Origin of the sequence: Candidatus Kuenenia sp. (assembly GCF_039794105.1) — a bacterium.
In the GTDB taxonomy this organism is placed as follows: domain Bacteria; phylum Planctomycetota; class Brocadiia; order Brocadiales; family Brocadiaceae; genus Kuenenia.
Window position 1 is genome coordinate 1 of the sequence record NZ_JBDIWA010000007.1, and the last position, 57,671, is coordinate 57,671.

The 57,671-nt window shown below is 41.5% G+C and carries 47 protein-coding genes (1 of these 47 running past the window's edge); 22 read left to right on the forward strand and 25 right to left on the reverse strand.

The annotated features are described in order from the left end of the window. Positions 1 to 339: 339 nt before the first annotated feature. Positions 340 to 1,593 (forward strand): MFS transporter, encoded by a 1,254-nt coding sequence (locus ABJL82_RS05535; protein WP_347273729.1) that lies wholly within the window; start codon positions 340 to 342, stop codon positions 1,591 to 1,593. Here the strand turns inward: ABJL82_RS05535 and miaB are convergent. Further along, on the reverse strand, positions 1,571 to 2,914 hold the full coding sequence (gene miaB / locus ABJL82_RS05540; protein ID WP_347273730.1) for a tRNA (N6-isopentenyl adenosine(37)-C2)-methylthiotransferase MiaB: 1,344 nt from the start codon (positions 2,912 to 2,914) through the stop codon (positions 1,571 to 1,573). The two genes, ABJL82_RS05535 and miaB, sit on opposite strands and share 23 nt — an antisense overlap. A gap of 523 nt (positions 2,915 to 3,437) precedes the next feature. Between miaB and ABJL82_RS05545 the strand changes: the two genes are divergently transcribed. Beyond that, positions 3,438 to 3,980 carry an isochorismatase family cysteine hydrolase gene (locus tag ABJL82_RS05545; protein WP_347273731.1) on the forward strand — a complete coding sequence of 181 codons (543 nt, stop codon included), beginning with the start codon at positions 3,438 to 3,440 and terminating at the stop codon, positions 3,978 to 3,980. A gap of 40 nt (positions 3,981 to 4,020) precedes the next feature. Beyond that, a complete protein-coding gene (locus tag ABJL82_RS05550) occupies positions 4,021 to 5,262 on the forward strand; it encodes a sodium:proton antiporter (RefSeq protein ID WP_347273732.1) in 1,242 nt (413 codons plus the stop codon). Positions 5,263 to 5,356: 94 nt separating this feature from the next. Here the strand turns inward: ABJL82_RS05550 and ABJL82_RS05555 are convergent, their stop codons facing one another. The 3 genes from ABJL82_RS05555 to mazG all read right to left on the reverse strand — a co-directional run bounded on the left by ABJL82_RS05555 (position 5,357) and on the right by mazG (position 8,196). Then, on the reverse strand, positions 5,357 to 5,971 hold the full coding sequence (locus tag ABJL82_RS05555; protein ID WP_347273733.1) for a 3'-5' exonuclease: 615 nt from the start codon (positions 5,969 to 5,971) through the stop codon (positions 5,357 to 5,359). A 91-nt stretch (positions 5,972 to 6,062) separates the two neighbouring features. After that, positions 6,063 to 7,406, reverse strand: coding sequence for an NCS2 family permease (locus tag ABJL82_RS05560; protein WP_347273734.1), 1,344 nt, complete (start codon positions 7,404 to 7,406; stop codon positions 6,063 to 6,065). Continuing rightward, entirely contained in the window at positions 7,387 to 8,196 is an 810-nt protein-coding gene (mazG, locus tag ABJL82_RS05565; RefSeq protein WP_347273735.1) for a nucleoside triphosphate pyrophosphohydrolase, read from the reverse strand. The genes ABJL82_RS05560 and mazG overlap by 20 nt, the downstream gene beginning before the upstream one ends. A 545-nt stretch (positions 8,197 to 8,741) precedes the next feature. Here mazG and ABJL82_RS05570 point away from each other — a divergent pair. The 6 genes from ABJL82_RS05570 (at position 8,742) to tyrS (ending at position 15,862) form a co-directional block, all read left to right on the forward strand. After that, on the forward strand, positions 8,742 to 9,896 hold the full coding sequence (locus ABJL82_RS05570; RefSeq protein WP_347273736.1) for a porin: 1,155 nt from the start codon (positions 8,742 to 8,744) through the stop codon (positions 9,894 to 9,896). A gap of 242 nt (positions 9,897 to 10,138) precedes the next feature. Beyond that, positions 10,139 to 11,713 (forward strand): ATP-binding protein, encoded by a 1,575-nt coding sequence (locus ABJL82_RS05575; protein WP_347273737.1) that lies wholly within the window; start codon positions 10,139 to 10,141, stop codon positions 11,711 to 11,713. Between the two features lie 7 nt (positions 11,714 to 11,720). Continuing rightward, the gene (locus ABJL82_RS05580) at positions 11,721 to 13,067 is read left to right on the forward strand and encodes a sigma-54 dependent transcriptional regulator (protein WP_347273738.1); all 1,347 of its coding nucleotides are present in this window, start codon (positions 11,721 to 11,723) and stop codon (positions 13,065 to 13,067) included. A gap of 318 nt (positions 13,068 to 13,385) precedes the next feature. Continuing rightward, positions 13,386 to 13,784 (forward strand): secondary thiamine-phosphate synthase enzyme YjbQ, encoded by a 399-nt coding sequence (locus ABJL82_RS05585; RefSeq protein WP_347273739.1) that lies wholly within the window; start codon positions 13,386 to 13,388, stop codon positions 13,782 to 13,784. Continuing rightward, a complete protein-coding gene (locus ABJL82_RS05590) occupies positions 13,777 to 14,556 on the forward strand; it encodes a CPBP family glutamic-type intramembrane protease (protein ID WP_347273740.1) in 780 nt (259 codons plus the stop codon). Before ABJL82_RS05585 ends, ABJL82_RS05590 begins: the two co-directional genes overlap by 8 nt. Positions 14,557 to 14,647: 91 nt before the next feature. Then, the gene (gene tyrS, locus ABJL82_RS05595; RefSeq protein ID WP_347273741.1) at positions 14,648 to 15,862 is read left to right on the forward strand and encodes a tyrosine--tRNA ligase; all 1,215 of its coding nucleotides are present in this window, start codon (positions 14,648 to 14,650) and stop codon (positions 15,860 to 15,862) included. A 139-nt stretch (positions 15,863 to 16,001) separates the two neighbouring features. Here the strand turns inward: tyrS and ABJL82_RS05600 are convergent, their stop codons facing one another. From ABJL82_RS05600 to ABJL82_RS05610, 3 genes are all read right to left on the reverse strand, one after another. Further along, on the reverse strand, positions 16,002 to 16,232 hold the full coding sequence (locus ABJL82_RS05600) for a DUF433 domain-containing protein (RefSeq protein ID WP_347273830.1): 231 nt from the start codon (positions 16,230 to 16,232) through the stop codon (positions 16,002 to 16,004). Between the two features lie 46 nt (positions 16,233 to 16,278). Further along, on the reverse strand, positions 16,279 to 16,422 hold the full coding sequence (locus ABJL82_RS05605) for a hypothetical protein (RefSeq protein ID WP_347273742.1): 144 nt from the start codon (positions 16,420 to 16,422) through the stop codon (positions 16,279 to 16,281). Positions 16,423 to 16,743: 321 nt separating this feature from the next. Further along, positions 16,744 to 18,888 carry a TonB-dependent receptor gene (locus tag ABJL82_RS05610; RefSeq protein WP_347273743.1) on the reverse strand — a complete coding sequence of 715 codons (2,145 nt, stop codon included), beginning with the start codon at positions 18,886 to 18,888 and terminating at the stop codon, positions 16,744 to 16,746. Positions 18,889 to 19,192: 304 nt separating this feature from the next. Here ABJL82_RS05610 and ABJL82_RS05615 point away from each other — a divergent pair, with 304 nt between their 5' ends. The 6 genes from ABJL82_RS05615 to ABJL82_RS05640 all read left to right on the forward strand — a co-directional run bounded on the left by ABJL82_RS05615 (position 19,193) and on the right by ABJL82_RS05640 (position 25,310). Continuing rightward, positions 19,193 to 20,092, forward strand: a complete 900-nt coding sequence (locus ABJL82_RS05615) for a PhnD/SsuA/transferrin family substrate-binding protein (protein ID WP_347273744.1) — start codon at positions 19,193 to 19,195, stop codon at positions 20,090 to 20,092. After that, a complete protein-coding gene (locus ABJL82_RS05620; protein WP_347273745.1) occupies positions 20,089 to 21,084 on the forward strand; it encodes an ABC transporter substrate binding protein in 996 nt (331 codons plus the stop codon). Before ABJL82_RS05615 ends, ABJL82_RS05620 begins: the two co-directional genes overlap by 4 nt. 392 nt (positions 21,085 to 21,476) lie before the next feature. Next, positions 21,477 to 22,148, forward strand: coding sequence for a (d)CMP kinase (gene cmk, locus ABJL82_RS05625; RefSeq protein ID WP_347273746.1), 672 nt, complete (start codon positions 21,477 to 21,479; stop codon positions 22,146 to 22,148). A gap of 55 nt (positions 22,149 to 22,203) precedes the next feature. Next, positions 22,204 to 23,958 (forward strand): 30S ribosomal protein S1, encoded by a 1,755-nt coding sequence (locus ABJL82_RS05630; RefSeq protein WP_347273747.1) that lies wholly within the window; start codon positions 22,204 to 22,206, stop codon positions 23,956 to 23,958. Next, positions 23,959 to 24,795, forward strand: coding sequence for an RNA polymerase sigma factor RpoD/SigA (locus ABJL82_RS05635; protein WP_347273831.1), 837 nt, complete (start codon positions 23,959 to 23,961; stop codon positions 24,793 to 24,795). Further along, positions 24,795 to 25,310 carry an adenine phosphoribosyltransferase gene (locus ABJL82_RS05640; protein ID WP_347273748.1) on the forward strand — a complete coding sequence of 172 codons (516 nt, stop codon included), beginning with the start codon at positions 24,795 to 24,797 and terminating at the stop codon, positions 25,308 to 25,310. The genes ABJL82_RS05635 and ABJL82_RS05640 overlap by 1 nt, the downstream gene beginning before the upstream one ends. A 188-nt stretch (positions 25,311 to 25,498) precedes the next feature. Here the strand turns inward: ABJL82_RS05640 and ABJL82_RS05645 are convergent, their stop codons facing one another. From ABJL82_RS05645 to ABJL82_RS05660, 4 genes are all read right to left on the reverse strand, one after another. Next, the gene (locus tag ABJL82_RS05645; RefSeq protein WP_347273749.1) at positions 25,499 to 25,657 is read right to left on the reverse strand and encodes a hypothetical protein; all 159 of its coding nucleotides are present in this window, start codon (positions 25,655 to 25,657) and stop codon (positions 25,499 to 25,501) included. 89 nt (positions 25,658 to 25,746) lie between these two features. After that, on the reverse strand, positions 25,747 to 27,234 hold the full coding sequence (gene trpE, locus ABJL82_RS05650) for an anthranilate synthase component I (RefSeq protein WP_347273750.1): 1,488 nt from the start codon (positions 27,232 to 27,234) through the stop codon (positions 25,747 to 25,749). A 15-nt stretch (positions 27,235 to 27,249) separates the two neighbouring features. Next, positions 27,250 to 28,020, reverse strand: a complete 771-nt coding sequence (locus ABJL82_RS05655; RefSeq protein WP_347273751.1) for a DUF3782 domain-containing protein — start codon at positions 28,018 to 28,020, stop codon at positions 27,250 to 27,252. Between the two features lie 184 nt (positions 28,021 to 28,204). Beyond that, positions 28,205 to 29,875 carry an alginate export family protein gene (locus ABJL82_RS05660; RefSeq protein WP_347273752.1) on the reverse strand — a complete coding sequence of 557 codons (1,671 nt, stop codon included), beginning with the start codon at positions 29,873 to 29,875 and terminating at the stop codon, positions 28,205 to 28,207. Positions 29,876 to 30,857: 982 nt separating this feature from the next. On the opposite strand from ABJL82_RS05660, the gene ABJL82_RS05665 reads away from it, so the two are divergent. Then, on the forward strand, positions 30,858 to 32,042 hold the full coding sequence (locus tag ABJL82_RS05665; protein WP_347273753.1) for an SPFH domain-containing protein: 1,185 nt from the start codon (positions 30,858 to 30,860) through the stop codon (positions 32,040 to 32,042). Positions 32,043 to 32,129: 87 nt separating this feature from the next. After that, positions 32,130 to 33,281, forward strand: a complete 1,152-nt coding sequence (locus ABJL82_RS05670) for an SPFH domain-containing protein (RefSeq protein ID WP_347273754.1) — start codon at positions 32,130 to 32,132, stop codon at positions 33,279 to 33,281. Positions 33,282 to 33,635: 354 nt separating this feature from the next. Here the strand turns inward: ABJL82_RS05670 and ABJL82_RS05675 are convergent, their stop codons facing one another. Both ABJL82_RS05675 and ABJL82_RS05680 read right to left on the reverse strand, forming a co-directional pair. Beyond that, entirely contained in the window at positions 33,636 to 34,427 is a 792-nt protein-coding gene (locus ABJL82_RS05675) for a formylglycine-generating enzyme family protein (RefSeq protein ID WP_347273755.1), read from the reverse strand. 1 nt (position 34,428) lies between these two features. Next, complete coding sequence (locus ABJL82_RS05680) at positions 34,429 to 35,502, reverse strand: hypothetical protein (RefSeq protein WP_347273756.1); 1,074 nt, start codon at positions 35,500 to 35,502, stop codon at positions 34,429 to 34,431. 332 nt (positions 35,503 to 35,834) lie between these two features. Between ABJL82_RS05680 and serA the strand changes: the two genes are divergently transcribed. After that, a complete protein-coding gene (serA, locus tag ABJL82_RS05685; protein WP_347273757.1) occupies positions 35,835 to 37,415 on the forward strand; it encodes a phosphoglycerate dehydrogenase in 1,581 nt (526 codons plus the stop codon). Between the two features lie 134 nt (positions 37,416 to 37,549). On the opposite strand, the gene ABJL82_RS05690 is transcribed toward serA, so the two are convergent. Further along, entirely contained in the window at positions 37,550 to 38,353 is an 804-nt protein-coding gene (locus ABJL82_RS05690; protein ID WP_347273758.1) for an ABC transporter permease subunit, read from the reverse strand. A 146-nt stretch (positions 38,354 to 38,499) separates the two neighbouring features. Here ABJL82_RS05690 and ABJL82_RS05695 point away from each other — a divergent pair, with 146 nt between their 5' ends. Beyond that, the gene (locus ABJL82_RS05695) at positions 38,500 to 39,366 is read left to right on the forward strand and encodes a ParB/RepB/Spo0J family partition protein (protein ID WP_347273759.1); all 867 of its coding nucleotides are present in this window, start codon (positions 38,500 to 38,502) and stop codon (positions 39,364 to 39,366) included. A gap of 132 nt (positions 39,367 to 39,498) precedes the next feature. Here ABJL82_RS05695 and ABJL82_RS05700 read toward each other — a convergent pair whose 3' ends face one another. The 4 genes from ABJL82_RS05700 to rodA form a co-directional block, all read right to left on the reverse strand. After that, positions 39,499 to 41,094 carry a CTP synthase gene (locus tag ABJL82_RS05700; protein WP_347273760.1) on the reverse strand — a complete coding sequence of 532 codons (1,596 nt, stop codon included), beginning with the start codon at positions 41,092 to 41,094 and terminating at the stop codon, positions 39,499 to 39,501. Beyond that, the gene (kdsB, locus tag ABJL82_RS05705; protein ID WP_347273761.1) at positions 41,087 to 41,845 is read right to left on the reverse strand and encodes a 3-deoxy-manno-octulosonate cytidylyltransferase; all 759 of its coding nucleotides are present in this window, start codon (positions 41,843 to 41,845) and stop codon (positions 41,087 to 41,089) included. Before kdsB ends, ABJL82_RS05700 begins: the two co-directional genes overlap by 8 nt. A gap of 100 nt (positions 41,846 to 41,945) precedes the next feature. Continuing rightward, entirely contained in the window at positions 41,946 to 43,787 is a 1,842-nt protein-coding gene (locus ABJL82_RS05710; protein ID WP_347273762.1) for a TIGR03960 family B12-binding radical SAM protein, read from the reverse strand. Positions 43,788 to 43,799: 12 nt separating this feature from the next. Then, complete coding sequence (gene rodA / locus ABJL82_RS05715) at positions 43,800 to 44,891, reverse strand: rod shape-determining protein RodA (protein WP_347273763.1); 1,092 nt, start codon at positions 44,889 to 44,891, stop codon at positions 43,800 to 43,802. A gap of 272 nt (positions 44,892 to 45,163) precedes the next feature. On the opposite strand from rodA, the gene ABJL82_RS05720 reads away from it, so the two are divergent. Continuing rightward, complete coding sequence (locus ABJL82_RS05720) at positions 45,164 to 45,310, forward strand: hypothetical protein (RefSeq protein WP_347273764.1); 147 nt, start codon at positions 45,164 to 45,166, stop codon at positions 45,308 to 45,310. A 105-nt stretch (positions 45,311 to 45,415) separates the two neighbouring features. Here the strand turns inward: ABJL82_RS05720 and mrdA are convergent, their stop codons facing one another. From mrdA to glp, 5 genes are all read right to left on the reverse strand, one after another. Continuing rightward, positions 45,416 to 47,344: a penicillin-binding protein 2 gene (mrdA, locus tag ABJL82_RS05725; RefSeq protein WP_347273765.1), complete on the reverse strand. Its 1,929-nt coding sequence runs from the start codon at positions 47,342 to 47,344 to the stop codon at positions 45,416 to 45,418. Between the two features lie 575 nt (positions 47,345 to 47,919). Continuing rightward, entirely contained in the window at positions 47,920 to 48,627 is a 708-nt protein-coding gene (gene mreC / locus ABJL82_RS05730; protein WP_347273766.1) for a rod shape-determining protein MreC, read from the reverse strand. Between the two features lie 103 nt (positions 48,628 to 48,730). Further along, entirely contained in the window at positions 48,731 to 49,786 is a 1,056-nt protein-coding gene (locus ABJL82_RS05735) for a rod shape-determining protein (protein WP_347273767.1), read from the reverse strand. A 109-nt stretch (positions 49,787 to 49,895) separates the two neighbouring features. Next, complete coding sequence (gene lnt / locus ABJL82_RS05740) at positions 49,896 to 51,506, reverse strand: apolipoprotein N-acyltransferase (protein WP_347273768.1); 1,611 nt, start codon at positions 51,504 to 51,506, stop codon at positions 49,896 to 49,898. Then, entirely contained in the window at positions 51,503 to 52,711 is a 1,209-nt protein-coding gene (gene glp, locus ABJL82_RS05745; RefSeq protein WP_347273769.1) for a gephyrin-like molybdotransferase Glp, read from the reverse strand. The genes lnt and glp overlap by 4 nt, the downstream gene beginning before the upstream one ends. 477 nt (positions 52,712 to 53,188) lie before the next feature. On the opposite strand from glp, the gene ABJL82_RS05750 reads away from it, so the two are divergent. Beyond that, positions 53,189 to 53,713 (forward strand): hypothetical protein, encoded by a 525-nt coding sequence (locus ABJL82_RS05750; protein ID WP_347273770.1) that lies wholly within the window; start codon positions 53,189 to 53,191, stop codon positions 53,711 to 53,713. Between the two features lie 697 nt (positions 53,714 to 54,410). Here the strand turns inward: ABJL82_RS05750 and ABJL82_RS05755 are convergent. Beyond that, positions 54,411 to 55,961, reverse strand: a complete 1,551-nt coding sequence (locus ABJL82_RS05755) for a GGDEF domain-containing protein (protein ID WP_347273771.1) — start codon at positions 55,959 to 55,961, stop codon at positions 54,411 to 54,413. Between the two features lie 315 nt (positions 55,962 to 56,276). On the opposite strand from ABJL82_RS05755, the gene ABJL82_RS05760 reads away from it, so the two are divergent. Then, the gene (locus ABJL82_RS05760; protein ID WP_347273772.1) at positions 56,277 to 57,329 is read left to right on the forward strand and encodes a cytochrome-c peroxidase; all 1,053 of its coding nucleotides are present in this window, start codon (positions 56,277 to 56,279) and stop codon (positions 57,327 to 57,329) included. Between the two features lie 117 nt (positions 57,330 to 57,446). Here the strand turns inward: ABJL82_RS05760 and ABJL82_RS05765 are convergent, their stop codons facing one another. Further along, positions 57,447 to 57,671 carry the final stretch of a ribonuclease Z gene (locus ABJL82_RS05765; protein WP_347273773.1) on the reverse strand. The gene runs 543 nt beyond the window's last position, so only the last 225 of its 768 coding nucleotides appear in the window; the start codon falls outside the window, past its right edge — the gene reads right to left on this strand; the stop codon is at positions 57,447 to 57,449.

The following is a 57,671-nucleotide window of genomic DNA, read 5'->3' on the forward strand; positions in this document are numbered from 1 at the left end:
AATGCTGGTAAATTACGTTTAACTCGGCATTGATTATACCACCTAACTTATTGTTAATCAAGATGATATATCGTTTTTTTGTGATGCTTTTCTTAACTTAATGACATTGGGTTGCAACCTGAACCAAACGTTTTATACTTTCAATCCAGCCTTCTATTAGGAGAACAAATGGCAAATAAATTCAAGATTCCAAACAGGGATTTTGGAATTTTACCGCAGTACATAGTCCCATTATACGCATAAACTCATAGGTTCAGGTTGCAAACCTGAACCCGCCGGGAGTCGTGTAATGTTTATGCGGAATAGTTGTCATTATTAACTTATTTGCGGAGGAAATGCTTGAACAGGCAAGAAAGAAACGCCGTCAGAAAAAGCCTTAATGTTTCAATCAGGGATGGCATTGCAGCCGCGGCGACATCGGGATTTGGAAACAACTATGTTAACCCCTTTGCCGTTGCCCTTGGCGGGACAAATATCCAGATAGGCGTATTAAATTCCATAATACACTTTATCCCCGCGCTTATGCAGCTTAAGGCTGCGGATATAACCGAATACTTCGGCAGCCGGAAAAAGATCATCGTAATTTCCGTTCTTTTGCAGGCCAGCATGCTCATTCCCATTGCCTTCATTCCCTTTTTCCCGAAGCATCTTCGTATTATTGCGCTTATTTGTTTTTGTACCTTCTATATGTCTTTTGAGTCCCTTGCTACCCCTGCCTGGGGATCACTTATGGCCAACCTTGTGCCCAAAAAAAGGCTGGGACGGTATTTCAGCAGACGTTCAAGGATTGTCAGCCTTGTCACTTTAGTAACAACATTTTTAGCAGGTTTTTTGCTGGATGTTTTCAATAATCCCTCACTTACTGGTTTTACGATTATATTTTTGCTTGCAATGGTTTCCCGGTACATTTCGTGTTACTTTCTCAGCAGAATGTATGAACCGCCTCTGGAAATAAAGCGGGAACATTACTTTTCATTTGTGGATTTTCTAAAAAGATTAAATATTGGAAACTTCGGGAAATACGTAATCTTTCAAAGTTCTTTTAATCTGTCGGTGCATATAGCATCGCCGTTTTTTGCCGTATATATGCTCCGCAATCTTGGATTTTCGTACCTTACCTACACCATTGTCATAACAGTAGTACCCCTCGCTGCTATATTATCGATGAGTTACTGGGGGCGATACGCCGATAGGACGGGGAATAGGAAGGTGCTTACCCTATGCAGTTTTATTATATCAAGCCTTCCTGCATGGTGGCTTATTTCGCATGATGTATTTTTTCTGATAGGGGTTCAGGCGTTATCGGGATTTTTCTGGGGCGGTTTTAATTTATGTTCTTCAAATTTTATCTACGAATCGGCAATCCCGGAAAAACGCACCCGCTGCATTTCATACTTTAATACCATAAACGGTTTTGCAATATGCCTTGGAAATTTACTTGGCGGTTTTCTCGCCGTACATTTGCCGCCGGTCTTCGGCCACCGATTACTTGCCGTCTTTGCAATTTCAGCTTTTCTGAGATGCCTTGCAGCGCTTGTTTTATTGAGACGGGTAAAGGCTGCCGGAAATGCTACATTGTGCCAAAAAGTGTAAGGTCTGTTGCTTCATTTATAGTTATATCCACAAGTGTGCCCACCAGCGCTGGTTGTCCTTTGAACACAATAATATTGTTCTGCCGCGTCCTGCCGGAGAGTTTGTTGGGGTCTGATTTGCTTGCGCCTTCGACAAGCGCCTGCAGCTTCCTGCCAATCAGTTTTTTATTTTCTTCCAGACTGATCTTCTTTTGCAGGTCCAGGAGCGTTGCATTTCTTTTTTTCTTTATTTCATCAGGCACGTCGTCTGTCAGTTCTGCAGCTTTAGTGCCTGTACGGGTTGAATACTTGAATATGAAGCAGTTTTGAAAGCGAAGGTCTTCCATTAAACACACGGTTTCCTGAAAATCTTCTTCCGTTTCTCCCGGAAAACCTACAATGAAATCGCTTGCCACTTTGATAGTGGGCATGAGGTCCCTAGCGTATTGTATGAGTTCACGGTAATAACCTGCCGTATAACCGCGATGCATTTTTTTTAGTATCCGGTCGGATCCGGACTGTGCAGGCATGTGTAAATATTCACAGACTTTATCAAGTTGGCTCATGGTGCGGATAAGGTCGCGGGACATGTCTTTTGGGTGTGAAGTGACGAATCGTAACCGTTCGAGTTTTTCGACGCCATTCAATTCAATAAGGAGGTCTCCAAGGGTAATGTTCCCCGGCAAACTCTTTCCGTAGGAATTTATGTTTTGCCCGAGGAGGGTAATTTCCCGGCAACCGTTTGAAACAAGCTCCATCACTTCCTGTTTAACGTCAGCAATTGTCCTGCTGACCTCCCTGCCCCGCACATAAGGAACAATACAGTAGGAACAGTAATTATCGCATCCCCTCATAACGGTAACGAATGCCTGATAGACGTTTGGCCGGTATGCGGCGATTCTTTTTACATCAACAATTTCATCCTCATCTACAGCAAGAACGTGGTTGCCATGGTTCCTGATCTTCAAAAGCAATTCAGGCAGCCGGGAAAACATCCTGGTGCCGCAGACCAGATCAACGTGTGGCATGCGCTTGAAAATAGATTGTGCGTCCTTTTGCGCCATGCAGCCAAGTACGCCTACGATTACATCGGGATGTTTTTTCTTGAGGGTTCTCAAGGCGCCAAGATGTGAATATACCTTGTCCTCGGCGTGCTGGCGCACACTGCATGTATTGTATAAAATAACGTCCGCCTCTTCGACCTTGTCAACAATGCTATAACCATCTTCCTGTAAAAGCCCCAATGACAATTCCGCATCGAGTTTGTTCATCTGGCATCCGAATGTTTCAAAGAAAACCGTCTTATACTGACGTTCGTTTTTATAATCGGCAAGGTTAATCATGACAGATAAATAGTGTGCAAAATTGATTAAATGTATAAAGATTTCAAACCATTTTCATGGGGGCGTATCGCAATACGTCCTTACGTTGGTAAAGACAAAAGTTGCGATTCAATTTTAACTCACTTTAAAAAGGAATCCAAACAGATTTCCAGTAACACTTTAGTTTTTTGAAAAAGGAGGGGCGAAGCATTTGCCCGTTTGGATATGAACGCATTTATGACTATTTACAGCAAATGCTTCGCCCCTACATTGCGATTATCGAAATTCTTCAAAAAACTAAAGTGTTATGATTTCCCCCATTTCATTCATTATATTTGACTTTTATTCTTTCATTGGCGATAATCAGGCCAAATGAGCAAACCCACCCCTACCCCTCCCAGGAGGGGAATTATCAAATTCCCCTCCTGGGAGGGGATTGAGGGGTGGGTAAAAATGAATGCCTTCGGGTGTTTGTCTTTTAAAAACCCAGCCTGATTCAACAAAGGCGCTTCAATAACTCTCCTCGCGAAAAAGGTCAAAGTTAATGGTTAAAGCAAAAAATCTTAACACTGTTAATACCGTACTGCTTATTTGTGATATGCTCAATGATTTCGTTAAAAAAGGAGCCCCGCTTGAAGTGCCGGCAGCAAGAGACATTATTCCCGGAATAAAAAAGGAAATGCTGTCGGCGAGAAAATCAGGTATTCCGGTTATTTATTGCTGTGACGCTCACAGAAAAAATGATCCGGAGTTTTCCTTATGGCCGCAACATGCCGTTGAAGGAACAGAAGGGGCGTGTATTGTTAAGGAACTGGCGCCGGAAAAAGATGATTTCCTCGTTACCAAGAAGCGCTATTCATGTTTTTACAAAACATCATTGCAAAAAGTATTAAAACAGTTTGGCACAACGCATTTGATAATTACAGGGGTGGTTACTAATATTTGCGTGTTGTACACAGTTTATGATGCATATATGAGGGGCTACGCAGTTACTGTTCCGCAAAATTGCGTAGCTGCGCTTACTAAAAAAGATCATGTATATGCACTGCAACAAATGAAGCGTATTTTTAACGCGAAGATACGATGATGTGCAACACTTGTAAATTAATTGCAGAAAGATTAACACTATGGGAATGTTTAGCCTTATCGCAATCCTGATCAGCCTTGCGGCTATTTTCAGCTACATAAACTTTCGCCTCATAAAGCTTCCCACCACTATCGGTATTTTGCTGATAACAATTCTCACTTCTTTGGTCATTGTCATATTAGGGCTGTTCGGGTTGGGAGAAATCCATGTGAAAGCGGCATATGCTTTGAACCGGATGGACTTTAATAAGACGCTTATGAACGGCATGCTCAGTTTTCTCCTTTTTGCGGGGGCGTTACATGTCAACATGGAAGACCTCTCAAAACATAAGTATATCATTATTATTTTGGCGACATTTGGAATTGTAGCAAATACTTTTATTGTGGGCAGTCTGGCATGGCTGGTATTTGCGCTGGTGAATATCAAGTTATCCTACATTTACTGCCTTTTGTTTGGAGCGCTCATCGCCCCGACAGACCCTATCGCAGTTATTGGCATACTGAAGAAAGCGGGGATTTCCAAGAGCCTTGAAACAAAAATCACAGGCGAGAGCCTTTTCAATGACGGAGTTGCGGTAGTTGTATTTTTAATCCTTTTGGAAATTGCAACCGGTGGGCACGAAGTGACCTTTCAGCACATCTCCTTTCTTTTTCTCGAGGAAGCGGTCGGAGGAATCGTTTTTGGATTTGTGACTGGCATGATCGCTTTTTTTATGCTTAGGGCAGTTGATAACTATCAGGTAGAGATACTTGTTACCCTTGCGCTGGTCATGGGAGGATATGCCCTTGCGAACATGCTTCATGTTTCCGGCCCTATTGCGGTAGTTGTCGCGGGGCTACTCATTGGCAATAAGGGAAGACTTCTTGCGATGAGCGAGAAAACACGTGGTCACCTGGATTCTTTTTGGGAGTTGATCGATGAAGTATTAAACGCGGTTCTTTTCCTCATGATCGGGATGGAAGTGCTGGTAGTTACCATGAAAATAAATTACCTGATTGCCGGGCTTATAATGATTCCTATCGTGTTAATAGCCCGTTTTATAAGCGTGGGTGTGCCGGTTACACTTATGCGTTTTCTGAAGGAATTCAGTCCGAATGCCATAAAAATCCTCACATGGGGCGGATTGCGCGGCGGTATATCCGTAGCGCTTGCCCTGTCGCTTCCCTCAGGGGAATCGAGGGAGGTCTTACTGGCAATAACTTACATAATCGTAGTGTTTTCAATAGTAGCCCAGGGGCTAACCATTGGGCGTTATGTATCTTCACTGAAAACAACGGAGTAATTTTCAGGACGCCTGAACTGTACAGTCGGCAGTCGGCAAATTGCCGATTGCCGATTGTGGACTGTGGATTGTGAAAGATAGTTGCGGATATTCGTTACTCTTTCTTAACACTCGAAATACTTACCGGCGGATTAAGTGTTGGTGTAAAATTGTCGGGGAGGAGGTATTTTTCAGGCAATTTTATTTTTTTTACCAATTCTTCAAGATTATTCACGCCGAGTTCATTGTATGCATGGAGCAGGATTTTTGCGCATGCTACGGCGTCTTCTTCCGCGTCATGGTGTTTGAACTCAATTTCCAGATATCGGGAAATTTTATTAAGTGCGTATCCAAGAAGTCCCGGCCAAACACGTTTGGCTATTGCAAGGGTGCAAAAATAATTGAGAGGCGGGTAAGGTATTTTGTACACATCGAGAATGCAGCACAATACACTCATATCAAAACTTGCATTATGGGCGACGAGATAACCGCCTTCCAGGAACGGGAATATTTCGTCCCACAATTGATAAAATTCCGGTTTGTCTTCTACGTCTTTTGCTGAAATCCCGTGGATATATGTACTAAACGGATCAAAATAAAGCTCCGGCGGCCTGATGAGCCATGACGTCCTTTTTACAATCGTTTGTCCTTCAATTATAGCCAATCCCAAAGAACAAACACTGGAACGCTTTGCATTCGCCGTCTCAAAATCTATCGCAACACATTTCATTTGTTTTCTAAAGAAGCAAAAATAGCACTGTATCCTTCAAAAGGTTTTTATAAAAGATAAAATCATAACACACAACAGAATCAAAAATCTATTACGTTCTTAAAAAAAAGTATCTGGCAATAAATGTAGCGGACACCAAATGGATTGCCCAGTGGGTATTGCGTGCTTTTCCAGTAATGAGTTTTAAAATGGAATATGAAATAAAACCAAACGAGAGTCCCTCGGTAATGCTCAGGGAAAACGGCATAACGGTGAAAGTGAGAAATGCGGGCAGTGCTTCCGTGGGATCTTCCCATTTGATATTTTTTACATTGAAGACCATCATGCTTCCGACAATTATCAATGAGGGCGCAACAATGGGGTAAAGGTAATTACCTTGCGGAGTCTGATAACCGCCGCCCACCATCTTTATTACCGGATAAAATAATAAGGATAGAAGCAAAAGGCAGGCGGTAACAATGTTTGACAACCCCGTTCTACCTCCCGATTGAATTCCAGCAGCGCTTTCAATATAGCTGGTGACTGTTGAAGTGCCTAGTATTGCGCCGCTTATTGTTCCCATCGCGTCCGACAGAAACACCTGTTTTATCCGTGGGATTTTTCCGTTTTTATAGAATCCCCCTTGTTCCCCTATGCCGACTACCGTTCCTACAGTATCAAAAAGGTCTAAAAAGAAAAAAATAAAAACGATGGAAATAAGTCCGGGGTGTGTCAGTATTTTAACGGGATCGCATTTTAATAATGTCGGTTCTAATGAGGGAGGCATGCTGACAATACCCTGATAATTTACCAGCCCGAGGGGGACCCCTATGAATGCGGTTCCCATAATTCCATATAAGATTGCTCCCCGAATTTTAAGAGCCACCATTGTTCCTATTGCCATGACGCCAAACAGCGATAACCACATCTCCGGTGATTTAGGGTCTCCGAGTCCAACAAGGGCGCCAGGTTTGTCAACGATTATTCCGCCATATTCAAACCCTACCAGCGCAATCAATAATCCGATTCCAACGGCAATGGCGCTCTTTAACGAATCGGGTATGATAGATATTACCAGTTCACGTGCTCCGAAAAACGACAGAACAAGTAATAAAGCGCCGGCGATAAGGTTTGCGCCAAGCGCAATTTGCCAGGAATATCCAAGCCCTCCTGCTATCACAGGCCCGCAAATTGTGAAGGCAAAATAAAAATTATGTCCCATTGCCGGCGCCAGGGCGATGGGATAATTGGCAAGAAGCGCCATGAGTATGCACGCAAATGCGCTGGAAATGCACGTTGCCGTCATGACAGCGCCAAAATCCATCCCGCAACCGGAAAGTACCGCAGGCTGGACGAATATGATGTATGACATTGTCAGAAACGTAGTCGAGCCTGCAACCATCTCCGTGCGGATGTTCGTGCCGTTTTGCCGGAGTTTAAATATTTTTTCGAGCATTCATTTTTACCTTGTTCCAGAGGGCGTCCAATTCTTCTATCGAACACTGTTCAATATCTTTTCCGCAGGAAGCAAGTTCTTTTTCTATTTTTTTAAAGCGGTCTACAAATTTATATATGGTTTTATGAAGTATATTTTCTGTGTCAAACTGTAAAAAACGGGAAAGGTTTACCACGGAAAACAAAAGATCTCCTATTTCTTCCTCCATGTCTTTTGTTTCTTTCTTTGCGATAGCCTCTTTAACCTCCTCCATTTCTTCTTCCACTTTCGCTATGACATCGTTTATATCTTTCCAGTCAAATCCCACTTTTGCCGCCTTCTTCTGCACTTTTTGCGCTTTTTGAAGCGCGGGAAGATGCTTTGGCAGTCCATCGACAGCAGATTTTCGTTCTTCGTATCCCTTCTCCTGTTTTTTAATTGCCTCCCACTGCTGAACCACTTCTTCGGAAGTAGATGCTGTCGAATCGCCAAAAACATGGGGATGACGGCGCATCATTTTGTCCAGACATAATTTAATTACATCGTTGATATCGAACTCTTTTTTTTCCCTTGCGATTTGACAGTGGAAGATAATTTGCAGAAACAGGTCCGCCAGTTCTTCTTTAAGTTTGTCCGGCATGCCTGAATCTATTGCATCGATTACTTCGTATGTCTCTTCCACCAAATAGGGTTTTAAGGTTACATGGTTTTGTTCTTTATCCCACGGGCAGCCGTCCTTGCCGCGTAACTTTTCCATCAGTTCCACCATGTCATAGAATAAAGAAATAGAGGTATCCTTTTTCACGCTCATTTCATCCCTTCCGGAAAATATCAGTAAAAATTCCATTTTTCAAGGTGGTTATAATAACCTTTTAATTAATGTATAGTCAAACAAATCGTAACACTTTAGTTTTTTGAAAAATTCCAATAATCGCAGTGTAGGGGCGAAGCATTTGCTGTATATTGTCATAAATAAGTTCATACCCAAAGGGGCAAATGCTTCGCCCCTACTTTTCCTTTTTCAAAAAACTAAAGTGTCACTTTGAAATAGATTTGTATATTGAGTAAAGTTGATCAATCTTAGCTTGTCATATGGGAACAACTTTACATTATTCTATTGCCTTTTACAAGAAACGGGCTTTTTATTTAAACTTTTAATAAATAACACATATGTTGCGTATTTTTAGATGAAGAGGTAATTTGTCCATGAAATATAGTGAAAAACTAGGCAAATATCACCCAAAAAGCCTGAAAAATAAGGGTTGAGAACAGCATAAAATATGGTATCTTTGCAGAATCCTCGTGGATACCATACTTAATCTTTGAATATTCCCATTTTTTAGATGCCCACTTTCTATGAAATTTTATTTGACTACATTTTTCATAGTTCTTCCCTTCATTTTATTTACCTGTATAGTTTATGCGGAAATGGATGAAAAAGAAGCTACGGCATCCGCGCCATTGAGTCTCCAGAAAGAAAGACGTAGCTTTTTCCCGCAGGATTTTTATTTTGACGTTGACGCCATTCCCCCGGAAAAAGATGAGGGGAAGAAGTTTGAGTTTCATGGTTTTTTTGCAATCACCTCCCCTGTAAAAGGAAGAGATGATGATTCCCAGCAGCCTTCTTCAAAGTTTTTGGAGGGGAATGAACTCGTTCTCTGGTTTGGCAAACGTATAACAAAAAAACTCTCTTTTGTATCAGAACTTGAGATTGAAGAGGGATTCAATCAATTTGAATTGGAAACGTTTTTCTTTAATTATGAAGTTGTAAGCGATGTACTGCAAATACGTGCAGGCAGGTTTTTGTATCCGTTCGGTATTGAGCGGTTTGCGGAAGAAGGCCCTTTTAACAAGCTTGTGGACCGCCCTTTGCCTTCTATCAGGATTATTCCCGGAACATATTCAGACAATGGGGGCATGTTTTTCGGAACACTTCCTTTCTTTTTAAATACACGGTTTAAATATGAATTTGCGATAACAACCGGACTCAAGGGACCGGAACCAAATGATGTGCAGAAGTTATGGGATAATAATAGCAGCAAGACCCTGGGGGGAAGAATAGCCCTTGAGTGTTTTCCGGGATTTGAAGTGGGCAGCTCATATTCAAGGGGGAAATATGATGAAAACAACAAACGGGATATAGATTTTTTAGGCGCTGATTTTCAGTTGAAAAGGGGAAATCTGGAAATCCGGGGAGAATATATTACTAGCAGGGTAGAACAAAAGGCAGAAGAGGGAGGGGATTATCACAGAAGCGGCTACTACATTCAAACTACTTACCGGTATCCCTTCGATCTGGATTATTTAAAATATCTTGAAGGGGTTTTACGTTTCGATTCAGTGGATCCAAACAAAGATATTACCGACGGAAACGAAGCCGACCGCATTGCATTTGGAATAAACTATTCACCCATAAAACAGGTACTATTTAAATTTGAATATGAAGTTGAAAATGAGCCGGGAGAAGGTATTCATGGCAAATCTTTTGTTCAGGCAATAGTTAAATGGTAATCAGAGGTCAGAAGTCAGGGGTCGGAGGTTAGAAGCCAGAAGTCGGAGGTCAGAGGTCAGATGTCAGATGTCAGATGTCAGATTTTTGAAACAGCACCCTTGCAATGAATTTTATTTAAAATGTATAAATCCTTATTATTCATCTTTCGAAAACCTTATTTGCTTAACGATAAAGACCCAGCGCTATTTTCTGGTCGCCTGTTCGTCCTTGCTTTACCTTTTTCAACTACATAAAATAAAGTATGCCAAAATTTAAAAAAATACTACATCCTGAGAAATTTAATTTAATTTTATACTACACCCTCACAAGTTTTGTAATCATTGTCATATTGAGTTTTGTTATCGGAAAGGTATTTGCCAGACTTGAAACCCAGGAATTGGTTAAGCGAAGCGAAAAGTACGCGCATAATTTCTGCACACACTTAAATTATGAACTTTATAAAGACTTTCTTATTCCCACCCTGAAAAGATCGGGGAAAATCGATTTGGAAAATAATAGAAGGCAATTGAGAAAGTTAGACAATGCCGTAAGAGAGAATTTATACGGCTTGAATATAAAAAAACTGTATTTGTACGACCTTGAGGGAAATATTATTTATAGCACCCTGTCGGAACATATCGGGTTTGCCATAAACCGGGGTGAAAATAAAAAATTAGATGCTGCCATTAACGGCATTCCGGCTTCGGCTCTGCGTCTCTCTGGCACCGTGGATTCAAAAGGCGCTTACGTTCCGGAAACCTTGCTTGAAAGTTATTACCCCTTTTATGAAATGGATGCGGAGGGGACGAAAAAGGCGCAGGTTGGGGTATTGGAAATCTACCAGGATATGTCTGCGTTAAAGAAGCAAATCGCAAAGGCACATCAAAAGGCCACCCTCATGACAGGGTCTGCAATGGGAGGGTTATTCATTGCTCTTTATTTGATAGTTCTGAAGGCTTCGAGGATTATTAATGCCAGAACACGGCAGTTAACAGAGGCACGCAATACCCTGGAACAGAACGTTGAAGAACGAACCCTTGAAATAAGAGAGGCATATAAAAAATTGCAGCATACTCAGCGCAGGTTAGTACAATCTGAAAAATTGGCAAGCATCGGAACCCTTGCCACAGGACTTGCCCATGAAATAAATAATCCGCTTGCTTCCGTTGCGGGTTGTGCGGAAGGACTGAACGAAAGACTTATCTCAATCCTCAACCATCCGGGAAAATATACTGAAAAAGAAGAACTGGAAATTTTCTCTGAATATTTAAAAATAATATCGAATGAAACGTACCGTTGCAAATCGATAATCTCAAACTTACTCAATTTTTCCAGACAATCGGAACCTCATTTTGAGCGAATTGATATAAACAATATTATCAAAGACACAATCGCCTCCCTTCAGTATCACCAACCTGAAAACAAGGCAAAACAGAAAATCCAGGTCAATCTGTCAGAAATGCCTTGCGAAATAATCGGAGACCCCCAACAAATAAAACAGGTTTTTATAAACTTAATCACAAACTCCTTTCATGCAACAGAAGCCGGCGGTGAAATTATTATTGCAACTCTACCGAAAGAAACAACCGTACAGATACTCTTCAGGGATACCGGTGTTGGCATTAAGCCCGAATATTTGAACAGGATATTCGACCCTTTTTTTACCACCAAACCAACGGGAAAAGGCACAGGAATCGGATTATCCATATGTTATGGTATCGTCGATATGCATAACGGGAGAATTGATGTGTTCAGCGAAGGTGAAGGAAAAGGCGCCGTCTTTGAAATTACCTTTCCATTAGCGGGAAAACAAGACAATGCAGAAAGGACAGGATAATAGCCCTATGAGTAAAAAACCTACCATTTTATTTACCGACGATGAAGGCACCTTTAGAAACATCATGTCCAAGGAACTCGACCGAATGGGATATAATGTGACGTGTTGCGCCAGTGGACAGGAAACGATAAAGAATATGCAGGAACGGGATTACGATGTGGCGATACTCGATATGAATATGCCTGTCATGAACGGCATTGAAACCTTAAAAAAAATAAAAACCATTGAACCCACCACCGAAGTAATAATACTGACAGGACAAGGTTCTATCGAGAATGCCGTTCAGGCCATAAAGCTGGGCGCATATGACTACCTGACAAAACCATGCCAGCTTAAAGAGCTTGATTTATTATTGCAAAGGGCATTGGAAAAAAGAAAACTCAGCAGGGAAAATTTTCATCTCAAGACACTGGTACATGACGTACAAAAACCTTCTTCTATGATAGGAAACAGCCCGGCAATAAAAGCGGTATTTAAAATGATCGATAAAACTGCGCCATCTGACGTTACCGTGTTGATCCAAGGAGAAAGCGGCACGGGAAAAGAGCTTGCCGCAAAAATGATACACCAATACAGCAAAAGAGCGGACAAACCGTTTGTAATAGTAAATTGCGCCACCCTACAGGAATCCTTATTGGAGAGCGAACTCTTCGGGCACGTGAAAGGCGCCTTTACCGGTGCGGCGGAATTCAGGGTAGGATTATTCGAAATTGCAGAAGGGGGCACACTCTTCCTTGATGAAATCGGCGAATTAACCGTTAACACGCAGGCAAAACTGCTCCGTGTAATACAATCTGGCGAAATACGGCGTGTTGGTGATAACCGGGTTATCACCGTAGATGCAAGAATTATTGCGGCTACGCATAAAAATCTGCCCCTTGAGGTTAAGGAAGGTCGATTCAGAGAAGACTTGTATTTTCGTTTAAACGTTATCACCTTGCGCCTGCCTTCTTTACGCGAAAGGAAAGAGGACTTAACGTCTCTAATTCAGCATTTTCTCCAAAAATTTTGCAAAAGGGAACGAACCATGGATATGCACCCGGAAGCGTTACACGCTATGACGCTCTACGACTGGCCGGGAAACATTAGGGAACTGGAAAATACTATTGAACGCGCTGTTGTGCTCGCAGACGGAAATACTATCACCATAGAAGAATTGCCTGACAATATCCGCGGGAGGACGTATGATCACTATAGTAAAAATGGGGAAATCGCACTTTCTGAAGTGGAAAAGAATCATATTACACAAGTATTGAAAGAAAAAAACTGGCACAAACCCCTTGCGGCTAAGACGCTGGGCATCTCCCTGAAAACCTTATATAACAAAATGAAAATGTATAATATTGATTTGTAAATTACCTTTTAAGCAACACTTTAGTTTTTTGAAAAATTTTAATAAAAGCGATGTTTTGCCGCACAGTGTTACGCAGATGATAGTACAGAGTGCATAGTAAAAGGTATAAAACACGGGATCCTTAATTTTATTGACTTTTTTCAAAAGACTAAAGTGTTACAGATTATTTAGATTTGACAAAATATTTTTCAACTATTAGGATACGTTGTACCTTTAAAACGGCATGCCTTTTCCGATTTCTCCTTCGCAATCAGGGAAAAGGGCGATGGAAAAAACTTGCGAAAAAGAATTTTTTACCGGGCAACACTATAAATACCAATGAATATACTATCAGTAAAAACGCGGACAAAAACCGAACTTATTGAGATCACCGCTGAAGTTCATGCTATTGTGCATAAAACCGGCATTGTGGAAGGAATGTGTTTTGTTTACGTACCACACACTACCGCCGCTGTTACCATCAATGAAAACGCCGACCCCTCCGTAAGAAAAGACATTGTTGATGAGATAAATAAAATAGTGCCATGGAATGATCACTACACCCATTTGGAAGGGAATTCAGCCGCACATATCAAGTCTTCACTTTTCGGCGCAACTTCCGCCATACCCATTTCTAATGGAAGGTTAGCGCTTGGGACATGGCAGGGGATTTACTTCTGTGAATTTGATGGCCCAAGGAACAGAGAGGTATTGGTACAAACGGTTAAAAGTGAGTAATATACAAACAAAACAAAGAATCCCCCTGGAATACCGCTGGAGCATAAAGGATGCAATTAAGGTACTCACAGCCTACATGGTCTTTACGTTCGCCGGAATGCCGGTACTCATCCGCTTTATCCAAACTGTTTTTGGTTTCGAGATACAAACCGCTTCCCCTTCGTTTCGCACGATGATCTTGTTTGTCTCCCTCCTTGCCAACCTGTTAATATGTCTCTATATATGCTACATCGTTCGTTTTGAGTATGGACAATCTATTGTCAATTTAGGGCTGACGCTGGTAAATATTTCAGACAATATTAAAATAGGGTTGAAAAGATATCTTGTCACAATACCCGTAATAATGCTGGCCGGTTTCATCATAAACGTGGTGTTTACCTATTATGGCATAATGCCAGAGATACAAGACGTGGTACAGTGGGTATTGGATGAGGATTCGACCATCGTTTTGGCATGTCTCATATTTTTTGGCATTATTGTCGCGCCAATTATGGAAGAAATCATATTCCGTGGATTTTTAATCCCTGCGCTGAAAAGTTACTTTGGAATGCGATACGCCATTTTTATAAGCGCTGCCGTTTTTGCCGCGGTGCACATGGATATATTTGCTTTTTTGCAAATATTTATCCTTGGAATTCTTTTGGGATATTTATATGAGAAAACACAATCCCTTGCCGCCTCCATCGTGGTACATATTTTACATAATTCCTTAACACTGGCTCTTTTGATGTACTTTAAATTCTTTATGAACGGCAAAGTGCCGGTGTTTTAAAAAATTGTAATAAATTAATTTTATCGTTTAATTATACTGCCCGCTAAAAAACGGTAGTATATTTTCCAATAGGAGATGCACCGGAGGACCTATGCTGAAAGACGTAAATGAACAAATGGAAATCTTGCTGCGCGGAGCAGTAGATATTGTTTCTAAAGGCGAGCTGATAAAAAAAATAGAACGCTCAATGCAAGAAAAAAGGCCGCTTCGCGTAAAACTGGGACTCGATCCCACTGCGCCGGATATCCATATAGGGAATGCCATCCCAATTCACAAGTTACGGGCGTTCCAGTCGCTGGGGCACACCGCCATCCTCATCATCGGCGACTATACGGCCGTCGTGGGCGACCCTTCAGGAGTAAACAAGACACGACCAATGATAACGCACGATAAGGTTCTGGAAAACGCGCAAACGTACCTCACCCAGGCGGGGAAAATACTCGATATGGATAAGACAGAGGTCGTTTATAACAGCAAATGGTTCCAATCAATGACCTTTAACGACGTCATCCAACTCGTCTCAAAAATGACCGTTGCGCGAATGATGGAACGGGACGACTTTTCGAAACGTTATAAGGCAGGTTCTCCCATCAGTCTGCATGAATTTATCTATCCGCTGATGCAGGGATACGACTCCATTATGGTAAAGAGCGACGTTGAACTTGGGGGTACCGACCAATTATTCAGTCTGCTTGTGGGAAGGGATTTACAGAAGGATGCCGGCATGGAACCGCAGGTAGTGCTTACTACCTCGCTCCTGGAAGGAATCGATGGCAATAAGAAGATGAGTAAAAGCCTAAACAACTACATCGGCGTCACAGAGCCTCCGCGTGAAATGTTCGGCAAGGTAATGTCCATCCCCGATAATTTAATGCGCAAATACTTTGAGCTTGCGACGGATGTAAGCATTGGAGAGATACAGCAGTTGCTTGACGAGAAAACCCATCCACGCGCGGCAAAGGTTGCGCTCGCAAAGGCCATAGTAAGTCGTTACCACAATCTCCAGGCAGCGGAAGCCGCCGCGGAAGAATTTGACCGTGTTTTTAAAGAAGGCGCCCTTCCGGATGAAATACCCATTATCTCCATACCTGCCGGTGAACTTGAAAACGGCAAAATATGGATCGCGAAACTCATCGTATGCTGTAAATTTGCCGCTACAAACGGCGAGGCGCGCCGGTTGATCCAGCAGGGCGGTGTATCTGTAAACAGTGAAACAATTAATGACCCCACGCTAAATATAGAAATTACGCCGGGTATGACCCTTAAAGTGGGAAAACGCAGATTTGCAAAAATAGTGTTGCAATAGTAATTGCGCAGGGTGCATTTCCCCGTTTTTCGGTAAAGCATTAAACACAGAGACTTGAATGAGAGCCAAAGGTTAGTGGATGTTTCACCTAAATCCTGTAAACAAGGCTTTGCCTTGTTTACAGGATTTAGGTTTTTGTTTAAAAAGGAATTGTATATAATGCTTCTTCGCGCATGCACTCGGCTGAGAAGGCAAATACAGCACGCAAACTTTCCTTTGTTAATGTTGGATAGTTTTCAATTATTTGCTGCTCTGTCCAGCCGTTTGCAAAAAGACCCAGAATGAATTCCACGGATAATCTCGTTCCTTTTACCACTGGCTTACCAAGCAAAATTTCCTGACCTGAATGTATAAAATTTCTCCAATCAATCTCAGGCATTTTAACCCCCTTTATCCCCCTTTTTTAAGGGGAACTTTTATGGCAGGCTGCTTAACTTAATGACATTGGGTTGCAAACCTGAACCCATGAGTTTATGCGCATAATGGGGCAATGTACTCCGGCAAAATTCCAATGCCCAAATCACAAAATCCCTGTTTGGAAGCTGGAATTTATTTGTCATTTGTTCTCCTAATAAAAAGCTGGATTGAACGTATAAAACGTTTGGTTCAGGTTACAAACCTGAACCCGCGCATGTAGTTTCCAGCGCCATTACGTTTCCGAAAAGGAATTTGGGAGCGAGTTGTGCTCCGGTAGTTTAATAGATTACGCTGAATAGTTACCTTATTTATCAAGGTTTTACAAGTAATCCAGGTCTTTAGTGATAGCAAAACAAAAAACACGTCGCTAATCGTGTCTATTTAGAATGTAATTTGTCAATTTGAAAGATTCGACCCTTTTGCCCCATTCTTTGTGTCCAAGTCTCGTGGATGTTTCCTTTGTGTTAAAACTGATAACTTAATCCTACAAAATACGTCCTCCCCGGCCTTGGCAAATCCTCTGCTATGGAAACAGGTCCGGGGTCTTTATAGTCTTTATCAAACACATTAAATATCGTGCCCTGCACGTTCATTGTTCTAAAGAAATTTCTCCCGGTAATAGAAAGGTTTACCAATGCATATGAGGACATATCGTCCCTGCTATCATCTTCCTCCCGGTATCGTTTCCCGCTAAAAAATGCGCTTACATTTGTGTTTATGTATCTGCATGGCTGCGCATTGATCCCAATATTGCCTTTATGCTTCGCCACAAAGGGCAGTTCATTTCCGTGGTCATCCTCCGGGTCCTGAAACGTGTAATTAAAAAACACATAATTGCCAGGCGATACATTTATCTTCGTCTCTACCTCAAATCCCTGAACATGCGCATCGCCGAAATTATCATACTGCCAGGTCTCACTGGCAGAATCCAGGGCGCGGAGCATTATAAGATTTTTGATATTATTGTTAAAGTAATTAATGCTGCTCGTGACATGTTTGTTGAAGGTATACATCAATCCCATTTCCATTGTGCGGATAATCTCCGGGTCCAAATCCTCATTCCCCAATCTTGCAGGCTGATTCACGGTAAACATCTCCAGAAAACTTGGCGCGCGAAATGCCTCGCCATATAAAAACTTCAACGTAGCGTTCTCCATAAACTTCCAGGTCAAACCGGAGCGGGGACTCGTTGCATTGCCAAAATCATTATATTCATCATGTCTGGCGCCTAAAGTAAGGCTTATATCATCGGTAATGTCCCATGTATCCTGTATATAAACAGACCAGATATGCCTCGTCGTTTCTTTCAGAAAAGGATAGGTATCCGTAAAATCTTCCATCGATTCCAGCGGGTCCATGGTTAACGGGTCAAAATTCGCCGAATACTGGATATCTGATTGCTGAATACGCCTGTATTCAAAACCCACTGTAATGATATTGCCGTCAAATAGTTCATAGTCGAAAGGCATCTCTGCGCCAACAATTCTCTGTATCACCTTACCGTCGCCGACAAGGCCGTCCGGATATGTTTTAAAAGCATCATAGACGCCGTCGTTGTTTGTGTCAAAGGACAGGGTTGCTCCTTCCGGAAAAGATTCAACATAGGAATCGTTATCAAATTGGTCGTAATAAACCCTCGGTTTTATCGTAAAGATTTCCTCAAATGTTTTTTTGTATCCAACCTCGGCAAATACATAATTGCCCTCAATATCTGATTCATCGGCCAGCGCGTGCTGAGGGCCTACAAAAGGCCCCCGGTTTTTATTGTTATACCATCCCAGCAGGTAAACATCCTTATACGCCATTTTTAAATGCAGACTATACTCCCTTCTCCAGTCCTTTACCTCTCCGGGGGCTTGCGATACTGCTGGAAATCCATAAGGGGACAACGATTTATCCAGCACAGACTGGCTGTCGCTTTCTATAATGCCGTCATAACCATTCGTGTCTCTGTAATGCATCATGCCGGAAACTTCAATGTTTCCATATCGCTTGCCAAAGACAACATTCCCCTCTAACGTGTCATAGCTTCCAAAACCGCTGTCCACCACTATGCCGTCTATATCTGCCCCGTCTTTTGTAATAATATTAATCACTGACAAAAAGGCATTTTCTCCGTACAATGCGGAACCCGGTCCGCGTATAATCTCTATTTTCTTAATATTTTTTAACGGGAAATCGTCAAAATTGCCAAAAGCGCTGCCGTCTAAGGGATTATTCACAAAGTGGCCATCAATCATTACCCGCACCCTGTTTGCGCCGTCAAGGCCCCTCACCGCAGGGAATATTCCGCCAAAATTCCCCGATTTTAGTATTTCATAGCCCGGCACAGTCCGCAATAATTCCGAGAAGGTACGATATCCGGAATGATGAATCTCCTCCTCATTTAATACCGTTACTATGCCCGGCGCCTTGCTTAAGCGCACCCCATGCCTGGTCGATATGGCAACTTCGGTTTCCGCCAGTAACCACCTGATCTCCTCATGAATTGCATCGGTAATTTCAACCGGTTCCGTATTTTCGTGGTAGGGGAAATCTTCCGCCAAGGCAGGCATTATAGTGAAACTTGTGTAAATTGCGCAAAAGGCTGTAATAATCAATCTTTTCATTTTAACGCCTGAATTTGCCAGAGAATGGTTATTAAGCATTTGTTATTAAGGGTGAAAAAATTGCGCAGAAAAAATACAAGGCACATTGTCTCATATTTATGAGCCGGGCAGGTTTTTATTCTCAACGTGAGAATTTCCGGGATTATACAAATAAGATTTTCTCAAAGCAACTCCATAAACCTTATTCGTTCATAAAAATACTTGACACACACAGATATTCATATATATTTTCCGTGCATATTGTTTATTTGTAATTTATTTGCGACAACCTTCCCGTCTTTGTCTTTATAAAATGTGTATGGGGATGTACAGAAAAATAAAATGTATTTTGTCTCATACCCGTAACCATACAATTCCGTATTTTTATAAATCAGTTTTTTACAAAAGATGCACGTATGCAATATTGTTTCCCACCTTTCTCTGCATCTTTTTATTCACGAATACCCTGGCGCCATGCGCTGAATATAAATACACCATCTATTTTTATAATCCGGAAACTAATATTAACAATTTTGCCTCACTCAAAAAGGAGTTTGATCTCTACCTTTCCAGATTTGGCGGGTATCAATTTCAACCGTTTAGCGAACGCGAAATATTTGAAAAACTTATCTCCGAGAAAAAAGACGGTATCTTCATTATTTCAAGCTGGCATTATAAACAACTAAGAGAAAATATTTCTATCGAACCAATCCTGGTTGCCGTATCCAAAAATAAATCTACGTGCAGGAGAATTTTTTCAACAAGCAGGATCATTAACGACATAAGCATGTTAAGCGGCATGAACGTAGCTTCCGCCAGCAGTGAAGATTACACGAAAAACGTCCTTATTCAAATGTTCGGGGAAAACAAAGGCGCTGTTGCTTCCTCTATAAAAATACTCTCTGTTCCGAAAGAAATAGACGCATTGATGTCCGTAGGGTTTGGAATGGCAGACGCCGCCGTTACTACAGATAGCAGCCTCGCGAAGCTTTCTGCAATCAACAGGAAACTGCATGACACATTAAAGCAATTATTGATCAGCAATGAAACACTGCTCCCTATTGTAGCGGTACCAAAACCCCAGGACGAAAATCACAAAAAACTGGCAAAAATAATTAAAGATATGGAAGCCGCTGTGGAAGGGAAAAACAAACTCAGTATGCTGGGGTTTGACGGATGGAAAATACTCAACGCATCGGAAAAAGAATACCTGGAAAAACAATGACTAATTACAAAAACAACCTAATAAATAACATCCCGATACTTGCCGCAATTCTGCGCAAACAAAGCAGAAAACGCACATCCCTGGCATTCTTTTTTATACTATTTTCATTTCTGTCAGGCTACACAAATACGTCATACCCGGATACTACTGAAAATGTACTCATTATAAATTCAGACATATCCATCAAAAATTATTCCCTGGCGCATACGGGATTCAAAACCGTCATTCCAAACCCGAAAGGTGAAATAAACCTTGGCAATAAATGGAAAGAGAAATCCGAAACAGAGAAAATTATTCGGGAATCTGGTCCGGCTATCATATATTGCATAGGAATTAAGGCATATCTCTTCGCACAGGAAGTGACGAACGATGCCACTGTAATATTTTCTTCAATCATCAATTGGCGACGTCTCACCATAAAAGAAAATACCTACGGTATATCCTCCGAACTGCTTCCGAGCATGCAATTAACGATGTACCGGTACCTCTTCCCGAAAACAAACAAAATCGGCGTTCTTTATAGTAAGGAGTATAATGAAGAATGGATGCAGCAGGCAAGGGAAGACGCCAAAGATATTGGCATCAGCCTTGTGGGAATACCCATAAACAAAAAGACAAACATAACCTCTGCCCTGAAAAAACTTCTTAAAAACGTCGACGCCATTTGGCTGACTTCAGACCCGGTTGTGCTATCAAAAACAGATGCCGTCAGCAATATATTCCAGCAATGCAATGCGGCAAATATTCCTGTGTTTACATACAGCGAGGCCTTTATTGATGCGGGAGCGACCCTGGTTATTTCGGCTGACATTCCCACTACCGGCAAACAAGCCGCAAGGTTGACGCTCGACCTGCTCTCCCGGCAAGAAAAGATCGAAAAAATTAACACCCCTGCCGGTTCACACATAAGCATCAACTTAAAAAAAGTTGCAGAAAACAAATTGATGTTAAACGCAGAAGCATTAGATTCGGTGAATCAGATTATTCAATAAAACAGGGATTTTACTGTGAATGTAACGCTTTGGTTTTTTTAAAAATCCATCCATGCGTTACCCCCATGCTGAATCCGGTTTTTTAGGAATGCCTCCGCACTAAATCAGAGACGCACGGCTGTACGTCTGTGTAATGGAGGTGAAACGTGTTCCCGGCGCCGGATTAGGAATGTGTGTTCTAATCATAAAAATTGAAATTTTTTTCAAAAGACTAAAGTGTTACTAAAAATCGTATTTTATTATGCATGGAGATCCGCTTTTAATACGTCTTCTACGTTACCCGATACCACAATAAAACACTTGCAATAAAATACATAGTTTAGTATATTTGAAATTTCTCACCTTATGAGAATCGATATGGAGATTTCAGTAAATATACCGGGGAGGTTCGCTTGATAATAGCGATTGACGGGCCTGCCGGATCCGGCAAAAGCACGGTTGCAAAGATATTGGCAAAACACCTGGGTATTCGTTATCTTGATACGGGCGCCATGTATCGGGCATTAACATGGAAGGCTATGCAACATAATGTAAACCTCGATGATGAAAATGCTTTGTGCAGGGTTATGGAACAGACACAGATTTATTTTCAGAGTGAAGAAAAAGGGTTACAGGTATTTGTAGATGGCAGAAATGTAACCAAAGAAATTCGCTCACCATCGGTTACAAACAACACGCATCATATATCGGGCAAACCTGGCGTTAGGGCGATGCTGGTAAACCTGCAGAGAAAAATTGTCTCAAAGGGAAATACCGTTGCGGAGGGAAGAGACATCGGAACGGTTGTGTTTCCTCACGCGGAAAAAAAGTTTTTTCTTGACGCCAGAATTGAAACACGGGCAAAAAGACGTTTTCGCGAGAGAGAAACCCCGGACAACGAAAACTCGTTTGATAGTGTAATAAAAGAAATAGCATTACGCGACCAGCGTGATACAACAAGAAAGGATTCTCCTTTAAAAATCAGCGACGATTCAATTTACATTGATACGACAAACCTAACGATAAACGAGGTGATTCACAGGATTATAAAAGAAGTGACTCCCCTTATAAAAAATAAAGTGTGATTTATTTTATTTCTTTGTCCTTTTTTCATTTTTATTTCGGAGAAGTTATTAAATTATGGGTCTCGAAACTTTAAAACGTGATTATTTAAAGGAATATAATGTTAATGTTACAGATATAGAAAATGACGTGGAATCAATAATGGCATCCGAAGATGCCAAGGACAACGTCCAGTCCGCTTATTATGATTCTGTCCTGCATTTTGAGGTCAACTCGATACTAAAAGGCCGCATCATCAGTTCTATCGGCGATAACGTCATCATAGATTGCGGTTATAAATCCGAGGGCATGGTGCCCAAATACGAGTTCGACGACCCTTCCGAAATAAGAATTGGCGAAGAAATTGAAGTTTTATTAGAGGCCGTTGAAGACGATTCCGGACTCATCAAATTATCAAAACGCAAGGCCGACCGCATCCGTGGCTGGGAAACAGTTATTGCAAAATATAAAGAAGGGGACATTATTACCGGTCGTATTATTCGTAAGATTAAAGGGGGGCTGCTTGTAGATATTGGGGTACCTATTTTCCTGCCTGCCTCACAAATTGACGTAAAACCGCCGGGAGACATAGCACAATATGTTGGACAGGAACTTACCTGCAGAATCCTTAAAATTGACGAAGAACGGCAAAATATCGTTGTTTCACGAAGGAAACTGATTGAAGAAGAGCGGGAAAAGAAGAAAAAACTATTATTAATGGAAATAGAAGCAGGGCAGACAAGAAAGGGCGTAGTGAAGAACATTGCCGATTTCGGTGCTTTTATCGATTTGGGAGGCATGGACGGACTGCTACATATTACAGACATGAGTTGGGGCAGGATAAGTCATCCATCAGAAATGCTTGCAATTGACGACGAAGTTGAGGTAAAAATACTTGATGTTGACAAAGAGAAGGAAAAGGTGGCTTTAGGGTTAAAACAAAAAACCGATAATCCATGGTTTAATATAGAGGAAAAATATCCGGTAGGTTCCAGGGTAAAAGGCCAGGTAGTTAATATCATGTCCTATGGGGCATTTGTTAAATTGGAGACGGGAATAGAAGGCCTAGTCCATATTTCAGAAATGTCGTGGACACGTCGTATTAATCATCCTTCAGAGATTGTTGCCATCGGGGATATGGTAGAGGTCGTGGTGCTTAAAATCGATAGAGAAAAAGAAGAAATATCTTTAAGCATTAAACAAACAGAGGTCAACCCATGGACAATAATCGAGGAAAAATACCCGGCAGGAACGAAGATTAAAGGGCGGGTACGTAATCTGACAAACTATGGGGCATTTATAGAAATTGAAGAAGGCGTTGACGGTTTATTGCACATTTCCGATATGTCCTGGGCTAAAAAGGTAGCACATCCTTCAGAAATTGTTAAAAAGGGCGACAAAATAGAGGCGGTTGTTCTCTCTGTCGACAGGGAAAAGAAACGTGTTGCGCTTGGATTAAAGCAACTGCAAGACGATCCATGGGAGAAAGAAATTCCTGAAAAATATAAGGTTGGCGATATTGTGAAAGGACACGTAACGAAACTTGCAAATTTTGGAGCCTTTTTAGAACTAGGACAAGGAATTGAAGGATTGTTACATGTTTCTGAATTTTCAGATAAAAAAGTCAGTAACCCTGCCGATGCGGTAAATGTAGGAGACGAACTAGAGGTGAAAGTAATTCGCATAGAGCCTGAAGCAAGAAAAATCGGACTTAGTTTGAGGAAAATAGCGGCAAATCTTGAGGAAAAGAATAACTCTTCCGATGACTCTTCCTCGGAAAAAATAGTTCCAGAAGAAAAGGCGGAACCTTCCAGTGTCGCTGAATCCATTTAAATACAAGGAGATGGCACTACGGACTCTGCATTACAAGCCTACTTAAAAGAAATACAGAACATCCCTTTGCTTACTTTTGAAGAGGAACTGGAAATTGCCAGTAAAGTAGCAAAGGGCGATGCAGATGCACGGGAAAAACTAATAAAGGCAAATTTACGACTGGTGGTAAGCATTGCAAAGGAATTTGTGAATCGCGGGCTTTCCTTTCTTGATCTCATAGAAGAAGGCAATTTGGGACTAATACGTGCCGTTAGGGATTTTGATCCAACAACCGGTAATAAATTCAGCACTTACGCTACATGGTGGATTAAGCAGGCAATTCAAAGAGCTATTGCAAACAAAGCAAGAACAATACGTATTCCCTCTTACATGCTTCAAAGAATTTCACGGTTGAAACATACTTCTTCCGGTTTACTGGAAAAATACGAAAGACCGCCAAGCGAGCAAGAAATAGCATCAGAAATGGACATAACTGCGCAAAATGTGAAAAACATTGAACTTTCTCTACAGTCGATGAGTTCTCTCGATGCTCCACTTGTTTCCGGCGCTGACATTATTTGGGCGCTAAGCGATATTACCCCAAATGGAAAAACGCTTTCTCCGGAGGAAGAACTGGAGGAAACATATGAAAAAGAAACATTTGAAAACCTTTTGAAGACCCTTGATAAACGCGCGGCAACAGTCATAACTATGCGCTACGGACTGATTGACGGAGAGCCAAGAACACTGGAAGACATAAGCAAAATGCTTAAAATAAGCCGGGAGCGTGTACGGCAGATCGAAAAAGAAACGATTCAAAAATTACACTATCTCATAACAAAAGAGGAAGATTCATAATGGAATATTTAAAAAATTTAATTCGTGATGTACCAGATTTTCCGAAAGCAGGAATACTATTTAAAGACATAACGCCTCTTCTTCAAGACGCAAAGGGTTTGAGAGATTCGATAGAGTGTATTACCCGCCACTTTGAAAACAAAAAGATAGATATTGTTGTCGGCGCAGAGGCGAGGGGTTTCATACTGGCTCCAACGGTTGCTTTTTCAATCGGTGCAGGATTTGTTCCTATCAGAAAACCAGGGAAGCTCCCTTATGAAAAAGCAAGCATGACGTACATCCTTGAATACGGGACAGATACACTGGAAATACACAAAGACGGTATTAAAAAAGGACAACAGGTTCTCATGGTAGACGACCTTTTGGCTACTGGCGGCACAATGAGTGCATGCTGCAAGCTGGTTGAGTCGCTTGGCGGCAATATTGTTGGTTGTGCTTTTTTAATTGAATTAGGTTTTTTGAACGGAAGGGATGTTTTGAATAAATATGATCTGTTTTCATTAATAAAATACTGATATCATCAATTGATTGGGGGGACAAAGCCGCATCCGGCGTAATTTAATGGTAAAATCGTTTCATGCCAGTGTACTTTAAAATTACCGCCAAAGAATTATATTGCTGGAAAAACCTTGTAATAATTTCTGATTTTAAAACGTAGATACAAATTTACCTTTCTAAAATCAAATGCATCAGACTATACCAGTTAGCGCTTGCTTCCCGACAACCTGCCAAAATAAAACATTACGACCCCGATAAGCAGCATAAGCATTTCCATTTTCATAGAATCTTTTACTATTCCAAAATAAAGTGCATGTAATGCCACAATAATTCCTGCTATCTGCAAAATCCTTGAAAAACCCATTCGAACGGTCTCCATGCTAAGTGTTACCAAACACATCTAAACTATTACCTGCAATATCTCCACGAAATGAACATTAAGCACACCACACATTACTTCATGTTTTCCGCTATTTCAATTGCCAGCATCATCCCCTTTGCCTTATTTACTGTTTCATCAAACTCCCTTTCCGGTATTGAATCTGCAACGATTCCTGCTCCGGCCTGAATATATGCATGTTTATCCTTTAACACTATCGTTCGGATTGTAATGCATGTATTTATATTACCGAAGAAATCAAAATATCCTACAGCGCCACCATACGGCCCTCTTTTAGTGGGTTCCAGTTCGTCGATAATCTGCATTGCTCTAATTTTCGGAGCGCCGGAAAGTGTCCCCGCCGGCAAGCATGTCCTTAACGCATCAAATGCATTTTTATTATCGTCTAGTTCGCCGCAGATACTGGAGGTAATGTGCATTACATGTGAATATTTCTCGATGACCATTTTTTCTTCAATGCGAACAGTATTATACCGGGAAACCCTCCCGACATCATTCCTTCCCAAATCAAGAAGCATTATATGCTCCGCTCTTTCTTTGGGATCTTCAATTAATTCGCCTGCAAGCTTCTGATCTTCATCATCAGACAGTCCTCTTTTTCTGGTGCCAGCAATAGGTCGTACAATAACTTTTTTACCATCTACCTTTACCATTACTTCGGGAGAAGAGCCTATAAGATGTAAATCATTCATTTTAAGATAAAACATATATGGAGAAGGATTGATTACCCGCAAAACCCTGTAAATATTAAAAGGTTCCGCCTTCGTCTCAGTCTGAAATCTCTGTGAAATTACCACTTGAAAAATATCTCCCGCACGAATGTATTCTTTGCATCGGTCAACTGCAGATAAAAAATCTTTTCTTTCAAAATTTGAACAAAAAGACCGGCTCGTTTCTTTATCAGTCGTTATATCATCGCTTAATGACATAACAGGCGTTCTCAGCTTTTCAATAACACAATCAATTCTCTTAATAGATTCTTTATACAAAGCTTCCAACTCGTTATCATCAACATATGCAGAACAGACAATCTTTATTGTTTTTGTCAGATGATCAAAAACAATGATTGTGTCATAAAACAAAATCCTGATATCTGCCAGAAAAAGATCATCTTTAGGCATATCAGGAAGGTTTTCATAATAACGAATCGCATCGTAACCAATGTATCCCACGGCGCAGCAAAAGAAATCAGGAAGTTCTTTTATTTTTACAGGACGCAACCTACTCATCTCTCTTTCAAGAATATACAAGGGGTCAGTAGTTTGAATTTTTTCATTATTTCCATTTTTCCTCAAAATTTCTACATTCGTACCCCTCGTAGTAAATTCAAGAAATGGGTTAGACCCAAGGATGGAATATCTCGAAATCTTTTCTCCTCCGGCAGCGCTTTCAAGTAAGAAGGCATGTTTAGAATCTGATATTTTTTGAAATGCAGAAACAGGGGTAAGTGAATCCGCAAACAGTTGCCTGTATACCGGCACAATATTGTTGGCCGAGGCAAGTTGTTTAAACTCTTCCAGGGAAGGATAGTAATTATTCATGTATTAAAATTCTTGTTAAATAGAGAAAGTCTCCGGTTCTATATCTTCAACATAGCTATACACTAATATGCCTGCGTCTTTTGCAAATTCCATAGCCTTTTTATCTGCCATTGGCGAGATCACAATAAGCCTCTGGGCCTTTCTGTTATGTTTTTTTTGATAGAAATCTGCTTTTTTCTGGAATATATACATATCTGATTTGCTAATAGATGACTTTATCTCACATATCATAAAATGCCCGTTTTTTATCACTAAATCCAACTCTATCTGTTCAGGACGTCCAAAAATTATCCCCTCCTCATCATATTCAATGACATTAATTACATCTAAACCGGAAACTTCTCTCAATATTCCCTTCAAGGCATTCCGGAATGATTGTTCAGTCCTCAATCCCCACCGGGCGCCTAATGCGCCGATAGTGCTCTCATATTTCCGGTCCATCTTTTTGATAGACTCCATGATATCGCGAATAACCTTCTGGTTTTCTTCCCATTTACTTTCCTGTTTGTCCCACCGCTCAGCCTGTTCCTGCCAGCGTTTATCTTGTTCTTTCCACTTCCCAGCCTGCTCCCACCACCGATTGGTATCCTCCAACCATTTCCTGTTTTGTGTCTCTCTGTCTTCTGCAAGTTCTCTCAGTATCTTGTCAAACCGGTCTTCTGTCGTATCTTTATCAGCAAAACATTCTTTGGAAAGGTGCAAGATAAAATCTTGTATCTCTTTGTCATGCTTAATAATATCCGGCAGTTCTTTGAGGATTATCTCGCGGATTTCTTTGGTTTTCATAATAAATACTCAAAATATTACTTAACTCATTTAACTTAAAGGAAATTTAAAGTTGTAGTAACGGTTAAATAAAAGTTTAACGAATATTTGACCTTTTTCCATGCAAAAAAAATGGGTGTTGCCTGAGCAACACCCATTTCCAACCTATTTCAGCAATACAAATATTCAAGTAAATACTACCGTATTAGAATGTGACAGTTGTCTGTATATATCCCCAATGGGTATCAAAATCACCGATGTTATCCTCGATCCAGTCCCCAGGAGTGAACCAGGAATATCCCGCAAGGATAGCTACATTTTTATACAATTGATAGCTTGCCGTAAAATCAACCTCCTGCGCTAGCTCGTCATCGTCAGAATAACCGCCGACTGGACGGCTAGCAACAAGACCGGCGCCCGCATTGTACCAACCATCTTCTTCTTCATCTAATAGGAAATAATGATAGTCAACCTGTACCATTAATTTATTGGTTGGGTTAACCTTTAAATTAGTCCTGAAGTCATGCATGTTCTGCCATGCGACTAAATCAACAAAACCGTAGTTACCCTGCCAGTGGTTTGTAGGATAGAGATTATCAAAGGTGTCATGATCCCCATCCGCTGAATCATCGTCGCCAGAAGCAAAGGCATATTCAAACCCTATACGAGGTGTCCATGCCACATCCTTAAAGGTATATCCAATCCTGCCTGCAAATGCCCATGCCTCATGATCAAGATCACCGACATCACCGGTCTGACCGTGGGATTCCAACGTATAATCTACGGCATCCATGTTTGGCAATTTACCGTCAATCCTTATGCCGAAATCATGAATAATGGTGTTTCCACTCCCAGCCCCTGTATGAGCACTAACAGCAGCGGTGTCGTCCTGATTATTCTTCTGTATATACATAAGCTCAATCAAAGCGCCCGGTAGGAGCTTTTTAAACGCCAACATACCCGCATATATATTTTCATCAGAATTGCCACTGCCATCAACGGAGGAGGAAAGGTAACCATCCTCATCGACCTTTATTGCAAAGGCCTCTGCGTGGATGGTATCCGTATCCCACATGAACCTGCCGCCATCAAATACACGTCCCTGATTAGACCAAACAAGGTTACCGATAACCCTGTGATCGCCCCAGATGATTTCCTGACGCCCCACCCTTACCGTTAACGGAAGGTCGAAGAGATTCTTTAAGTCAAAATAACCCTGGTGGATATCAATACGGTTGTTTGCTCCATCAGCAGCAAATCCGACTGTCGTACCTTCTACACCAAAAGCCCTGGCATCCTGAAGCTGTATAAATATCCTGAGATGCTCGTTTACATCAGCATCTGCCCAGAGCCTCGTCTGGTTAATCACGTAATCGTCATCTATAGACGCTTTAGGTCTTGTACCTGCGGCAGCACCACCTGCTGGCACAGGGGCATAACTAAACCCGGGTAAAGTTACATCCCCTGGAAAACTGTAAAAGCCATTAGCGTATTCCGCCCTGGTTCTAATCGACCCGCCCAATTGTACCTTCTTTGCAAATTTCGAATAAACATTTCCCGCAATGTCCTCCGCCTTTAGCTCCTCTGCCTGGGCTGCGGTCTGAAACTCTCCTTTTAAAAAGTTTACTTCGCTCCTTAACGCCTCTAATTCTCCCTTTTCGTTTTCATCTAAAGAAGCAGTTGATACGACTTGTCCACTCTTTACAGTTTCTATCTGTTCCGTCAAGTTAGAAACAGAAGCCCTCAAGGCATTCAATTCTCTTTCCATGTCTTCCAGCGAGGAAGAACCGGCCCCATGCACAAAGGGGGTAGCCGCAAAACAAAAGACAGCAGCAGCTACGCCTCCAAAACACGTCTTCAAAAACTTATTTCCCATATACACCTCCCAATCATTAATAAACAGACCTCAAACTAAAACAGAATCACAAACAAATACACAAACAAAATTCAAAACCCTGTGTTCATGTCACCTATAATATAACGCCTCCTTTCTCCTCCTCCTAGATTTGTTATACTCTCTAAAAAATTTAGCTGAACAAACAGCTACATGGCTAAACGATAAAGACAACCTTGGCGGGAGATATTGTAGCCTCGATTCTCAAATTGTCAAACAATTTTTTGCACATAGTATCCAAATCGCAGCCGAGTACTGGCTGGCCATTCATGAAACTGCAATAACATTTGGCAATAATAAAGCATTACACAGTCCCTTCGGTTGCTATTTCTGGTGAAACAAAGGACACATAAGATACCTCAATATTACCGACTATAAAAACAAGCTTAGCCCATTTCTTGCCATAATACTTTAATGCTTTTAGTAAAAAGGGAATATTTCACATCAAAATCAAACTACTTGGATATACAAACAAGAGAGAACATTTCAATCCTTATATCGGAACAGCATATCACCTTTAATGTTTGATCTGTTTTGGATGACAGCCTCCTGATTTGTTTAATGCTAGCTGGGTGTCAGGTATTTGTCAGTATATCAAAAATCCAAAGAATACTACAAAATTGCAAATTGCAAGCCAAATGTTATATTTTGTCAAAAACACCTTTATTATGCGCAGCGATATCAAGAGATAGAGCAACAAACCCATTACTACAAAGCAATTCATTAAACACTTGTACAAGCGGGGCTTGTCTTTCAAACCTAAATAAGCCGTTGCAAAGTGAAATACACTTTCCGGAATACGATTTTAGTCTTAACCAAAGAACCACTTAAAGCGCTTTTCGGAAAGCCCTGTTTTTTAATTTTTTGTTGACTCCCAAAGAGCTGCCCTTATAATATGACACTTTGCTGTAAACTAGTGTAGCATTAGCATAAATAGCTTTTCGTTAAAAAGGTACTGTTTACTATGGATAAAGACTTCAAACCAAAAAGTAAAAAATTCCATCTCTACAGGAAGGTTTTTGTGTTGGCACTTGCGGTGGCATTAATCGTTGGCGGCGTTTATAGTGGAAGAGAGCTAAGCTGGAAGGAATTAGCGCCAGACGAAGTAGCCGTGATTGTTAACAATTTAACAGGCAGCATTAAGCAAGTAAATCGTGCAGGTGCGATACTTTATTACCCTTTTATTCAAGACATTTACATACTAGACAAACGTGAGCTGGTACTGAAGATGACTGCTGCCGAGATCAACGAGAAGCAACCACAAGGAAACCCCCTTATAATAAAAACTATTGACGGCGGTGAAATCGTGTTGGATTTACAGATACAATATATACTGAATCCGGAGTATGCTATACACATAATTCAAAACACGGGCGTCGGGGATGTTTACAAACAAAAATGGGTTTATGACTATGCACGCACCATTTGCTATTACTGTTACGGAGAGCTAAATATAGATGAATTCCCAAGCGCTTCAAAACGTGATGCAAAGGCAGAGAAAGCACGGCAGGAAATTAATGCCTTTTTAGAGCAGCATGGTTTTTTTATTACCTCAATAAATCTCACAGACTATCGTTACTACAGAGAATACGCCGAGAAAATACAAGAGAGACGATTGGCTGACAAGGAAGTGGAAGAACAAAAAACCAGGGCAAAGGCGGCCATGGAAAACCAGCGGAGGGTAATTGTAGAAGAGACGAAAAAGAAAGAGGTTCGAGTTGCCAGATTCAGGGGTGATTGTGATAAAAGAATCATGGACGCTAGAGGTACTGCGGAGGCCAAGAAACAAGAGGCGGAGGCCTACTTGATAAAAGCGACATATGAAGCAGAGGCTGATTTCGAGCGATTATCGCAAGAGGCGCACGCGGTGCTTGTAACGGTGAAGGCAGAAGCCAAAGGACTTGCGGCGTTAAGAGACGCTTTTGAAGGAAATGGGAGCCGCAATCTGGTCAGACTCGAATATGCTAAACGTCTGAAAAATGCTATAGTACGTGGTGTTCCGATTGTCAGGAGCGGGGTCGAAGTACCGCAATCGATTCAACGTTTCAAATATATAGAGGATGCGCCTAAGATCGATTACTCACGCCCGGAGCCTCCAGATGCGCCGATGATTAGTCCGATGCAACCAGGTCCGCAAAAATCAGATTAATAGCCTTTGTAATGGACAAAAGACACATTTTTATTACGTATTGATTTCATATAACTTAGCGGCTCATTTTAGAATGTAGAGGCAAAAATGCACCTAGGAAAATTGACGGCAAAATACATTATTCCTATTGGGATACTTGTTATTGTTGCGCTATTTATCGTCGGTATAAAATTTTTCGTCATAAAGGTTGGCGCTGATCAGGTGGGAGTTCGAACCCGTGTTTGGGGTGTAAGCAGGGGTATTGTGCAAAAGGATTATGGCCCGGGCTGGCACAGGGCAATTTCGACAATTGATCAATGGGATCTCTATGATATTACCGTGCAAACGTTGGAAATGGCGAAGGTAAATTCGGGATTAGGGCACGACGAGAGAAAGCATGTAGCGATAAGAACCGCTGACGATTACGATGTGGAGGTTGATTTGGTTGTTAAATACCAGATAAAAAGAGGTTCTGTCTGGAGACTTCGACAAGATCTTGGCGTAGGGGATCGATACAAGATAATCGTCGAGAATGAAACAAGGGACGTTGCGCGTAGTATCTTTGGTAAAATGGTGGAAAGAGATTTGTACAACCCTGAAGAAAAACGCAAAAGAGCGGATGAATGCAGAACAAGACTTAGGGAGCGTTTAGAGTCGCGACATGTAGAAATTATAGATGTTTTGATTTTAGAATTCAGGTTTGACCCGCAGCTAGACCGCAAAATTAAGAATATCAAGATTGCGGAATTGGACAATGTGTTGAATCAGTCAAAAGCCTTGGCCGCGGAACAGAGAGGTATAACGCAAACAATCGAAGCCGACACGGAAGCCGTAGCACAGAAAATCTCCGCCGATAAAGAACGAGAGGTTACCGTTTTGGATGCTGAGACTACAAAAATGGTAATTGAATATCTTGCGGAGGCGGACAAATATCTTATTGAAAAAAGGGCGGAAGGTGACCGTTACAAACAACAGCGTAAAGCTGAAGGGGAATTGTTGATTAAATTGGCAAGGGCTGAAGGGGAAAAATTGAGACGGGAAGCCCTTGAAGGATTCGGCGGTGACATTATAGTTGCAATGGAAGCAGCGAGAAATTTCAATCTTGCGGATATAAATATTTCTACCATTGACCTGGATTTGCTTGATGTTGATGAGATGGCAACTCGGCTCGGCGTTTCAGATGAAAAAGGCAAGATTCGGGTAGACACTCAAACATTTGAAGAGATAAAGCAGCGGATGGAGAAGTCTGATTCTCAATAAATAAAACTGTAGGGGCGAAGCATTTGCCCCTTTGGGATGAAGGCATTTATGACAATTTACGGCAAATGCTTCGCCCCTACACTATGCGGAAATCATCGCTATTATTTACAAATTACACTTCAAAAGTGTTTTGTGAACCTATAATCCAATACACTTATTTTGCTAAAAACCCTACAAGTAACAAGGGTGAAACATTTGCAGTTGTACATCAAAATAAATTAGTCCCTTCAGTAGCGTCACGTTGGTGCATGTGCAACACCCTCCCACTGCACTTTAAAAAAAGCAAATGCTTTGCCTCTATTTTTCAAAAAACTAAGTGTTAAGATTATTTGACCATAAAATGCCCATTTGTAATTAATCCGCGGATTTTGCGCAACGAAAACCAATCTGTGGTGATTCTGCATGGGGGGGGACACGATACCTTGCTGCACATCGCGCGAAGTGTCCGAAATAATGCCAGCTACCTCCGCGAATAACCTTTTGTTGTCCAGATTCCGGACCCTTTGGGTTTTCGCGAGGAAAAGAATAGTAGTAATTTGGGTCATACCAGTCAGCACACCATTCCCAGGCATTTCCCGCCATATCATAGCAACCGTAGGGGCTTTTGCCCTGTTCATAACTTCCGACAGGAGATGTCTGCAGTTTCTTTATCTCCCAGATATTGCATCGTTCCGCATCAAATATATCATTTCCCCAAGGCCACAAACGTCTGTCAGTGCCACGCGCCGCTTTTTCCCACTCTGCCTCTGTGGGCAAACGCTTGCCAGCCCATTCTGCATAAGCAACCGCATCCTCCCATCTGACGCCAACAACAGGCTTGTCCGGAGTATTAAACCTTTCATCAAACCAGCAATACGGAATGCGATGCCCTGTTTCTTCGATGAATTTTGCATACTGTTCGTTTGTTACTTCATATTTATCAATGTAATACCCGTCCAGATACACAATATGCTCCGGCCCATCATATATGTTAAATGCCAACATAAACGTCCAGTCGTAATATTTATCCTCCCCCATATAAAACTCACCCGCAGGGACATAAACCATATCCGGATACTGTTCGCTTTCTTCTGCAGCAAGTAGCCCTTTTAAAAAAAATACTATAATAAAAGCGAGCAAAACAATCCATCTTTTGAAAGTCCACATGTCAGTATCTCCTCTTCGCCAACACCTCGTACCTTGCAATGTCTACAGGTGAATAACCGGTAATAATTTCGTTAAACTTCCTGATAGCTTCATTCTTAAAAGATCTTATTGAAAAATCCTGCATGAATAACACCAAATCCATTTTGTCGTACACCTTTATTTCAAAATTGGCAATACTTTGATCTTTGCCGGACAAATTTTTTATCTCCCCCTCGATTTGCGCTGAAGATCCAAAGGGAAGCAATTTTACATTCCGCACGTAAAATCCCTCTCCAGCCTCATTAAAACCTTCTTCTTCAGGAGACGGCCCGCGCACAACCGGTTCTTCTTTTGCAGCCACAACCGTTTCCGTACCTACTGCTTCAGTTATCGGTGTCGCCTTGACTTCCGGAGGCGATGCCACGGCAACCGCCGTAGCCGTGCCTTGATAAACAACTCCCTGACTTTCCAAATTTTTCATCCTTCGGTCAAGTTCTTCAAAAATTTTTATTTGTTGATCAAGCGCCTCTGTACGTGTTTTTATATTTACTTCTGCAGCGGCAATGACCTTTTCCTGCTCTGCAAATTTATCGGCAACCAGTTTATTTATGTCTTCAAGCGCCTTTTTAAAAGGGGCTAATGGTACTTCGGCGTCATGATATTTTTTTTCAAGAACGGTTGTTTTCACCTCCTGGTCTTCAACCCTTTTCTTTAAATCGGAAAACAGTTTTTTAAAGACGTCAAATGTTTTGCCAAAAGAATCAAGTGTATTTTTTACATCTTCAAGAGAGGTCACCTGTTCCACTTTTTCAAGCCTTGAAGCAAATTTGTTCACTCTTTCTTCAATATCTTTTATGATTTTGCTGGATTCTTTCAGGGGAGCAATGGTCTCCTTTACGTCTTTATTCAGTTCTGAGAACTGTACGCCAAGGTTATCAATATTGAGCATCCAGTCCCTCAGTGATTTTTGAAAATCCGTCAGCTTATCAAAAACCTCCTGTCCGCTTGTTTGTCCTATAGCGATTTTTTGCATAAAAAAACCCACAGGTAAATATATAAATACCAGCAAAACAACAATATAAATCCTGTGCTTCATGGATTGTACTCCTACATGGATTGATTTCTGAATAAAAAACCGCTGTTAGTCTAACAAAAAACCCCTCTTACCGCAAATATTATCCCTTTTTTGAACACCACCCATGTGATACCTACAAACGCCTGTTCATTGCTACGTATATAATGAAAATGTGGGTTTTATTTTTTAACTATTGCATTTTTCTATGCAGTAAAGTTTAAATTTGATTTCATAGGATTAAAAGGTTATCATATTCCCATTATTATTGCAGTTGTCCCTGTAAAACACGACGTAACATCTAGTATCTACTATAGTTCGCAAAAACATTGTTATTTTTTTGGAAAGGCAGTGGCATGTTAGTCTTAATCGCAGACGATCTTCCTGACGTATGTACCGAAATATTACAAAATGCCGGGATTGAAGTTTTAAAGAAAACCGGTTTAAAACCTCCTGAATTAGATGCTGTTATAAAAACGTGCGATGGCGTTATCGTGAGAAGCAATACAAAACTTACCGCCCCAGTGCTCGAAAAAAGTGAAAAGCTGAAAGCCATTTGCCGTGCGGGAATTGGCGTTGACAATATAGACGTTCCCGCCGCCACAAAAAAAGGCATTGTCGTCATGAATACCCCCGCAGGCAATATCATCTCAACGGCAGAACATACCATTGCTTTGCTTTGTTCTCTCTCGCGTTTCGTTCCCCAGGCATGTGCGTCGGTGAAGGAAGGGAAGTGGGAGAAAAAGAGGTTTACAGGTCAGCAGCTCACAGGTAAAATCTTTGGCATCATAGGACTAGGCAGGGTGGGCAGGCAAGTGGCAAAACGGGCGGCGGCCTTAGATATGAAGGTAATTGGCTATGATCCTTTTATAACCACTGAAATTTCATCACAGTATAACATACACATTGTAAAAAATCTTAAAGATCTTTTGTCACAAGCAGACTATATCACGCTTCACGTTACGCTTAACAAAGAAACGAAGAACCTTATAACAAGCAAAGAATTTTCACTCATGAAGAAAGGCGTCCAAATTATAAATTGCGCAAGAGGCGGCGTTATTTGCGAAGAAGATCTTTATAATGCCATTAAAACAGGAGAGGTTGCCGGCGCAGCCCTGGACGTATTTGAAGAAGAACCGCCCAAGGATAACAAGTTACTCCAACTGGAAGAGGTCATTGCTACGCCGCATTTAGGGGCATCCACCGAGGAAGCTCAATATGCGGTTGCGATCGAGGCCGCGGAGCAGATGGCCGCAGCCCTTACCGGAAAGGGATATAAAAACGCCGTGAACCTTGCTCCCTATAGTCCGGAAGAATATGCCGGCCTGAAGCCCTATCTTGCCCTTGCAGAAAAAATGGGATCTTTTTTGACACAAATAAATAATGCGGGCATTCAGACATTAGATATTGTTTATACAGGTGAGATTTCTCATAAAAATATTCGAATTGTTACCGACAGCCTTATAGTAGGGTTGCTAAAGCCGAGCCTGGAAGAAGGCGTAAATCTTGTAAGCGCTCCGACGTTGCTCGCAGAACGTGGTATCAAGGTAAATGTCACGACCAGCAGCAACGCCTGTGATTTTAGCAGTCTTGTTGCCGCAAAAATTACTACTTCAAACGGAGAAACCTGCATTTCCGGAACCGTATTTGGCAAAAACGAACCAAGGCTGGTAGACATTAATGGTTATGGAGTTGAGGCCATTCTCAATGAACAGATACTCGTTTTGTTTGGCAAGGATAAGCCGGGTTTCATTGGACAGGTCGGCTCTCTTCTTGGCAACAAAAACATAAACATTGCCCATATGACCTTCGGCAGGAAAGAAGTAGGGGGAAACACCATCAGCATTTTAAATATAGATGCGGCGCCGCCGCAAGATTGCCTCAATGAAATTAAACAACTAAACCACATTGATGCGGCATTTTTGGTACAACTCTAAAAAGGTTTTAGAAAGATGAATAATAAGGGTGACACGGACAAAGCCTGCTTATCCGTGTCACCAACTCTACGAGGGAGAGAAATTTCGGCCGTGACACATTTCTTTCTTGTTAAAGATGCATCATTTCATGCAGATCAGCAACATTCTTTTCTTTCAAACATTTCAAATGCTATGTGAATAATAAGCGTCGTATACGCAATGGCATAAACAACCATAAACAAGATATAACGAACGTCAATCCCTTCCGGAGAATTACCCATGCCTATAGCACACACCCCTTCCAGATTTGGGAAAATTATGTACAAAAAGGCAAACAACCAGGGAAAAAGGCTCTCATTCGCATTGAAAAGGCTTTGAACAAGACCTAGCAGGTTTCCAACAATATAGATAAACACACAACAACTCAAATTAGCAGACATCGACAAATAAACAGACCCCGCGACTGCTATTGCACAAATTATTTCCACCTGTAAAAATGTGTAGAAAAGCGGGAGAAAGGTAGCGCCCCCGAAGTGTATAATGGAGGGGAAAAATGCCAGGTCAAAATCTAACAGATTTTTCAATGACAGGGAAACAACTAAAAAAGCCCCTAAAATTAAATATTCCACTGCCGCCACTATCAATATGCCAAGAAACTTCCCGAGGACAACATCACGCTTACTCACTGGTTTCGCCAACAGCGTCAAAATAGTGCCGCTTTCCCTCTCTTTTGATAGAGCATTTACCGCGGAAATGGAAACCAATACGAGACAACACACCGTAATGGTGGAAATGCCCATTTCTTTCACCATCCGGATCTCTTCACCAAAGGCAAACAAGGTAAAAAAAAGGGATAAAAACGTCAAAAACACGCCAGCACTGGTAATTACATAAAATAAGGGCTGCCGAAAAACATCCCTTGAAGTATTAATTGCGAGGCAAAACAGAGCGCCATTCATAAAAAACCCTTGAATTTAACCAAAAAAACCATAGACTCTATTAAAAATGTTTCACGTGAAACATATTAGGACGGGCAATTGGCCCGATCCTAACACCTGTCCAAAAATATTTCAATGGAAAAACATTCAAAAAAAGGACGAAGCCCATGGCTAAAAATGAAGGACTTAGCAAAGGACTGCAATCTCTCCTGGGAGGCGTCATTGGCATAGAAACCCAACGGGAAGAGGGGGTAATTATACAATTGAATCCTAACGACATAAAACCGAATAGCATGCAGCCCCGCAACCTTTTTAAAGAAGCCGAAATGCATGACCTTATGGCATCTATTAAAAAACACGGTATTTTGCAACCGATCATCGTGACGCCCCTTGCCCACGGCTATATGCTTATTGCAGGGGAGCGGCGCTGGAGGGCAGCAAAGGAACTCGACATGAAAAAGGTGCCTGCCATTGTACGCAAGACAGACGATGAAAGCCTCCTCGAAATCGCTCTGATAGAAAACATACAAAGAGAAGACCTTAATCCGATCGAAAAAGCCCTTGGGTTCCGGGAGTTGGTAAAAAAATTCGGATTCACACAGGAGCAAGTCGCCCAGGCAATGGGAAAAGACCGCAGTTCCGTGGCAAATTATCTCCGGCTTCTCGAACTCCCCGATGAAATCCAGGGACATGTTTCACGTGGAACAATCTCCATGGGGCATGCACGGGCGCTGCTCTCTCTTCATGGAAGAGAAATGCAGGTAAAATTCTGTGCCAGTATTATTAAGGAAGGTTTCTCCGTAAGGGATGTTGAGTCCATGGTTGCCGGAGAGAAAAATCTTCAAAAGCCAGAGAAACAACCCGAAAGAAAATTGCCCACGCCGCATATTGCCGACATTGAGGATCGCTTTCGAAAGCATTTTGGGGCAAAAGTAAAGATACGGGAACGACATGGTAGGGGGCAAATAACTATTGCCTTTAACAACAATGAAGAGTTCGAGCGAATTGCCAATAAAAGCGGGATTATACTTTAAGGGTTCACAAATAGGGATTTATGAGGTTGGATTTAACCTTTGTTAACATAAATAGTTATATCATTTCATGAATCACATTTCGTGAACCCCTTGAGTATAGTCTTTAAAATAGATATTAACTTCCCCGCAAATTCATTTTTTTAACGTTGCCCGTATAAATTCTCTAAACAGTGGGTGTGCTTTTGTTGGCTTTGATTTAAATTCCGGATGAAACTGCACACAGACAAACCACGGATGGTTTATAATTTCCATAATCTCGACCAATCGGTCTTCCTCAGAATGTCCGCTAAATCTCATTCCATTTGCTAAAAATGTCTCTTTATACGCATCGTTGAATTCGTATCGATGTCGATGTCTTTCGGAAATTACGGCCTTTTTATATGCTTCATACGCCTTTGTCCCTTCTTCAACAAAACAGGCTTGAGCCCCTAATCGCATTGTTCCGCCTTTTTTTGTAATATTTCGTTGTTCTTCGAGGAGGCTGATTACGGGATGCGGGGTAGCAGGATCAAATTCGGTGCTGTTTGCGCCGGCAAGATTACAGACATTTCTTGCAAACTCTATTGATGCGCACTGCATTCCGAGGCAAATGCCAAAAAAGGGGATGTTGTTTTCCCGCGAATATTGAATTGCCATTACTTTTCCCTCAATACCCCTCGCACCAAATCCGCCGGGCGCCAATATTCCATTTACCCCTTTTAAGCATGCTTCCGCCCCAAATTTTTCTACATCCTCAGATTCAATTCTGCGCTCTTTTACGCGTGCATTGTTTTCTATTCCGCCGTGTATTAACGACTCATAAATAGATTCATACGCCGATTGATGCCCTATATATTTTCCAACAATAGCTATTTCTGTCGTATACTTCGGATTTCTCAGTATCTCTAATATTGATAACCACTTATCTATATTCCCATTATTTGTTTTCAGTTGGAGTTTTTGTATGATCAACTTGTCCAACCCCTGTTCCATAAGTATAAGGGGTATTTCATACAAATATGGTTTTACATCCTTCTCCTCTATAATTGCGTTTTTATCGACATTACAGAAAAGCGATATCTTTTCTTTTATCTCTTCGCTCAAATGTTTCTCTGTCCTGCATATAATAATATCCGGCTGCACACCGGCCTGCCGTAACATACCAACACTGTGTTGTGTAGGTTTGGTCTTTATTTCGTCTGCCGCACTTAAATATGGCACAAGTGTTAAATGAATGTAGAGTACGTTTCCCCTGCCTATCGTTTGCCCGAATTGTCTGATTGCTTCAAGAAACAACTGGCTTTCGATATCGCCCACAATGCCGCCAATCTCAGAAATTGCCACATCAGTGTCCGGCCCATCCAGCTTTTTAATGCATTCTATAACCTCATTCGTAATATGAGGGATGACCTGCACCGTCTTTCCCAGATACTCACCCTTCCGTTCCTTCATAAGAACGGAGTGATAAATGGACCCTGTCGTAAAGTTACAGTATTTGTTTGTTTCAGCATTGGTAAATCTTTCATAATGCCCGAGGTCCAGATCTGTTTCCGCGCCATCTTCAGTTACATACACTTCTCCATGTTCATACGGGCTCATCGTCCCCGGATCAACATTGACATACGGATCAAATTTCTGCAACCGCACTCTTAACCCTCTGCTCTCCAGCAACATCCCTATAGAAGCAGAATTCAAGCCCTTCCCGAGTGACGACACTACTCCGCCCGTAACAAAAATATGTTTAGTCATTTTTATGTCTTTCTATAAATTCCATCAAATCATTTTTAGTATTTATACCACACGATACATACTCGGTAATTACCACTTTTATTTTATATCCATTTGAAAGCGCCCTAAGTTGTTCAAGCTTTTCCGCCATCTCTAATTTCGATGGCAATAAATTACGGTACTTCAGCAAAAAGTCCCTGCGATATCCATATATTCCAAGGTGTCTTAAAAATTCTCTGCCATTTCCTTGTTCATCATTGTCCCGCACAAATGGTATTTGAGAACGGGAAAAGTAGAGTGCATATCCGTTATTATCCAATACCACCTTTACACAGTTTGGATCTCTTAATGCCTCCGCATTTTCTATTCTGTTTGCAAGGGTTGACATTACCGCGTTATCATCTTTCTCCAGCACATCAATAACTAAATCGACCATTGCGCCGTTCATTTCCGGCTCATCTCCCTGCACGTTTACAATAAAATCCGCATCTATCCTTTCCGCAATTTCAGAGATCCTGTCTGTGCCGGAATGATACTCACCTGAAGTCATTTCCGCTACACCGCCAAAACCCTTTACGATATCAAAAATCTGCCTGCTGTCCGTTGCAACAATTACCTTTTCAATACGCCTGGCGGATTTCACATTTTGATACACATGCTCTATTATATACCTTCCCGTAATATCTTTTACTTCCTGTAAAATCAATTTCCCCTGTAATCGTGAAGAATCATATCTTGCAGGAATTATTACCACCGATTTATGCTTATTCATATAGTATCCAAATGTGTATTTTTACCCTATGTTCTATAAGAGCTTCATTCTATTAAAGTGTATGGCATATTCAAATGCTTTTTAAAATATTCGAAACACTTTAGGGTAAAAAATGTTGCGACCTGGTACAACTTCCACATTCAGGGCACCTGTCCAGCCTGCAATCCTGCGTTATTTCTTTTCGTGATGATCGTTCCGACTCCTGCAGGAGAAATGGCCTCACTACCCCGCAATTTATATGTTCCCACGGCAAGGTTTCATCCGTTTCTCTGGTACGATGTATGTGAAAATTCCAATCTATTCCTTCACCATGAAACGCATCCATCCACTTTTCAAATTGAAAATGCTCTTCCCATGCATCAAACTTACACCCTTTCATCCACGCAGCATAAATAACCTTCCCGAGTCTTCTGTCTCCACGAGCAAAGATTCCTTCCAGAATACTACGCTCCGCCTTATGAAATTTTATGTGAATGTTTTTCCTTTTTATTCTCTGGTAGAGTCTTTCTCTTATCTCCTTAATCCTCTCCATGGAAACCATCGGCTGCCACTGGTAGGGCGTATGGGCCTTCGGGATAAAAGGGGCAATGCTTATATTCACCTGGCCATAATGGCCTCTCACCTTTTTCATTACATCAGAAACGTCATAAGCCAATGCCGCAATCGCCTCAATGTCATCATCTGTTTCTGTGGGAAGACCTATCATGAAATACAACTTCACAGCATTCCATCCCTGCCTGAACGCCTCTTCAATGCCTCTGAAAAAATCCTCATTCGTAATGTTTTTGTTTATTACTCTCCTGAGAGAAGGTTCCGCCGCTTCCAACGCTATCGTTAGCCCTGATTTTCGTACCGTATTCAACATGGAAGGCAATAAAGCAAGCTGTTCATTCACCCTGAGAGAGGGAAATGCAATGTTTACATGCCTTGGTGCAAAAACATGGTTCATTTTATCCATCAGTTGCTCTAAATGCGGATAATCGCTCACCGAAAGGGACATTAATGATATTTCATTGTACCCTGTATTCGCATAAGATTGTTCCGCCAACTGCAGGATATTCTCCACCGTCCGCGGGCGGGTCGGCCGCTTGCTCATCCCCGCCTGACAAAACCTGCAACCCTGTGTACACCCCCGCATGATCTCAATACTAATACGGTCGTGAATTATTTTTACAAAAGGGATAACCGGTTTCGTTGGGTGGTATGCTGCGTTTAAATCCTCAATTGCGGCAGAGCGGACAGAGAACGGTACGCCGGGGATTTTGGGGCGTATTTCTTTTATTGTATTGTCACTATTGTAAAATACATCGTATTGTGAAGGCACATATGCATTTCTCATTTTTGTGCTAATGAGAAAAAGTTTTTCCTGCCGGGAAAGTTTTTGTTGTTTCATTTCCTTAAATAATTCAACAAATTGCGGTAAACTTTCCTCTCCATCGCCAACAAGAAAAACATCAATAAATTCCGCTAATGGTTCCGGTGAAATCGCCATTGCACCACCCGCTATAACAAGAGGGTCTTCTTCTCCACGAGCAGCGGATAAAACAGGAATGTTCGATATATCCAGCATATTGAGAATATTCGTATATGACAACTCGTACTGAACAGAAAATCCCAAAATATCAAACGCATGTAACGGCGTATATGTTTCCAATGAAAATAAAGGTTTCTTATGTGCCCTTAAAAGAGCCTCCATGTCGGTCAACGGAGCAAATGCCCTTTCACAGACAGTATCTTTGCGTTCGTTTAGCAATCCATACAGGATTTGCATCCCCGCATGAGACATTCCAATGCTGTAGGTATCCGGGAATGCCAGGGCTATCTTCACATCAACATCGGAATGGTTTTTTACAATAGCATTACATTCTTTTCCAATATATTGTCCAGGCATTTCTACCTTTGGCAATATGTTTTCTACGATATATTTTCTAAGAGAATTCATACGTGTCCTTAATTATTCAGAGGCAAGATCAATCTTTGAACGGCTTTTTACATTAAACACAATGGAGAGGGCAATAAAAGAGGCAAGCATTGAAGATCCTCCATAGCTAATAAACGGCAGTGTCATCCCAACAATTGGAGCAATCCCTAAATTCATCGCAATATTAACGACAACCTGTGTCGCAAACATGGTGAACACTCCAACAACAACAAGGCGCCCGAATGGCTCCCTGGTATTCCTGGCAATGCCAAGTCCGCACATAAAAAAAACCACATAAAGAAATAAAATAAAACATGCCCTCAAAAACCCCCACTCTTCAGCAATAACGGCAAAAATAAAATCCGTATGTCTTTCGGGGAGAAATTTCAGTCTGTTTTGAGAGCCATTTCCCCATCCTGCGCCCAGCAATCCTCCCGAACCGACAGCAATAAGGGATTGAAGCCGATGATACCCTGCGCCCCAATCTGACGTCTTTTGAGGCCAAAGAACGCCAAGAATCCTCATCTTCTGATAGGGGTGCATCACAAAAAACCAAAGAAGTGGAGAGACGGCAAGCGACAAACAAAACAGTGATATGAGGTAAAAAATACGAATCCCGGCAACATACAACATGGTGATTAATACCGGAACCAATATAAGCGCTGTACCTAAATCAGGTTGTTTTATGATAAGGGCCATGGGAACTATTGTTAAAAGAATTGCAATCCCGACATCAGACAACCCAAGCCCGTATTTTTTATACCTTAGAAACCTCGCAAGCGCAAGAATTAAGGTGATTTTCATAAACTCCGCCGGTTGTATCGAAAAGGAACCTATCGAAAACCACCGGCGTGTTCCTTTTACAGAATCGCCAAGAATCAACAACAGCAAAAGAAGACAAAGCACACAAACATAGATAATGTAGGAATAGTATGCAAACAATAAATAATCAAAAGAAAGAAGCATGAAAAAAAATATAAATCCTATCCCAATCCATACAAATTGCTTCATTACATATTTTTCATTTGACGCGCTTAAAATAAAATACACCCCAATTATCAGCATAATGCATATTAACGGGAAAAGAATCCAATCAAAATTTTTTGTACGAAAACTGCTTATCATGCGTTGTTATCACTCAACAAAAAATGCTGTAACAGTAAATACTTATTAACTTTACCAAAATCATCCGGCATCACCAACAATATTTCTACTATCAAAGAGGACGATCGCACATGGAGGGGTAGGCAATCATATTCAAAACTAAAGGCGCTGTTTCATTTTTCACAAGTGAAGAATAAAACGGAATGTCTTATATTTGCAGAGAAGTACACATCATCCTTGACATAAGGACATGGCATTGGCAAATTATCCTTAATTAAAGGACAAATAATTTAATGTGTAGGAATTTCAATGTGGAGGTTGTAGGGCGAAGAGGCTCTTCGCTCTATAAGGAAGGGGCGTTGTGCATTGATTTCGAAGAAGACTGTCTCTCGCAATTTGAGACTAAAGATTTTGAAATGAAACGTCTCCATAATGGCTAAATTACCAGGGAGCACTCCCAAATATTTGTAAATTTAAAGAAAATCACAACTCGTTCCAAAGCTCCGGCTTTGGAACGTAATTGTTTTACAAGCGCTGTTTATCTTTTAGGACGACGCACCCAGCTCCGGATATAAAAAAGACAACAGATCCTTTGCAATGGGAACTGCAATTGCGCCGCCATGTTCAGATGTATGTTCTACCAGTACGAGAAACACGTATTGAGGCTTGTCATGCGGCACATAGCCGGCAAACCAGGCATGGTTATCATTTGGACGGCCCGTTTCCGCCGTCCCGGTTTTGCCCGCAGCCTTGTAAACCTCCAACCCTTTGTTTTTCGCCGTCCCGCGGGTAACAACCTCGTGGAGGGATTCACGTATAACGTTTAAAATTTCAGGACGAATATTGATTTTTTTCTCCTTGCCGGGAGTGAAGGTTTTCACGACTTCCCCATTTTTGTTTGTTATTTTCAGCATTACATGCGGCTGTACAAGTGTACCGCCGTTTGCAATAGCAGCATACGCCCGAACCATCTGGAGGGGCGTTGTTAATAACGCTCCCTGACCTATTGAAATGTTCATGGCAGTCGCCGTTGTCTGAATCTCCGGCAGGTTTCCTGCCTTTTCGAACAAAAGATCTATGCCTGTTTCTTCGCCTATGCCAAATTTTTTTGCCCCGTCGGACAATATTTTTCTCTCAAGCCTTTTGGCCGTTTCAAAAAAGAAGACATTGCACGAAAAGGGAAGAGCGTCTTCTATCGTTATCCACCCATGCCCGCTTTTGTGCCAGCACCGGAAAATGATATTTTTATAATTCGTATAGCCATTGCACTCGTAACCTGTATGCGCATGTATATTGTTTTCATTCATTGCCGTTATTGCCGTAATCGCTTTAAAAATAGAGCCCGGAGGCAAAGCGCCCTGTATAGCCCTGTCAAGCAATGGTTTTGCACGATCCTTATTAAGACGGCCAAAATCCTTATTCAATGTGTTTGGATTAAACCGGGGATTATTTGCCATGGCGATTATTTCTCCTGTCCATGGTTCCATAACAATGATTACGCCGCGATTTTCCCCCAATGCCTTTTCCGCATGCGCCTGTATTTTGCTGTCAATCGTTAAATAAATATCATTACCCGGAACGGGAGGCCTTTCCAATACTATCTTTTCTATTTGAGTATTTTTGCAAATAATTTCTTCAAACCTTTTTCCCCGCATACCACGCAATTCTTCCTCATATTTCGCTTCAACGCCCGCCCTGCCAATAAGGTCGTCTTTCGCGTATCCTTCATAAAGCAACAAAGGATTTTCATCCGCTGAACTACGGGAATCTAAAACAAAATTATCCCATTTTTTACTGTATTCCTGCCATTCCTTACCGGTGAGTTTTCCCAAATATCCGAGCACATGAGAAGCAATTTCCTGTTTAGGATATACCCTCTTTGACCTTGGGGTAACACGTACGTCCTGGAATGTATCCTCTTCAATCTCAATCTGAATGGCCTTTTCTATCGGTACGTCATAAACAACAGGATAATATCCGTTCTCTTCTTTTATGAGGATAGGCCTTCCGAATTTTTTCTCCATGTTCTTTTTCAACTGTTCTACTTTCGTAACCGCCTTTTTGGAATCTCTCAATAATTTATCACGTGAAGTATTTAATACACGGGACAAATTATCCATCCACGCCTCCATATCTGCATGACATTCTTTGCATGATCTATCTGTATTTTTGTGCGCCTTTAACTCCGCAATCCGTGGAACAGTATTATTTCCGTATACGATAGAACTATAGAGTAATTTCTTATATTTTACCGAGATATCGAAGGCATGGTGGTCAATTGCCAAAACATCTCCTTGCCGGTCAAAAATGGTTCCCCGAACCGCTTCCAACGGATAGCTTCTGATTCTGCGCGTTTTGGATATTCCCTGGTATTTACTGGTTTCAATAATCTGTAAATAAAAAAGCCTTCCCACAATACAAAAAATACAGAGCAAGAATAGTATTAAAATATGTTTATTCCGGTTAAAGTACATGGGTTATTTTCCCGTGGCGCTAAAATTTTTGACAGGTTGCAGCTTATTAAAGATGTAAAACAAAAATGGTGCAACGGCCGCCGTGTACAAAGAACAAATAAAAATCATCCATATCATTGAAGAAATGTTTGTAGACCGGCAGGATATTGCAGTATGTAGGGCATAAAGTACATTATAGAGAATAGAAAAAATAAATGTGACCAATATTTTAGTCACTAAATGTCCCCGAAACAACACTCCCCTTATTGACCATATAAAAAAACCGACTGCAACAAAAAAAACAGCATTAACCCCCAAAGCGCCTTCCGATAACACATCTTTTGATATCCCGATAAACCAGCTCGTAACCACATTTCGTTTCACATCAATAAAAAAAGAATAAAAAACAACTAACGGAAAATAAAGATCCGGCATAGCAGCGCCAATATTAATCCAACCCATCAGTGTTGATTGAAAAAGGGAAATGCATAGTAGTATGCAAAAAAAGGTTATCCAGCGCATGGCAATGTTCTAAAAATATTCAACACTTTAGTCAGGGGAACGAGCAGCACCCGTTTATATCAAATATTTAGCCCCTACTCCTTGATTACCAAAACATTTTCAATCTTTGTTATATTTACCAAGGGCAACGCTTTTACGCTTTGAAAAAGAGCGCCGCCTTTCGTCTCATTCTCTATCACTGTAGCAATTGGCAGGGACGCTATATAAAATGATCCTGTGTCAGAAGTTACTACTTTATCCGATTTTTTTAACGTCGTCCACCGCGGCACATATTTTAACCGACAATAAGGAGATGCATTACCTTCTATTATAACCTGGTCCCTTGTCCGGAGTATTCTTCCCGGAATACGTGATGCGGGATCGGTAATCAACCGAACCTGACTGGTTCTGGCTCCTGCAACAGAAATCACCCCGACTAGCGCATTTTTTGCCACTACAACATTATTGTCTTTAACGCCATGTTTTATCCCGACGTTAATAGTGATGCTTCTTCTGAAAATGGAGGTATCGTATCCGATAATGTCAGCCGGAATGATGTGAGATTTTGCTTTTTTTTGTTCTTTATGAAATTCAGAAACTGCGCTTAGTTTATCTTGTAATTTGTGATTAGTATCCTGCAATTCAATAATTTTATTTTTAAGCTCTGTAACTTCATTTTCCCGTTCCGTATTTGTCTCATTTTCCGCCCAAATACATGTGATTCTATGGAAAAAATCACTTGCCGTATTGCTGGATAAACACGTCGCCCACTGAAACGGCCGGACTGGCATTACACATGCCATTTTTATTCCATTTGAAACGTTAAGAGGCAAGAATAATAGTAGTAAGGAAATGGTAAGAACGAGGGTTGTAATAGTGAGTGGACGAGATAAGAGCTCGTTAAAATTAGGTTTGGAGGTCCTCATCGTATAAAACAGCTTTAAATAAATCCAGATTTTCAAGGAGATATCCCGTACCCCTTGCAACGGCAGTTAAGGGATCGTCAGCGACTCTCACCGGCAGGCCGGTTTCTTCCGCCAGCAGTGTATCCAGCCTTTTAATTAAAGCACCACCCCCTACCAATACTAAACCATTGGTGAGTAAGTCGGATGCAAGTTCCGGTGCAGTTTTTTCCAGGGTGGCCTTCACAGCATGCACTATCTTATCAATTGGTTCTTTTAACGCCTCACGGATCTCTTCTGAACTAATATTCGTGGCCCTTGGCAACCCGGCAATTGCATCCCTTCCGCGAACCTCCATTTTCAATTCTTCTTCCAGCGGATAGGCAGACCCTATCGATATCTTTATTTGTTCCGCCGTTCGATGCCCTATGTCAAGATTGTAAGTCTTCCTCACATACTGAACAATCGCCTCGTCCAGCTCGTCTCCCGCAATTCTAAGACTTTCGTGAGTAAATATATCGCCAAGACAAAGCACTGCGACCTCTGTGGTGCCTCCCCCTATATCTACAACCATACTTGCTTCCGGTTCCCCGACGGGAAGTCCCACTCCAATTGCAGCAGCCTTTGGTTCTGAAACAAGGTACACTTCGCGCGCTCCGGCCCTCTCCGCCGAATTCACCACCGCCCGTTTTTCTACCGCAGTGATCCCGGACGGGATCGCAATCAATATCCTTGGCCGCACGCCCCATTTGCGCTTGTGAACCTTTGTGATAAAGTATTTCAGCATTGCTTCCGTAATATCAAAATCCGCAATTACCCCATTTTTAAGAGGACGAATAACGGAAATGCTACTCGGCGCTTTTTCCAGCATGGATTTTGCGACAATCCCTACCGCCCTGCCGTTTAAAAGAACTTTGTTTGTACCAGGCTTTACCGCCACTACGGAGGGTTCCGACAATACAATGCCATGACCGGGTATGCAAACAAGTGTGTTTGCAGTGCCAAGATCAATCCCCATATCTGTTGAAACAAAGCCCAAAATAAAGTCTAACGGATGCATTTTTATTCTCTGGAAATGTACCCCCGCAGCAGTTCTTATTTTCTGCAAGTGTAATAAATATAATAGTTAACAATTAAATCGGAATTATACGTTTATTATTTACAGAATGTCAAGTGTAAAGTCTTTTAAAAAAAGAGGATAAAACTATGCCCCCGGTCACTGTTAAACAAACAAGGGAAAACCAATCTCCGTATAGCGTATAATAGGTATTATCGCCTTTAACCAGTTTAATACGGTTTAACAGAACGCCGCTTATCTCTTTTTGCCTCCCTTCAGAATCGGTTAGTTTATTATAGATATTCCCGTCGGGACTTACAAACGCCGATATCCCCGTATTTGCCGCACGCGCCATGCCTGTACGATTTTCTACTGCTCTAAATACCATTATTGCAAGATGCTGCTCCAATTCCGCACTATCATGAAACCATCCATCATTTGTCACGTTAAATATAAAATCCGCCCCCTGCTTTTTCAGATTCCTTAGCAAGGCGGGAACCGTGTCTTCATAGCAAATAGATGCTCCAAAACTAAAGGTTTGATCTTGCAATGTCTTAAGATGAAATAAGGTGGGGGTTTCCCCAGGCGACAACCCGACAGAATAAGGCACTAGTTTCGCTAAAAAGGGAAAATATTTTTTCAGTGGAGTAAATTCACCAAAAGGCACAAGGTGGATCTTGTCGTATCTGTCCAGCAGTTTTCCGTTTATTCCATAAAAATAAACGCTGTTAAAATATCGCTGCTCCTCTTCCGAAAGAAACAGTGAAATACCGCCCAGGAGGAGATTTGCATTCAATTCATGCGCCAGTTGAACTACCGTAAGCTGCGACAGATAATCAATTTTTCTTCCCGTAAGGTCAGGATTGATATTAAGTATCCCCGGCACCATCGTTTCCGGCCAGACGACAATATCTACCGGTTCCCCTTTAATGCATACGGATAAATCATAATATTTTCTTAATGTATCAACTTCTTCCTCTTCCGACGGCGCTGCTTTCACGTCCTGCGGGATATTCCCCTGCACCAGGCACACAACAGGTCCGTCATACGGCTTATAACCTTTAAGCCAATGCACTCCATACCATAACGCCCCAATAACAAATAGCGGCGGTAAAATATACGATAAATAAATAAACTCGTGTTTTCTTCCAACCCAAAGGGCTATCTCTTCATTTTTTTCATTTCTCTTCTCTTTAAGAAAACAATGTGCGATTAACCACGCAATATACGCATTCACCATAATAATAATAAACGATACGCCGGAGACTCCTGTAATATCACATATTTGTATTACCGGCAAACAGCGGTATTGAGTGTGTCCTGCGAAAAACCAGGGAAACCCTGATAAGAGATGGGATCGTACATATTCCAAAGCGATCCAAACACATGGGGCAACAAAAACGATGGGTAACTTTAGTTTTAAAACAGCCCTTCGAATGCAAAAAGCAAAGCAGAGGAAATAGAGCGCACAATAAAGACTTAATAACAACCACGCCGCATAGGTAACATGCCGCAGCCATGAAAGCTCGGTGAAAAAAAAGAGTACCCCAACAAAATACGAAGAAAGAAGGACATATTTCTTTACCCGGATAATAAGAATAAACCACGGTACAAGTGCAAACCAGGCAAAATACCCTAAATCTGCAGGAGGAAAGGAAAGGCAGAAAAAAAGGATGGTTAAAAAGGAAAGGCCTGCAATTTGAATAATTTCTTTATTTCTCAACACAGGTTATCGAGAAGAATAATATCAATCAATTGCCCTTTGGAAAGAGTTTCTGTTTCTTCAGGGATAATAAGAAGGCAATTCGCCTTTGTCGTTGCCAGTAAATCAGCGGAACCATGCCATTCAACGGGAGAAACAGACCATATATTTTCTTTCCATTGACACCGTGCAGGGCGAAACTCGCGGCGTTTTCTTTTTGTGGAAATATCCGTTTCTAATAATGCCGCTACCGTTGTTCTGCCCAAAGAAGAAAAACCCATTAATCTCCGTATCGCCGGATAGATAAACAATTCGAACGTAACCAGTGAAGCAACTGGATTTCCTGGCAGTGCAAAAATCAATGTTTTGTCCTTTTTTCCGAAGATAACGGGTTTCCCCGGCCGTAATGCCACCTTTTCAAAATAAATGCGCACCCCCGCTTCTTTCAAAACATCTCCGACAAGATCATATTCTCCCATTGAAACCCCGCCGGAAAGAATCAGTACATCCTTCTGCAGCCCCCGCGTCATTATCCCCACAATGTCTTCTTTCCTATCTCCGGCAATGCCCAGTATCTCAACCCCGGCATTCATTCGCCTTGCCTGTGCTGCCAGGGAGTAACTGTTGCTGTTTCTTATTTGTACAGGGGACGGTTTTTCATCAACATTTACCAGTTCATTCCCTGTAGAAATGATGCCAATGGCAGGGGCGGGATATACTCTTACAACAGACTTACCCACTGTTGCAAGTATTCCTATTTCCTGTGGACGAATCTGCATCCCTGCATGAAGAACTATTTGCCCGATTTGCATATCCTCGCCACGGTTGGAAATATTGGCTCCGGTTTTAACAGATTTCAATATTTTTACCCGGTCTTCTTCCCCGGTATCTTCCGTATCCTCAAACCTGACTACCGCATCCGCACCTTCCGGAACGGATGCGCCGGTCATAATTTTAGAAACACACCCCTGCGATACCTTCTTTGCAGGCATATCTCCCGCCGCAATATTCTCAATAATTTTTAATACGACGGGCGCGGTTTTCGTATCTTCCGCAATCACAGCGTATCCATCCATGGCAGAACGATTGAAGGGGGGCATGTCAATGTCTGACCTTACGTCTTCGGCAAGACAAAAATCCCGTGCGTCCTCAAAGTACACCTGTATCGGCGCTAAAGGGCTTACATTTTCAATAATAATTTTCTTTGCTTCATCTACTGAAATCATGGTTTGATATGTTAAATTAACAATAATGGTATGTCAAGTATTGTTACGCCGACGGAAATAAACAAGATCTTCCGATACCGTTGTATCAACACTATTTACAGACTTATTGTGACAGCGCCTCACCGCTTTACAAATGAATAGTAAAAGTGGCGGTTGTCTGCTAAAATATAAGGACATTTTTCTGTTAATGGTATGCGGTTCTTATTGGTGGATTCGTCGCGAAAAAGCCGCGCCTTAATCCACACTCTACACAGGTTTGTAATCCGAACCTGTAGTGAGTCTTTTTCGTTAAGCAATGAACAAACCTCTACCCCAACCCCCTCCAAAGAGGGGAATGTCCCCCGCTGGCGGGGGTGCAAGGGGGTGGAATTAAAATTTTGAATTTATTTCGGATTTTACCATTAAATATTTTGACAAAAGTGCGAAGAAATACCTTTTAGGGTACTAATTTTTTACCCTCTGTGAAAGGAGGACGCGTTGAATTATTTCGTAGCAAAATATCCCTTCTTCTTCTTCTTCTGGTTCATGGTGTTTTTCCCCCTTTGTTTTTACGGATGCGCCTCGTTAAGCAACAAAGACCATCCTTTTCATTTTGATAGACAACATGCAATACTTTCGGAGAGAGAAGGGTGGCAAGTCCTTCAGGATGAAAAGGAGGGTATCATTCTATGGAATGAAGAACACCATGCCACAATTGTCATGCTTTATAGTCCTTCCGGCAATAAAAAACTCACACCCGATCTGCTCAATCATCAACTGTTTATTGGCATCAGGAACAAGGATATTGTATTTAAAGAACCGTTAATCATTGACGGCAAGGACGCACTGCGTTCATTATTATTGGGGGAACTCGACAGCAGAAGATTTAAATTTGACTCCTATACTATAAATGGAGAGGGCATTGTTTGCGACATCGTCTATTTTGCACCTCCCGATTTTTTTGACGCCACGCATGAAGATTTTCTTACATTAATACAAACATTCAAATTCCCCGCACAATAACATATCTGCCGGGTATTTTGTAATGGGGTCTGGTTTTTACTCTGTCTTGAGAGTAAAAATTTACAGGCAAGCCGGCTTTCTCCTCCCAAAGAATCTTCGTCTCATGCATTAAAGGCAAAAACTCTCTGTGCAAAAAGAATGTCTGGAAGCGGCTGTTTTTTATCACAAGTAATGTTCTATTAACCGGATAAACAAACGATAATCACAGATCAGTAAGTAAATTTGAGAAAATAGGATATTATAACAGATCGTAGAGACAGGTTTGAAACCTGTCTCTACAATTAGGAGCGACCTGTCTCTTGTAAATCCATATAAACAGGTCTACCTGAATACGGACAGGCCGCTCCTACGGAGCTATTTACTCTATTGAATTTTATTGTGCTACAAACAGACCGCCCCTAACGGGGCTACATGATATTTTTTCTATCCCGTGAATTTTTCAAAAAGCTAAAATGTTACGAAATTTTTTATTTGTTGTAAATGTTACCCAGTCTTTAAAAAATGCATTTAATCCGAGAATATCAGGTTCTTTATTGTGGGTCTTAGCAAATAAAGGGATATTTGAAGCGATGGAGAAGTCCCTTCCAGCCCTGCACCCCCGCCAGCGGGGGACATGGCAGATGCAACACGCATAAGGATTTGCCGGTGATTGTTGATTCCTTAACTTAGCACGTATGCCCAAACCCACCAGTTTGTACTAACCCTTCCCAAACCATTTCTTTTTATGGGTGTATGCGGTAATTTTGTTGCGGCCTTTTTTCTTTGACTCGTATAGGGCCTTATCCGCAAAGTCGATAAAATCACCTTGTTTAAATTCATCCTTAGCAGGACTCATTGTCGCCACTCCAAAACTTGCTGTTACCTTGTATTCGTTAATACCATCAATAAAGATATGAGAGGCAATGACCTCGCGTAATTTTTCAGTAATCTCTGCGGCTTCTTTTTCTGCCGTTTCGACCAAAACAAGAATGAATTCTTCGCCGCCGTACCGGGCAATAAGATCGTAATCACGGATGTTTTTTTTAACCAGTTTGCACAATTCTTTTAATATAAAATCGCCCGCCTGATGTCCATAGCTATCGTTAAATTTTTTAAAGTGATCAACATCAAAGAGTACCAGGCTCACAGATGTTTCCTTGCGCAGTGACCTGCGGATTTCCGTTTCAAGAAAATTTTGAAAGTACCGATGGTTGTACACATCAGTCAATCCATCTATATTGGCAAGTTTTTCAAGCCGTTTATTTTTTTCTTCCAGGTCTGTAGCCAGCTTTTGTAATTCCATCTTGGCGGCAATGAGTTCCTTGTTTATCTGTTCGTATGACAGATTGATGAGACTTAAAGCAATATTGGCTTCATGCAGAATTTCCTCAATGGGTTTGGGATTCTGTATCTGGAAATCGAAAAAACTGGCAACTTCCGCTATTTCCGTATGTACTTTCTTGAGTATCCTGTTAATAACCGTATTATCGAAGCCAAGCATTTTTCTTGATTTTTCGAGAAACTGCTGATGATAGTCCTGCGGCTTATTGGAAAACAGTATATTGGTAATCATCCCAGATAAGTAAACGACATTTGTAGCAGTTCTGAGTTTGCTACTGCCCTCTTTGTAACTCTCCGGGTTGTGATGAAATTGTATAGGGACGAGCAATTCCGTTGGGAATCCCCAATTTCGTGTGACTTCGTACCCGATAAGCGCATGGTCCGCACCGATAATTCTCCGTTCAATTTCTATGATATCTTTTTTGTCGTCGGCGAGCGCTATCAATGTTTGTTCGTATTGCTGGGGAAAGGCTCGTGCAAGAATTAATCCTCCGATATCCTGCAGGAGTGCGGCAATAAATATTTCTTCAGGGTCTGTTTTATCTATTTCTGCCATAATAAGTTTTGCTGCAACCGCAGCAGAGAGTGATTTTTGCCAATGGTTTTCGTAATCAAAGACTTCATTTTTGTAATTGGTCTTGATGGTAAGAAATGAAACAGAGAGGACGAGGCTTCGTATCGCATTTTTTCCGATATTCGACACAGCCTGATGAACTGTGCTGATTTTACTGGAAAAACTGTAAAAGGCAGAATTGGCAATCTTTAATATTTTAGCCGAGATGGCGATATCTTTAGAAATCAAACGGGCTATTTCTGCCATACTTGTTTCCGGGTTCGAGGTAATCGAAATAAGTTTCGATGCAACGGTGGGCAACGTAGGTAAAGAGGGTGAATCCAGCACGGTTTTCAAAACTTCTGTATTTGTCATGAGGTGTCCTTTATTAAAAAGGTGCAATTACCGTTAAAAAATGATTATTCTTTTGAAGCGTATTATAATGTAGAGAATACAAAAAATCCATAGCGCAGCCTTTGGGTGCGACAAAATTCGAAATACGAATGTCGAAATACGAAACAAATTCGAATGACAAAAAACCAACGTGTTATGCTAAATATTGTTGACATTCATTTTGTGATAAATAGTATTAAACGTGTGGGGAAATGTTGTGTGGCCTGTATATGTTCTTGCAAATGAATAGTACTTTTAAAAATCACTTTCGCATTACGATTTAATGAAGGAGGGCATATGAAAATTGTTACCTTTACCGCAATGGGTTATCTATTGTCCTTTGTGGTTATCAGCGCCGCAATACAGCCATTTGCTTTTGCCGGTGGGTTGATTGATATGGCTTATGGAAGAGATATAAAATCAGAGCGCTTAAAAGAGCCTATCAAGCCTATTCCCATTAATTATGACAACAACAGGGCAAAGACTGATTTGGGGAAAAGATTGTTTTTTGAACCGCGATTGTCCAAGTCCGGATGGATTACCTGCAATTCCTGCCACAACCTTTCAACAGGCGGTGCGGATAATCTCCCCACTTCTATCGGACACAAATGGATGTTAGGCCCTATAAACTCACCGACGGTACTGAACGCAAAATTTAATCTGGCGCAATTCTGGGACGGGCGTGCCAGGGATTTGAAGGAACAGGCAAAGGGCCCCATAGCAAATCCTATGGAAATGGCTTTCAGTCACGACCTTGCGGTAGAGGTATTGCAATCAATACCGGAATACGCGATGTGGTTTAAAGATGTTTACGGTGAGGAGGGCATTACCATTGATACGGTTGCTGATGCCATCGCTGCGTTTGAAGAAACGTTAACCACTCCCAATGCAAGGTTTGATTTGTGGCTAAGGGGGTATGACAGGATTTCTAAAACTGAGGAAGAAGGATATGCCCTCTTTAAGGGAAAAGGCTGTATCGCTTGTCATAACGGATTTGGTGTTGGCGGAGGTTCCTTTCAAAAATTTGGTATTGCAAAGCCCTATGAAAAAGATACAGGGACGCTTGGGCGGTATAACGTTACAAAGGCCGTCGAAGATAAGTACGTATTCAAGGTTCCACTGCTAAGGAACATTGAACTCACTGCCCCCTATTTCCACGATGCCAGCACATGGAGCCTGGCAGAAGCGGTACAGGTAATGGCGGCATATCAGCTTGGAATAAAACTTAACGATGATGAGACAAACAAGATTGTAGCGTTTCTAAAAACCCTGACCGGAAACCAGCCTGAAATTATTTATCCCGTTTTGCCGCCTTCAAACGTGAACACACCGCAGCCGGACCGGAATTAATTTTCAGCATTGATTGTTGTGGGGGTTTTCCTTTTTCGTAGGTAGGAACTGTTTTCTTAGTGGAGGAAAGGATTTTTTTGATATGAAATTATTTTGCACTGCAATATGTTGTCATAATTATATTTCAAACCTGTCAAAATCTTCTGCAATAACTATCTCCCCATCATAAATAGTTTTGAGTTCGGCAAGCAGGGGTGCGTTATTTTTTATAGCTTCACTGCAAACGGGATACAAATGTGTGAGTATCAGCTTTTTGCATTGCGCCTTTTGAGCGATTTGAGCGCACAGGAGTGGTGTAAGATGTCCTTCTATTTTATTGTCATCGGGAAAAGAACATTCGAG

Bases quoted from the DNA above. Each gene is read 5' to 3' on its own strand.
- miaB (WP_347273730.1), bottom strand. From the start codon at position 2,914: ATGATTAACCTTGCCGATTATAAAAACGAACGTCAGTATAAGACGGTT.
- ABJL82_RS05545 (WP_347273731.1), top strand. From the start codon at position 3,438: ATGGTTAAAGCAAAAAATCTTAACACTGTTAATACCGTACTGCTTATT.
- ABJL82_RS05550 (WP_347273732.1), top strand. From the start codon at position 4,021: ATGGGAATGTTTAGCCTTATCGCAATCCTGATCAGCCTTGCGGCTATT.
- ABJL82_RS05555 (WP_347273733.1), bottom strand. From the start codon at position 5,971: ATGAAATGTGTTGCGATAGATTTTGAGACGGCGAATGCAAAGCGTTCC.
- ABJL82_RS05560 (WP_347273734.1), bottom strand. From the start codon at position 7,406: ATGCTCGAAAAAATATTTAAACTCCGGCAAAACGGCACGAACATCCGC.
- mazG (WP_347273735.1), bottom strand. From the start codon at position 8,196: ATGAGCGTGAAAAAGGATACCTCTATTTCTTTATTCTATGACATGGTG.
- ABJL82_RS05570 (WP_347273736.1), top strand. From the start codon at position 8,742: ATGAAATTTTATTTGACTACATTTTTCATAGTTCTTCCCTTCATTTTA.
- ABJL82_RS05575 (WP_347273737.1), top strand. From the start codon at position 10,139: ATGCCAAAATTTAAAAAAATACTACATCCTGAGAAATTTAATTTAATT.
- ABJL82_RS05580 (WP_347273738.1), top strand. From the start codon at position 11,721: ATGAGTAAAAAACCTACCATTTTATTTACCGACGATGAAGGCACCTTT.
- ABJL82_RS05585 (WP_347273739.1), top strand. From the start codon at position 13,386: ATGAATATACTATCAGTAAAAACGCGGACAAAAACCGAACTTATTGAG.
- tyrS (WP_347273741.1), top strand. From the start codon at position 14,648: ATGCTGAAAGACGTAAATGAACAAATGGAAATCTTGCTGCGCGGAGCA.
- ABJL82_RS05605 (WP_347273742.1), bottom strand. From the start codon at position 16,422: ATGACAAATAAATTCCAGCTTCCAAACAGGGATTTTGTGATTTGGGCA.
- ABJL82_RS05610 (WP_347273743.1), bottom strand. From the start codon at position 18,888: ATGAAAAGATTGATTATTACAGCCTTTTGCGCAATTTACACAAGTTTC.
- ABJL82_RS05615 (WP_347273744.1), top strand. From the start codon at position 19,193: ATGTACAGAAAAATAAAATGTATTTTGTCTCATACCCGTAACCATACA.
- ABJL82_RS05620 (WP_347273745.1), top strand. From the start codon at position 20,089: ATGACTAATTACAAAAACAACCTAATAAATAACATCCCGATACTTGCC.
- ABJL82_RS05630 (WP_347273747.1), top strand. From the start codon at position 22,204: ATGGGTCTCGAAACTTTAAAACGTGATTATTTAAAGGAATATAATGTT.
- ABJL82_RS05640 (WP_347273748.1), top strand. From the start codon at position 24,795: ATGGAATATTTAAAAAATTTAATTCGTGATGTACCAGATTTTCCGAAA.
- ABJL82_RS05645 (WP_347273749.1), bottom strand. From the start codon at position 25,657: ATGGGTTTTTCAAGGATTTTGCAGATAGCAGGAATTATTGTGGCATTA.
- trpE (WP_347273750.1), bottom strand. From the start codon at position 27,234: ATGAATAATTACTATCCTTCCCTGGAAGAGTTTAAACAACTTGCCTCG.
- ABJL82_RS05655 (WP_347273751.1), bottom strand. From the start codon at position 28,020: ATGAAAACCAAAGAAATCCGCGAGATAATCCTCAAAGAACTGCCGGAT.
- ABJL82_RS05660 (WP_347273752.1), bottom strand. From the start codon at position 29,875: ATGGGAAATAAGTTTTTGAAGACGTGTTTTGGAGGCGTAGCTGCTGCT.
- ABJL82_RS05665 (WP_347273753.1), top strand. From the start codon at position 30,858: ATGGATAAAGACTTCAAACCAAAAAGTAAAAAATTCCATCTCTACAGG.
- ABJL82_RS05670 (WP_347273754.1), top strand. From the start codon at position 32,130: ATGCACCTAGGAAAATTGACGGCAAAATACATTATTCCTATTGGGATA.
- ABJL82_RS05675 (WP_347273755.1), bottom strand. From the start codon at position 34,427: ATGTGGACTTTCAAAAGATGGATTGTTTTGCTCGCTTTTATTATAGTA.
- ABJL82_RS05680 (WP_347273756.1), bottom strand. From the start codon at position 35,502: ATGAAGCACAGGATTTATATTGTTGTTTTGCTGGTATTTATATATTTA.
- serA (WP_347273757.1), top strand. From the start codon at position 35,835: ATGTTAGTCTTAATCGCAGACGATCTTCCTGACGTATGTACCGAAATA.
- ABJL82_RS05690 (WP_347273758.1), bottom strand. From the start codon at position 38,353: ATGAATGGCGCTCTGTTTTGCCTCGCAATTAATACTTCAAGGGATGTT.
- ABJL82_RS05695 (WP_347273759.1), top strand. From the start codon at position 38,500: ATGGCTAAAAATGAAGGACTTAGCAAAGGACTGCAATCTCTCCTGGGA.
- ABJL82_RS05700 (WP_347273760.1), bottom strand. From the start codon at position 41,094: ATGACTAAACATATTTTTGTTACGGGCGGAGTAGTGTCGTCACTCGGG.
- kdsB (WP_347273761.1), bottom strand. From the start codon at position 41,845: ATGAATAAGCATAAATCGGTGGTAATAATTCCTGCAAGATATGATTCT.
- ABJL82_RS05710 (WP_347273762.1), bottom strand. From the start codon at position 43,787: ATGAATTCTCTTAGAAAATATATCGTAGAAAACATATTGCCAAAGGTA.
- rodA (WP_347273763.1), bottom strand. From the start codon at position 44,891: ATGATAAGCAGTTTTCGTACAAAAAATTTTGATTGGATTCTTTTCCCG.
- ABJL82_RS05720 (WP_347273764.1), top strand. From the start codon at position 45,164: ATGTGTAGGAATTTCAATGTGGAGGTTGTAGGGCGAAGAGGCTCTTCG.
- mrdA (WP_347273765.1), bottom strand. From the start codon at position 47,344: ATGTACTTTAACCGGAATAAACATATTTTAATACTATTCTTGCTCTGT.
- mreC (WP_347273766.1), bottom strand. From the start codon at position 48,627: ATGGCATGTGTAATGCCAGTCCGGCCGTTTCAGTGGGCGACGTGTTTA.
- ABJL82_RS05735 (WP_347273767.1), bottom strand. From the start codon at position 49,786: ATGCATCCGTTAGACTTTATTTTGGGCTTTGTTTCAACAGATATGGGG.
- glp (WP_347273769.1), bottom strand. From the start codon at position 52,711: ATGATTTCAGTAGATGAAGCAAAGAAAATTATTATTGAAAATGTAAGC.
- ABJL82_RS05755 (WP_347273771.1), bottom strand. From the start codon at position 55,961: ATGACAAATACAGAAGTTTTGAAAACCGTGCTGGATTCACCCTCTTTA.
- ABJL82_RS05760 (WP_347273772.1), top strand. From the start codon at position 56,277: ATGAAAATTGTTACCTTTACCGCAATGGGTTATCTATTGTCCTTTGTG.